The sequence below is a fragment of the uncultured Xylophilus sp. genome (assembly GCA_913776965.1).
Classification (GTDB): Bacteria; Pseudomonadota; Gammaproteobacteria; order Burkholderiales; family Burkholderiaceae_C; genus Xylophilus.
The window spans coordinates 1-47,213 of record CAJYQL010000085.1; the positions used below are offsets into that span (position 1 = coordinate 1).

43 protein-coding genes and 3 pseudogenes are annotated in these 47,213 nt (G+C 70.6%); 16 read left to right on the forward strand and 30 right to left on the reverse strand.

The annotated features are described in order from the left end of the window. From bioB to tal, 6 genes and pseudogenes are all read right to left on the reverse strand, one after another. Positions 1–761, reverse strand: a 761-nt coding sequence (gene bioB, locus QZ500_RS12920) for a biotin synthase BioB (RefSeq protein ID WP_295855818.1), incomplete at its 3' end; no start/stop codon positions are given. Positions 762–879: 118 nt separating this feature from the next. Continuing rightward, positions 880–1,243 (reverse strand): annotated as a pseudogene (locus tag QZ500_RS12925) (DUF805 domain-containing protein). Between the two features lie 150 nt (positions 1,244–1,393). Then, the gene (locus tag QZ500_RS12930; RefSeq protein ID WP_295855819.1) at positions 1,394–2,032 is read right to left on the reverse strand and encodes an IS5 family transposase; all 639 of its coding nucleotides are present in this window, start codon (positions 2,030–2,032) and stop codon (positions 1,394–1,396) included. Then, positions 2,002–2,157, reverse strand: a pseudogene (locus QZ500_RS12935) (transposase); the annotation flags it as partial. The gene QZ500_RS12930 and the pseudogene QZ500_RS12935, both read right to left, overlap by 31 nt. 68 nt (positions 2,158–2,225) lie before the next feature. Next, positions 2,226–3,827 carry a glucose-6-phosphate isomerase gene (gene pgi / locus QZ500_RS12940; RefSeq protein ID WP_295855820.1) on the reverse strand — a complete coding sequence of 534 codons (1,602 nt, stop codon included), beginning with the start codon at positions 3,825–3,827 and terminating at the stop codon, positions 2,226–2,228. A gap of 54 nt (positions 3,828–3,881) precedes the next feature. Then, complete coding sequence (tal, locus tag QZ500_RS12945; RefSeq protein WP_295855821.1) at positions 3,882–4,835, reverse strand: transaldolase; 954 nt, start codon at positions 4,833–4,835, stop codon at positions 3,882–3,884. Positions 4,836–4,975: 140 nt separating this feature from the next. Between tal and zwf the strand changes: the two genes are divergently transcribed. Together zwf and QZ500_RS12955 are read left to right on the forward strand one after the other, a co-directional pair. Then, positions 4,976–6,442, forward strand: a complete 1,467-nt coding sequence (gene zwf / locus QZ500_RS12950) for a glucose-6-phosphate dehydrogenase (protein WP_295855822.1) — start codon at positions 4,976–4,978, stop codon at positions 6,440–6,442. A gap of 23 nt (positions 6,443–6,465) precedes the next feature. Then, entirely contained in the window at positions 6,466–7,311 is an 846-nt protein-coding gene (locus QZ500_RS12955) for an SIS domain-containing protein (RefSeq protein ID WP_295855860.1), read from the forward strand. A gap of 15 nt (positions 7,312–7,326) precedes the next feature. On the opposite strand, the gene QZ500_RS12960 is transcribed toward QZ500_RS12955, so the two are convergent. The 10 genes and pseudogenes from QZ500_RS12960 to QZ500_RS13005 all read right to left on the reverse strand — a co-directional run bounded on the left by QZ500_RS12960 (position 7,327) and on the right by QZ500_RS13005 (position 14,740). Continuing rightward, entirely contained in the window at positions 7,327–7,656 is a 330-nt protein-coding gene (locus QZ500_RS12960) for an I78 family peptidase inhibitor (RefSeq protein ID WP_295855823.1), read from the reverse strand. A gap of 41 nt (positions 7,657–7,697) precedes the next feature. Then, positions 7,698–8,096 carry a hypothetical protein gene (locus tag QZ500_RS12965; RefSeq protein WP_295855824.1) on the reverse strand — a complete coding sequence of 133 codons (399 nt, stop codon included), beginning with the start codon at positions 8,094–8,096 and terminating at the stop codon, positions 7,698–7,700. 44 nt (positions 8,097–8,140) lie between these two features. Continuing rightward, positions 8,141–8,350 carry a hypothetical protein gene (locus QZ500_RS12970; protein WP_295855825.1) on the reverse strand — a complete coding sequence of 70 codons (210 nt, stop codon included), beginning with the start codon at positions 8,348–8,350 and terminating at the stop codon, positions 8,141–8,143. Between the two features lie 215 nt (positions 8,351–8,565). Next, positions 8,566–9,771: a Yip1 family protein gene (locus QZ500_RS12975; protein WP_295855826.1), complete on the reverse strand. Its 1,206-nt coding sequence runs from the start codon at positions 9,769–9,771 to the stop codon at positions 8,566–8,568. Between the two features lie 154 nt (positions 9,772–9,925). Next, positions 9,926–10,675: a lysophospholipid acyltransferase family protein gene (locus QZ500_RS12980; protein ID WP_295855827.1), complete on the reverse strand. Its 750-nt coding sequence runs from the start codon at positions 10,673–10,675 to the stop codon at positions 9,926–9,928. A 4-nt stretch (positions 10,676–10,679) separates the two neighbouring features. Next, entirely contained in the window at positions 10,680–11,987 is a 1,308-nt protein-coding gene (locus QZ500_RS12985; RefSeq protein WP_295855828.1) for a dihydroorotase, read from the reverse strand. 186 nt (positions 11,988–12,173) lie between these two features. Next, positions 12,174–13,133: pseudogene (locus tag QZ500_RS12990) on the reverse strand (aspartate carbamoyltransferase catalytic subunit); the annotation flags it as partial. 43 nt (positions 13,134–13,176) lie between these two features. Continuing rightward, positions 13,177–13,710, reverse strand: a complete 534-nt coding sequence (pyrR, locus tag QZ500_RS12995) for a bifunctional pyr operon transcriptional regulator/uracil phosphoribosyltransferase PyrR (RefSeq protein WP_295855830.1) — start codon at positions 13,708–13,710, stop codon at positions 13,177–13,179. Then, complete coding sequence (gene ruvX, locus QZ500_RS13000) at positions 13,707–14,138, reverse strand: Holliday junction resolvase RuvX (protein ID WP_295855831.1); 432 nt, start codon at positions 14,136–14,138, stop codon at positions 13,707–13,709. The genes pyrR and ruvX overlap by 4 nt, the downstream gene beginning before the upstream one ends. After that, positions 14,135–14,740: a YqgE/AlgH family protein gene (locus QZ500_RS13005; RefSeq protein ID WP_295855832.1), complete on the reverse strand. Its 606-nt coding sequence runs from the start codon at positions 14,738–14,740 to the stop codon at positions 14,135–14,137. Before QZ500_RS13005 ends, ruvX begins: the two co-directional genes overlap by 4 nt. A 102-nt stretch (positions 14,741–14,842) precedes the next feature. On the opposite strand from QZ500_RS13005, the gene QZ500_RS13010 reads away from it, so the two are divergent. Beyond that, complete coding sequence (locus QZ500_RS13010; RefSeq protein ID WP_295855833.1) at positions 14,843–16,333, forward strand: deoxyribodipyrimidine photo-lyase; 1,491 nt, start codon at positions 14,843–14,845, stop codon at positions 16,331–16,333. Positions 16,334–16,446: 113 nt separating this feature from the next. Here QZ500_RS13010 and QZ500_RS13015 read toward each other — a convergent pair whose 3' ends face one another. The 6 genes from QZ500_RS13015 to QZ500_RS13040 all read right to left on the reverse strand — a co-directional run bounded on the left by QZ500_RS13015 (position 16,447) and on the right by QZ500_RS13040 (position 27,227). Further along, positions 16,447–23,205 carry an Hpt domain-containing protein gene (locus tag QZ500_RS13015; protein WP_295855834.1) on the reverse strand — a complete coding sequence of 2,253 codons (6,759 nt, stop codon included), beginning with the start codon at positions 23,203–23,205 and terminating at the stop codon, positions 16,447–16,449. Between the two features lie 21 nt (positions 23,206–23,226). Further along, entirely contained in the window at positions 23,227–25,626 is a 2,400-nt protein-coding gene (locus QZ500_RS13020) for a methyl-accepting chemotaxis protein (RefSeq protein ID WP_295855835.1), read from the reverse strand. 34 nt (positions 25,627–25,660) lie between these two features. Beyond that, entirely contained in the window at positions 25,661–26,212 is a 552-nt protein-coding gene (locus QZ500_RS13025; protein WP_295855836.1) for a chemotaxis protein CheW, read from the reverse strand. Between the two features lie 31 nt (positions 26,213–26,243). Continuing rightward, on the reverse strand, positions 26,244–26,609 hold the full coding sequence (locus QZ500_RS13030) for a response regulator (protein WP_295855837.1): 366 nt from the start codon (positions 26,607–26,609) through the stop codon (positions 26,244–26,246). After that, positions 26,609–27,007 carry a response regulator gene (locus QZ500_RS13035; RefSeq protein WP_295855838.1) on the reverse strand — a complete coding sequence of 133 codons (399 nt, stop codon included), beginning with the start codon at positions 27,005–27,007 and terminating at the stop codon, positions 26,609–26,611. Before QZ500_RS13035 ends, QZ500_RS13030 begins: the two co-directional genes overlap by 1 nt. Before the next feature lie 67 nt (positions 27,008–27,074). Next, the gene (locus QZ500_RS13040) at positions 27,075–27,227 is read right to left on the reverse strand and encodes a rubredoxin (RefSeq protein ID WP_295855861.1); all 153 of its coding nucleotides are present in this window, start codon (positions 27,225–27,227) and stop codon (positions 27,075–27,077) included. A 148-nt stretch (positions 27,228–27,375) separates the two neighbouring features. Between QZ500_RS13040 and QZ500_RS13045 the strand changes: the two genes are divergently transcribed. After that, complete coding sequence (locus QZ500_RS13045) at positions 27,376–28,347, forward strand: bifunctional hydroxymethylpyrimidine kinase/phosphomethylpyrimidine kinase (protein ID WP_295855839.1); 972 nt, start codon at positions 27,376–27,378, stop codon at positions 28,345–28,347. A 60-nt stretch (positions 28,348–28,407) separates the two neighbouring features. After that, positions 28,408–29,706: a glutamate-1-semialdehyde 2,1-aminomutase gene (gene hemL / locus QZ500_RS13050; protein WP_295855840.1), complete on the forward strand. Its 1,299-nt coding sequence runs from the start codon at positions 28,408–28,410 to the stop codon at positions 29,704–29,706. 62 nt (positions 29,707–29,768) lie between these two features. Here the strand turns inward: hemL and QZ500_RS13055 are convergent, their stop codons facing one another. The 4 genes from QZ500_RS13055 to dusB all read right to left on the reverse strand — a co-directional run bounded on the left by QZ500_RS13055 (position 29,769) and on the right by dusB (position 34,968). Then, positions 29,769–31,904, reverse strand: a complete 2,136-nt coding sequence (locus QZ500_RS13055) for a TonB-dependent receptor (protein ID WP_295855841.1) — start codon at positions 31,902–31,904, stop codon at positions 29,769–29,771. Positions 31,905–32,036: 132 nt separating this feature from the next. Then, on the reverse strand, positions 32,037–33,617 hold the full coding sequence (purH, locus tag QZ500_RS13060) for a bifunctional phosphoribosylaminoimidazolecarboxamide formyltransferase/IMP cyclohydrolase (RefSeq protein WP_295855842.1): 1,581 nt from the start codon (positions 33,615–33,617) through the stop codon (positions 32,037–32,039). A 31-nt stretch (positions 33,618–33,648) separates the two neighbouring features. Next, positions 33,649–33,885, reverse strand: a complete 237-nt coding sequence (locus tag QZ500_RS13065) for a Fis family transcriptional regulator (protein ID WP_295855843.1) — start codon at positions 33,883–33,885, stop codon at positions 33,649–33,651. Between the two features lie 30 nt (positions 33,886–33,915). Further along, the gene (gene dusB, locus QZ500_RS13070) at positions 33,916–34,968 is read right to left on the reverse strand and encodes a tRNA dihydrouridine synthase DusB (protein ID WP_295855844.1); all 1,053 of its coding nucleotides are present in this window, start codon (positions 34,966–34,968) and stop codon (positions 33,916–33,918) included. Between the two features lie 134 nt (positions 34,969–35,102). Here dusB and QZ500_RS13075 point away from each other — a divergent pair, with 134 nt between their 5' ends. Continuing rightward, positions 35,103–35,573, forward strand: a complete 471-nt coding sequence (locus QZ500_RS13075; RefSeq protein ID WP_295855845.1) for a YqaA family protein — start codon at positions 35,103–35,105, stop codon at positions 35,571–35,573. 12 nt (positions 35,574–35,585) lie between these two features. Here QZ500_RS13075 and QZ500_RS13080 read toward each other — a convergent pair whose 3' ends face one another. Both QZ500_RS13080 and QZ500_RS13085 read right to left on the reverse strand, forming a co-directional pair. Then, complete coding sequence (locus tag QZ500_RS13080; protein ID WP_295855846.1) at positions 35,586–36,374, reverse strand: DUF3047 domain-containing protein; 789 nt, start codon at positions 36,372–36,374, stop codon at positions 35,586–35,588. A 142-nt stretch (positions 36,375–36,516) separates the two neighbouring features. Continuing rightward, positions 36,517–37,572 carry a porin gene (locus QZ500_RS13085; RefSeq protein WP_295855847.1) on the reverse strand — a complete coding sequence of 352 codons (1,056 nt, stop codon included), beginning with the start codon at positions 37,570–37,572 and terminating at the stop codon, positions 36,517–36,519. Between the two features lie 408 nt (positions 37,573–37,980). Here QZ500_RS13085 and coq7 point away from each other — a divergent pair, with 408 nt between their 5' ends. Next, positions 37,981–38,598, forward strand: coding sequence for a 2-polyprenyl-3-methyl-6-methoxy-1,4-benzoquinone monooxygenase (gene coq7, locus QZ500_RS13090; RefSeq protein WP_295855848.1), 618 nt, complete (start codon positions 37,981–37,983; stop codon positions 38,596–38,598). Between the two features lie 24 nt (positions 38,599–38,622). Here the strand turns inward: coq7 and QZ500_RS13095 are convergent, their stop codons facing one another. Continuing rightward, positions 38,623–39,075 (reverse strand): OsmC family protein, encoded by a 453-nt coding sequence (locus QZ500_RS13095; RefSeq protein WP_295855849.1) that lies wholly within the window; start codon positions 39,073–39,075, stop codon positions 38,623–38,625. 304 nt (positions 39,076–39,379) lie between these two features. On the opposite strand from QZ500_RS13095, the gene ilvA reads away from it, so the two are divergent. From ilvA to QZ500_RS13110, 3 genes are all read left to right on the forward strand, one after another. Beyond that, on the forward strand, positions 39,380–40,972 hold the full coding sequence (ilvA, locus tag QZ500_RS13100) for a threonine ammonia-lyase, biosynthetic (protein ID WP_295855850.1): 1,593 nt from the start codon (positions 39,380–39,382) through the stop codon (positions 40,970–40,972). A 109-nt stretch (positions 40,973–41,081) separates the two neighbouring features. Further along, positions 41,082–41,894, forward strand: coding sequence for an adenosylcobinamide-GDP ribazoletransferase (locus tag QZ500_RS13105; RefSeq protein ID WP_295855851.1), 813 nt, complete (start codon positions 41,082–41,084; stop codon positions 41,892–41,894). Then, positions 41,894–42,496: a histidine phosphatase family protein gene (locus tag QZ500_RS13110; protein ID WP_295855852.1), complete on the forward strand. Its 603-nt coding sequence runs from the start codon at positions 41,894–41,896 to the stop codon at positions 42,494–42,496. Before QZ500_RS13105 ends, QZ500_RS13110 begins: the two co-directional genes overlap by 1 nt. A gap of 37 nt (positions 42,497–42,533) precedes the next feature. Here the strand turns inward: QZ500_RS13110 and QZ500_RS13115 are convergent, their stop codons facing one another. Continuing rightward, the gene (locus QZ500_RS13115; protein ID WP_295855853.1) at positions 42,534–42,980 is read right to left on the reverse strand and encodes a type II secretion system protein N; all 447 of its coding nucleotides are present in this window, start codon (positions 42,978–42,980) and stop codon (positions 42,534–42,536) included. Positions 42,981–43,090: 110 nt separating this feature from the next. On the opposite strand from QZ500_RS13115, the gene gspG reads away from it, so the two are divergent. The 6 genes from gspG to gspL form a co-directional block, all read left to right on the forward strand. Then, positions 43,091–43,543, forward strand: a complete 453-nt coding sequence (gspG, locus tag QZ500_RS13120; protein ID WP_295855854.1) for a type II secretion system major pseudopilin GspG — start codon at positions 43,091–43,093, stop codon at positions 43,541–43,543. A gap of 23 nt (positions 43,544–43,566) precedes the next feature. Then, entirely contained in the window at positions 43,567–44,055 is a 489-nt protein-coding gene (locus QZ500_RS13125) for a prepilin-type N-terminal cleavage/methylation domain-containing protein (RefSeq protein WP_295855855.1), read from the forward strand. An 8-nt stretch (positions 44,056–44,063) separates the two neighbouring features. After that, the gene (gspI, locus tag QZ500_RS13130; protein ID WP_295855856.1) at positions 44,064–44,444 is read left to right on the forward strand and encodes a type II secretion system minor pseudopilin GspI; all 381 of its coding nucleotides are present in this window, start codon (positions 44,064–44,066) and stop codon (positions 44,442–44,444) included. A 117-nt stretch (positions 44,445–44,561) separates the two neighbouring features. Then, positions 44,562–45,266, forward strand: a complete 705-nt coding sequence (locus QZ500_RS13135) for a prepilin-type N-terminal cleavage/methylation domain-containing protein (RefSeq protein ID WP_295855857.1) — start codon at positions 44,562–44,564, stop codon at positions 45,264–45,266. Then, positions 45,263–46,267, forward strand: coding sequence for a type II secretion system minor pseudopilin GspK (gene gspK, locus QZ500_RS13140; RefSeq protein ID WP_295855858.1), 1,005 nt, complete (start codon positions 45,263–45,265; stop codon positions 46,265–46,267). The genes QZ500_RS13135 and gspK overlap by 4 nt, the downstream gene beginning before the upstream one ends. 127 nt (positions 46,268–46,394) lie before the next feature. Next, the coding region (gspL, locus tag QZ500_RS13145) for a type II secretion system protein GspL (protein ID WP_295855859.1) at positions 46,395–47,213 on the forward strand (819 nt) is incomplete at its 3' end.

Genomic DNA, 47,213 nt, shown 5'->3' on the forward strand with positions numbered 1-47,213 from the left:
CCGGGCACCCGGACCAAGCTGTTGATCGGCACCGATTCGGGATACGGGTCGAGATTCGCGAGCTGCGCGATCAGCCCCGCACGGTGCACCGGCGCTTCGCCCATGCCGACGATGCCGCCGCAGCAGACGCTGATGCCGGCCGCGCGCACGTGGCGCAGGGTGTCGAGCCGCTGCTGGTAGCTTCGGGTATCGACCACGCTGCCGTAGTATTCGGGCGCGGTGTCGAGGTTGTGGTTGTAGTAATCCAGGCCCGCGTTGCGCAGCTGCACCGCATGGTGCGGCTCCAGCATGCCCAGCGTGGCGCAGGTCTGCAGGCCGAGACCCTTGACCGCTTCCACCAGCACCGCGACCTTCTCCACGTCGCGGTCCTTCGGCGCACGCCAGGCCGCGCCCATGCAGAAGCGGGTCGCGCCCGCATCCTTGGCGGCCTGCGCGGCGCGCAGCACCTCGTCGCGCTCCATCAGCTTCTGCGCCTTCACCCCGGTGTCGAACTCGGCCGACTGCGGGCAGTAGCCGCAGTTCTCGGGGCAGCCACCGGTCTTCACCGACAGCAGCGTCGCCAGTTCAATATCGCCCTCCGGGAAATGCTGGCGGTGCACGGTCTGGGCGCGGTGCAGCAGGTCGAGGAACGGCAGCTGGAGCAGGGCCTCGACGGCCTCGACCGTCCAGCGCACCGCGCCGGGCGCGGTCGGCGGCGGGGCGGCATGCAGGACGATCGGGCGGACGGCGGTGTCTGGAGCGGATACGGTCGGGAAGGTCATGCGGAGGCAGGATCTGAATCAGGAGAAGGATGGACGACCGCCTGCACACAGCAGGCGGCGGCGATGCGCCGGAGGGCCACCGCCGGGGCTGGCGGTCATGCCGGCCCGCACGGCAGTGTCAGTCATTGCCGGACGGCAGGAACGACGGCGGCTGCACCGCTGCCAGCGGCGGCTCGCCGAAGGCATTGGCCTGCGGCTGGCTCGGCTGCACGTTCCAGTAGAGCAGCACCAGGAAACCCACGAACGGCACGAAATACAGCAGCAGCCACCAGCCGCTGCAGCCGGCGCGCGCCGACGGCCAGCGCGGGCAGCAGCAGCGCCAGCGCGGCGATGCCGTAGACCGCCTCGTGGATCATCGACGCCACGACGAGGACGACGATCTGGAACAGCGCGAACCACCAGAATTCCGAGCGGCTCGCCCGTCCGGAGAAATCGACGTACTTGCGCTGCAGGCAGGTGGAGACGGCGGAGCCGAAAGTCATCATGGCGGGTGGTTCCTCGTACGGTGCGGATGCCGGACGGCACCCGCGCGCATCATAGGCCGGGCCGTCGACGCCCTCCTCTGCCCTGCCCTGCCCTGCCCTGCCTTGGCCTGCCCTCCCCTGCCCTGCCTTGGCTTGGCCTAGGGCCTGTTAACACAACCGCAGTCCATCGGCGATCAGCGCGAAGCTGATGAAGGCGATGAACATGACGTCGAGCTTCTCGAAGCGGGAGAAGATGAGGCGGTAGCCCTTGAGCCTGCGGAACAGGCGTTCGACCTCGTTGCGGCGCTTGTACATGGCCCGGTCGTACTCCCAGGGCTCGATGCGAGTGCTCAGAGGCGGCACGACCGGGACGAAGCCCAGATCGAGTGCGAGCTGCCGGGTTTCATTGCCCTCGTAGGCGCGGTCCATGATCAGGTGAAGAGGGCGATTGGGTGGTCCCAGCCGCCTCAACAGCTCTCGCCCCTCGGGTGCATCGTGCGCCTGGCCCGGCGACAGCGAGAACGCTACGGCCGTGCGCGCGTCGGCCGCAACGAGGTGGATCTTGGTGTTCCAGCCACCGCGGGACTTGCCGATAGCCTGCGGACCGTTTTTTTTCGAGCACCAGTGCCGTCGGGATGCACTTTCACACTGGTGCTGTCCAGGCAGACGGACTCGATCTTGATCTGCACGACCTGAGCGCGCTGCAACTGCTCGAACGCCTTGTCGAGCACGCCAGACTTGGCCCAGCGGCTCATGCGCGTGTAGATGGTGTGCCAGTTGCCAAACCGCTTGGGCAGACCACGCCACTTGCAGCCGTGCTCGGCCACATAGAGGATCGCGTTGAGCACTTGCAGGTTTGAAAGGCTGACGTTGCCTCGTTGGCGGGGCAAGCAGTGTTCGATCTGGGCGAATTGCGCTGTTGTGATCTCCATCGACCCAGTGTCGATGGAGAGCCGTCTGCGCGCAATTAGTGTTAACAGGCCCTAGTCCCGCGCCAGTGTCAGGCCGCGCGCAGCCGCTGCACCAGCGCGGCGGTGGACGCGTCCAGTCCCGCGGTATGGCCCGAGGCGAGCCGCGGCTCGATGTCCTTGGCCAGCACCTTGCCCAGCTCCACGCCCCACTGGTCGAAGCTGTTGATGCCCCAGAGCGCTCCGCTCACGAAGACACGGTGTTCGTAGAGCGCGATCAGCGCGCCCAGCGTCGTCGGGTCCAGCCGCTCCAGCACGAAGAAGCTGCTCGGCCGATTGCCCGGGAAATGGCGATGGCCGCCGGTGTCGTCCTGGCCCTGCAGCAACGCAGCTGCCTGCGCGAGCGCATTGGCCAGCAGCTTGCCGTGGTGGCCGGGCAGGTCGTGGTCGGTCTCGCGCACGGCGATGAATTCGAGCGGCACGACGTCGGTGCCCTGGTGCAGCATCTGGAAGAACGCATGCTGGCCGTTGGTGCCGGGCTCGCCCCAGACCACCGGCGAGGTGGCGAAGGGCAGCGCCTCGCCGTCCCGGTCCACCCGCTTGCCGTTGCTCTCCATCTCGAGCTGCTGCAGGTAGGCCGGCAGCCGCTTCAGGCCCTGGTGGTAGGGCGCGACGCAGCGGCTCGCGAAGCCGTGGAAGTTGCGGTACCAGATGTCGAGCAGTCCGAGCCGCACCGGCAGGTTGCGCTCCAGCGGCGCGGTGCGGAAATGCTCGTCCATCGCATGCGCGCCGGCCAGCAGCGCACGGAAGCCCGCGGCGCCGACCGCGATGGCGATCGGCAGACCGATCGCCGACCACAGCGAATAGCGCCCGCCCACCCAGTCCCAGAAGCCGAAGGTGGTGGTGATGCCGAAGTCCTTCGCTGCCGCCACGTTGGTCGTCAGCGCGGCGAAATGACGGGCCACGTCGGTGCCGCCGGCCGCCTGGAACCAAGCCTTGGCGCTCTGCGCGTTGGTCATGGTCTCGATCGTGGTGAAGGTCTTGGAGGCGACCAGGAACAGCGTGCTCTCCGGCCGCACCTGGCGCAGCACCGCGGCGAGGTCGTGGCCGTCGACGTTGGAGACGAAATGGAAACGCTTGCCCGGCGCGCGGAAGGCGTCGAGCGCCAGCACCGCCATCTGCGGGCCGAGGTCGGAGCCGCCGATGCCGATGTTGACGATGTCGGTGATCGCCGCATCGCCGCGGATGCGCTCGGCGTACGCCAGCATCGCGGCCCGCACGCCCTCGACCTCGTTCAGGCCCTTTGCTATCGAATCCGTAGCTGCCTGCGCAGGCGGCACCTGCGCAGAAGCCGGATTTTCATCCGATCCGGGCCGCCGCAGCGCGACGTGCAGCACTGCACGGCCCTCGGTCGCGTTGATCGGCGCGCCGGCGAACATCGCGTCGCGCTGCGCCTCCAGGCCGCAGTCGCGGGCCAGCTGCAGTAGCAGATCCTCGGTCGTGGCGTCGATGCGGTTCTTCGACAGGTCGGCGAACAGGTGCGGCGCTTCCTGGCAGAAGCGCTCGACCCGCTGCGGGTCGGTGACGAAGGCGTGGCGGGCGTCGAAGTCGCGGCCGCCGCCGCCGCCGGTGTCGAAATGGGCCTGCAGGGCCTGCCAGGCGGCGGTGCGGTCGCAGCGGGTCGCGGGAGTCATCGGGTCTTTCGGAGCGTCGGAGGGTCGAAGGGTCGGATGGAGAAGAAGCCGGGATCAGCCGTGCTGCGCCCGCAGCAGGTCGTCGAGCTTGCGGGCGTCGGCGGCGAAGGCGCGGATGCCCTCGGCCAGCTTCTCGGTCGCCATCGCATCCTCGTTGAGGGCGAAGCGGAAGGCCGGTTCGTCGTACTGCACCGCGGCCACGTCGGCGTGGCGGGCTTCCGCCGGGTCGAGGCCCGGCTGCAGCGGCGCGTCGGAGGCGGCCAGCTGCGCCAGCAGTTCGGGGCTGATCGTCAGCAGGTCGCAGCCGGCGAGCGCGGTGATCTGGCCGACGTTGCGGAAGCTCGCGCCCATCACCTCGGTGGCGATGCCGTGGCGCTTGTAGTACGCGAAGATCGACCGCACCGAGCGCACGCCCGGATCGTTCGCGCCGGCGTTCGCCGCCTCGTCCCAGCCGGCGCCGGCCGACTTCTTGTACCAGTCGTATATCCGGCCGACGAAGGGTGAGATCAGCTGCACGCCGGCGTCGCCGCAGGCCACCGCCTGCGCGAAGGAGAACAGCAGCGTCAGGTTGGTGCGGATGCCGCGCTGCTCCAGCCGCTCGGCCGCGCGGATGCCTTCCCAGGTCGCGGCGACCTTCACCAGGAGGCGCTCCGGCGCGATGCCGGCTTCCTGGTAGAGCGCCGCGATCCGCTCGCCGCGGGCAAAGGTGGCGTCGGCGTCGAAGGACAGCCGCGCATCGACCTCGGTGGACACGCGGCCCGGGATGATCGACAGGATCTCGGTGCCGAAGCGCACCAGCAGCCGGTCCACGATCTCGTCGAGCGGCCGGCCGCGGAACTGCGCGACCGTCTCGTCGAGCAGCGGCCGGTACTCCGGCTTCTGCACCGCCTTCAGGATCAGCGACGGATTGGTGGTCGCGTCCTGCGGCTGGTAGGCGGCGAGCTGGCGGAAGTCGCCGGTATCGGCGACGACGGTGGTGTACTGCTTGAGGGCGTCGAGTTGGTTCATGGCGAGAGCAGGTCCGTAAAAAGCGGCGGGCGGATTATCACGTAATCGGGTTACATCACCTTGCGGCGCCGGTACCAATCGCTCCCGATAATCGCTGAAACTCGATTACATTTTGCGACTTTCAGCAAGAGCCCACGACCATGTCCTTCGATCTTGTCCTCTTTGGCGGCACCGGCGACCTCGCATGGCGCAAGCTGATGCCCGCCCTGTTCCAGGCGTTCCGGCACGGCAGCCTGCCGGAGGGGCGGATTATTGGCGTCGCCCGCGACGACCACAGTGACGAGGCGTACCGCGAACTGATCCGCACCCGGTTCGAGGAGGTCGAAGGCGCGAAGCGCCCGAACGCCCAGGAGTTCGAGAAGTTCGCGCAGATGCTGTATTTCGTGCGGCTGGACCTCTCCAAGCCCGAAGACTATGCGCGGCTGAAGCAGAAGCTCGACGCCGGCCACGCCGACACGGTGGTGATGTACCTGGCGACCGCGCCGGCGCTCTTCACCACCGCCTGCGAACAGCTGGGCGCGGCCGGCCTCGCGACGCCGCGCACCCGGATCGTGCTGGAAAAGCCGCTCGGCCACGACCTGGCCTCCAACCGCGCGATCAACGAGGCGGTGCGCAAGGTGTTCGCCGAGGAGCAGATCTTCCGCATCGACCACTACCTCGGCAAACCGTCGGTGCAGAACCTGTTCGCGCTGCGCTTCGGCAATGCGCTGTTCGAGCCGCTGTGGCGCCGCGAGTACATCGCCAACATCCAGATCACGATCGCCGAGGACCTGGGCGTGGAAAAGCGCGGCGCCTTCTACGACACCACCGGGGCGCTGCGCGACATGGTGCAGAACCATGCGCTGCAGCTGCTCTGCGCCATCGGCATGGAGCCGCCGATCAACGCCAGCGCCGACGCGATCCGCGACGAGAAGCTGAAGGTGCTGCGCTCGCTGAAAGCCTGGACGCCCGACGACCTGGAGCGCCACGCGGTGCGCGGCCAGTACACCGCCGGCACCGCCTACGGCCAGCGGGTGCCCGGCTACCGCGAGGAACCCGGCGTGGACCCGGACAGCCGCACCGAGACCTTCGTCGCGCTGCGCACCGAGATCGAGAACTGGCGCTGGGCAGGCGTGCCCTTCTACATCCGCACCGGCAAGCGGCTGGCCTCGCGCGATGCGCGGATCGAAGTCAATTTCCGCCCGACCCCGCACCCGATCTACCGCACCCCTCAGGGCTGCGCCAACCAGCTCGCGATCAGCCTGCAGCCCAAGGACGGACTGGAACTGCACCTGCTGGCCGAGGGCCAGGACGGCCGGCGCACCCGCCGCTCCAGCAGCACCGGCGAACAGACGCTGGCCCCGGTGCAGCTCGACCTGGACTTCGACAAGCGCTTCGGCTCCGAACGGGTCGGCGCCTACGAGCGGCTGCTGCTCGACGTGATCGACGGCCGGCTCAACCTGTTCGTGCGCAGCGACGAGCAGGAGGCCGCCTGGCGCTGGGTCGAGCCGATCCTGGAGGCGTGGCAGACCGGCCGGCCGCGCGGCTACGCCGCCGGTACCTGGGGGCCGAGCGCCGCCAGCGCGATGATCGCCCGCGACGGCTTCTGCTGGTCGGAAGAGGCCTGAGCATGACGGCCGAAACGGGCGGCATGCTCGACCGCATCCGGGCTTCGCTGCCCTCGCTCGCGCCGGCCGAGCAGCGGGTGGGCCGGCTGGTGCTGGCCGACCCGAGGGCCTTCGCGAGCCTGCCGGTGGTGGAACTGGCGGACCGGGCGCACGTCAGCAAGCCGACGGTCGTGCGGTTCTGCCGCAGCGTCGGCTACGACGGCCTGTCGGATTTCAAGCTCAAGCTCGCCGGCAGCGTGAGCGAGGGCGTGCCCTTCATCCACCGCAGCGTGGACCTGGACGACAAGACCGGCGACGTGATGGTCAAGGTGATCGACAACGCGGTCGCGGCCTTCCTCAAATACCGCAACGACGCCAGCACCTCGGCGATCGAACGGGCGGCCTCCGCCCTGGCCGCGACCTACCAGACCGGCCGGCGCATCGAGTTCTACGGCGCGGGCAACTCGGGCATCGTGGCGCAGGACGCCCAGCACAAGTTCTTCCGCCTGGGCGTGACCGCGATCGCCTACAGCGACGGGCACATGCAGGTGATGGGCGCGACGATGCTGGGGCCCGGCGACTGCGTGGTGATCATTTCCAACTCCGGCCGCACCCGGGACCTGATGGATGCCGCCGACATCGCCCGCAAGAACGGCGCGACGACGATCGTCATCACCGCGAGCGGCTCGCCGCTGGCATCGGCCGGCCATATCCACCTGGCGGCCGACCATCCGGAGGGCTACGACCGCTACAGCCCGATGGTGTCGCGGCTGCTGCACCTGATGGTGGTGGACATCCTGGCCACCTGCGTGGCGCTGCGCATCGGCACGCCGCTGCAGCCGGTGCTCAAGCAGATGAAGAACAACCTGCGGACCAAGCGCTACGCCTGATCCGCCTCCCTGCCGTCAGCCGCAGCGGGCGGTCGTGATCCGGCCCTGAGCGTCGGTGTCGAGCGTCAGGCGTGCCGGCGCGAATTCCATCGTCGCCATCTGGCCCGGCCGCAGCACCCGCACCACCCGGGCGCCCGCGCGGCGCTGGGCTTCTTCGGCCAGGCGCTGGTCGACCGTCTTGCCGAGCGTCCACTGCGCATTGGCCGCGTTGCAGGTGCCGCCGGGTTGCGCCAGCGGATCGGGCGCCGGTGCCGGCGGCGTGGGGCGCAGGCTGTTGCAGCCGGCGATAAGTGCGGCCACTGCGGTGGCAGACAGCGTGCGCAGGAGGAGAGAAGTCGGCGTCATGGGGCGATTGTCGAGGACGGGCGCAGGACGGGGTGCAGCGTTCACGGGGCGGCACGCGGGACCAGCAGCTGCGCGCGGGTCGCCTCGTCGAGCTGCAGCGCGCGCTGGCCGGCATTGGCCGGGCGGTCCGCCGGATCGGCCATCGGCAGCTCCCGCTCGGCATTGCGCCGGGCGCGCGGCCCGACCAGCGCCCCATTGCCGACCGGCGTGCCCGATGCCATCGCGCCGGCGCCGGCGTTGACACCCGGATTGACCGTCACGCCGGGGCCGACGCCGCCCAGGCCGACACCGCCGGTGCCGCCGTTGGCCGAGGTGCTGGCACCCGGGCCGGTCGCCGCGGCCTGTGCGCCGATTGACACCTGTGCCGCAGCCGACAAGCCGTAGGCGGCTGCGGCAAGCACCACGGAATGGACAAGGGCGCGAACGGCGAAGCGGATCATGGCGGCACTCCTGATAGATGAACGATGCGTCTGCGGAAACCGGGTCAGATGCCTGCCACGGTCGTCATCACGTGCGGTGCGTAGCCGCTGATCGCAAGGGCGCTGGCCAGCGTCAGCACCAGCGTGCCCACGTAGCCGAGCGCGATGCGCGCCACCGAAATCCCGTCGTCGTCATCGTCAACCTTGAAGCGGCTGGGCGATGGAAGGGTGGCGAGCGGGGTGAAGGGGGTGTCGTCGGCGACAGGATGGGGCATGGCAGCCTCGCGGGGTGGATCGGATGGACGGTGGGAAGGATTGGGCGTGATGGTGGCTGCGCGGCCCGACACGTTTCCTCAGCCGAAACACCGTCCGGGTGTCGGTCCCTGCCGACAGGCGCGGCGCGCCGCCGGGCCGGCCCGTTTGCCGGAAAAGCGGCCGTCGCCGGTCGGGCGACGGCCTGCCATGGGGCCGCTGCCCGGCCGGTACCGCCTCAGCTGGCCGGCTGGCGGCGCAGGCTTTCGAGTGTCTTCAGGTCGAGCAGGCTGGAGGCGGCCTTGACCTCGTCCAGGTTCATCCGGCTGCCGGTCAGCTCGACCACCACGCCGTTGCGCAGCGTGGTGGTGTACTGCGCCATGCTGCCGTCCTTGCGGTAGTTCTCGTGCAAGGTGCGGCCGCCCTCCTGCCAGGTGCGCTCGGCCGAAGCGCTGTTCTCGCGCTCGCCCTGCACCACTGCACCCGCCTCGGCCATCAGCTTGCTCATGCTGCCCAGGTCGATCATCTCGACCCGCAGGCGCTGCTCGCCGTTGCTGTATTCGGCACGGGCGTTGCTGGTCGCCATGCCGGTCACCTTGCCGCCCTGCATCTCGACGGCGGTGCGGGTGAAGGCGCCGAGCGTCTCCGGCAGCGCGGCCTTGAGCGCCGGCGCCGGCACCGCCCCCGCGTCCGGGTCGCCGCCCAGGACCGGCCCGGTGCCGACCACCGGCGCTGCCGCCTGGCTCTGCTTCTCGCTGGCGGCTTCCAGCCGCTGGGCGGCGTCGGCCATCTTCTGCGAGGCGGCTTCCAGCCCGGCCGCATCCAGCCGCAGCTTGCCGCCCGGCGTCTGCAGCACCACGGCGGCGTCGCCCAGACCCCGCGCCAGGAAATGGCTGGTGGCCGCGGAGGCGAGCAGCCCCACCACCGCGCCGGCCAGCACGATCACCGCGGTGAACGGCACTACCTTGTGCTGCGAGGTGCGCATCACGGCCGGCAGGCCGGTGAAGACGAGGTAGACCGAATACAGCGCCGCCACCAGCGCCATCAGCGACAGCGCCGGTACCGCCAGGAACACCCCGCCGAGCAGCGCCGCGCTGCTGCCGTAGACCGCCAGCTTGAAGGCGCGCGGCCATTCCGGCCGGGCGCCGAAGGTCGGCGCGACCAGCTTGACGACCACCGCCACCAGCACGATGCCGAGCACCGCGACCAGGTACATCGCGAGCGCCTGCAGCAGCCCCGCCGCGACCGGCAGACGGACCAGCGCGCCGCCGGCCCCCACGCCGACCAGGCTCAGCCCGACGAAGCTGCACAGCGCAGGGATGGCCGCCAGCGGCAGGAGGGAGGTCAGCACCACGCGGCCGGCGGTCGACGGGTCCTCGTCGATGCGGCGCCATTCGGCGCGGGGCTGCAGTAGCAGCTTCTGGAGTCGGGACAGGACACTCATGGAAAACGGAGGCGTCGGAGACAGAGGCGGCGGAATCGCCGACAGGGCGCGGTGTGCGCCGGAGGACGGGGCAGCTTCGGGCCGCAGTTCGGTGGAACACCGATTGTCCGCCCCTGCGTGCCGCCGACCCTGTAGGACGCCTGCGGCTTTGCAATCACTGCCTCAGGGCGTCGACCTCGGTGTGCAGGTCCTGCGCCCAGCGGCGCCGGTCGCGCCCGTTCGCCGCCGCCGGGGTGCCGAAGCGCACCACCACCCGCAGCGGGTCGGCGGTCAGGGTGCGCCACAGGGAGCCGAGCAGCGTGTCGTCGCCGACATATAGCGCCACCCGGCTCGGCCGGCCAGTGGCGGCATCCTCGAAGCGGATGCCGCAGGGCTGTGCCGGCGCGTCCGCCGCGATCGCCGCCTGCAGCAGGTTGGCGTGGAAGGGCAGCAGCATGCGGCCGTCGCCGGTCGTGCCCTCGGGAAAGATCGCGACCACCTCGCCGGACTGCAGGCCCTCGGCCATCCGGTGCACGGTGCGCAGCGCGTCGCGCCGGGAGGTCCGCTCGATGAACAGGGTGCCGGCCCCGGCCGCAACCGCGCCGACCAGCGGCCAGTGGCGGATGTCCGACTTGGCGACGAAGGACACGCTGCGGGCGCCCAGCACGGCCAGGATGTCGAGCCACGACGTGTGGTTGGCGACCAGCAGCAGCGGGCCGTCGGCCGGGCGCGCGCCCTCGACCCGCAGGTCGATGTTGAGCAGCGCCAGCATCTCGCGGCTCCAGCGCTCGATGCACGCCTGCCGCTCGGCGCGGTCGAGCCGGGGAAAGCGGCGCCGCAGGATCCAGAGCCCGCGCAGGCCGTGCGCCACCGCCCGCACGATGCGCCAGGCGGCGGACAGGCGCCGGCCGAGTCCGGTCGCCATCGTGTCAGGCGGCGGAACGGTCGAAGGCGATCTGGCCGCCGACCAGGGTCCAGCGCACCTGCGCCGGCAGTTCGTAGCCGGAGAACGGCGTGTGCTTGCCCTGGCTGCGCAGCGCGCCGGCCTCGACCGTCCAGCGGGCCGCCGGGTCGAACACGCAGACGTCGGCGACGCCGCCCGCCACCAGCCGGCCGGCGCTCGCCTGCAGCGTGCCGAGCGCGCCGCCCAGCACCGCCGCCGGCGCGCTGGTCAGCACCGCCAGCGCCCGCGACAGCGCCGCGGGCGTCCCCTGCTCGTCGGCCCACTTCACCGCGAGGCTCAGCAGCAGTTCCAGCCCGGTCGCGCCGGGCTCGGCCTCGGCGAAGGGCAGCACCTTGGCATCCTCGTCCACCGGCGTGTGGTCGGACACCAGCGCATCGACCGTACCGTCGGCCAGTGCGGCGCGGATCGCGTCGCGGTCGCGCTGCTGGCGCAGCGGCGGCACCAAGCGCGCGCGGCTGTCGAAGTAGCCGATGTCGGTGTCGGTCAGGTGCAGCGAATTGATGCTGACGTCGGCCGTCACCTTCAGGCCGTCGGCCTTGGCGCGGCGCACCAGCTCGATGCCGGCGGCGCTCGACAGCCGGCACAGGTGGACCCGGGCGCCGGTCGATTTCAGCAGTTCGAAAATCGTGTGCAGCGCGATCGTCTCGGCCGCCACCGGCACGCCCGACAGGCCGAGCCGCGTCGCGAGCGGGCCGCTGGCCGCCACGCCCTTGCCCAGGTGCAGTTCCTGCGGCCGCAGCCAGACGGTGTAGCCGTAGGTGGCGGCGTACTGCAGCGCGCGCTGCAGCACCTGGGTGCTGGCCAGCGCCACCTCGGCCTGGCTGAAGCCGACGCAGCCGGCCTCGGTCAGCTCGGCCATCTCGGTCAGCACCTCGCCGGCGAGGCTGCGGGTCACGGCGCCCAGCGGGAACAGGCGTGCCTGGTGCAGCTTCTCGGCGCGGAACTTCAGCATCTCGACCAGGCCGGGCTCGTCGAGCACCGGGTCGGTGTCCGGCGGGCAGACGACGCTGGTCACGCCACCCGCGACCGCCGCCGCCATCTCGGAGGCGAGCATGCCCTCGTGCTCGTGGCCGGGTTCGCGCAGCCGTACCGCGAGGTCGACCAGGCCGGGCGCGACGATACAGCCGGCGGCGTCGAGCGTGCGGTCGGGTGCGAAGTCCGCCGGCGCGCTGCCGACGCCGATGATGCGGCCGGTGGCGATCGCCAGGTCGCCCACCGCGTCGTGGCCCGACGCCGGGTCGAGGATGCGGCCGTTCTGGATCAGGATTTTCATAAGGTTTTCATGCCAAAAACGGGCTGCAGCGCAGGTGGATCATGCGCGAGCAGCTATAAATTCAATAGCACCAGTTGGAGCAGCCCATGCTTTCCCGCGGGACACCGCGGATCCGGCTTTGCCGGGCCGCCGGTGTCGCCCCCTGCAAGGGGGAGGCGGAGCCGCGCAGCGGCGCAGCCTGGGGGTTCATGCCTCATTTCCGGCAACGATGCTCATCACCGCCATGCGGACGGCGATGCCGAAGGTCACCTGCGGCAGGATCACGCTCTGCGCGCCGTCCACCACCGCCGAGTCGATCTCCACGCCGCGGTTGATCGGCCCCGGGTGCATCACGATCGCGTCGGGCTTGGCGAGCCGCAGCTTCTCGGGCGTGAGGCCGAAGCTCTTGAAGTACTCCTGGCTCGACGGCAGCAGCGCGCCGCTCATCCGCTCGTTCTGCAGGCGCAGCATGATCACCACGTCGCAGTCGCGGATGCCTTCTTCCAGGGTGTGGAACACCTTCACGCCCATCTGCGCCATGTCGGACGGCACCAGCGTCTTCGGGCCGACCACCCGCACTTCGGCGCAGCCGAGCGTGGTGAGGCCGTGGATATCCGAGCGCGCGACCCGCGAATGCAGCACGTCGCCGACGATCGCCACCGTCAGGCCGCTGAAGTCCTTCTTGTAGTGGCGGATGGTGAACATGTCGAGCAGCCCCTGCGTCGGGTGCGCGTGCCGGCCATCGCCGGCGTTCACCACGTGCACGTGCGGCGCGACGTGCTGCGCGATCAGGTAGGGCGCGCCCGACTCGCTGTGCCGCACCACGAAGATGTCGGCCGCCATCGCGCTCAGGTTGGCGATGGTGTCGAGCAGCGACTCGCCCTTGGTCGCCGAGCTGCGGGCGATGTCCAGGTTGATCACGTCGGCCGACAGCCGCTTGGCCGCGATCTCGAAGGTGGTGCGGGTGCGCGTCGAGTTCTCGAAAAACAGGTTGAAGACGCTCTTGCCGCGCAGCAGCGGCACCTTCTTCACCTCGCGGTCGCTCACGCTCACGAAGCTGGCGGCGGTGTCGAGGATGTGGGTGACGATGTCCTTCGGCAGCCCTTCGATGGACAGCAGGTGGACCAGTTCGCCGTTCTTGTTGAGCTGGGGATTGCGTTTGTAGAGCATGGCGGTGGAGGCGGCGCGAGCGGGAAGGCGGCCCGCGGGTTCAGGCGTTTTCGACGTCGAAGCGCAGCCGGCCGCCGGCGTCCTGCGCCAGGGCCAGCTGCTGGTGGGCGGGCAGCGCCACGCGTGCGGCGGCGAAGTCGGCCTGCACCGGCAGCTCGCGGCCGCCGCGGTCGACCAGCACCGCGAGCTTCACGCTCGCCGGCCGGCCGTAGTCGAACAGCTCGTTGAGCACCGCGCGGATGGTGCGGCCGGTGTAAAGCACGTCGTCGAGCAGGATGATTTCGGCACCGTTCACCTCGAACGGCAGCGCGGTGCTGTGCGCGCTGGCGGCCAGGCCGCGCTGCGCGAAATCGTCGCGGTGCATCGCCGACGAGATGGTGCCCGGCGCATCGGCCAGCCCCAGGTCGGCCTGCAGCCGCGCGGCCAGCCACACGCCGCCGGAGGCGATGCCGACCAGGCGGGTGCGCGGGCTCACGAGCCGGCGCAGACCGCCGAGCAGCTCCTGGTAGAGCGCTTCGGCGTCGAGCACCAGGTGCTGGGCGGCCGCGGCGGCAGAAGAATCGGGAATCGTCATGGCAGGCTCCGCAGGAACTGTTCGAGGATGATGCAGGCCGACGCGGCGTCGGCGTCGCGGGCGCCGTCGGCCAGCGCCTCGGTGGTGCTGTAGCGCTCGTCCACCTCGTAGACCGGCAGGCCGAAGCGGCCGTGCAGCTGGCGCGCGAACTTGCGGGCGCGCCGGGTGTTGTCGTGCTCGGCACCGTCGGGATGGAACGGCACGCCGACCACCAGCGCGTCGGGCTGCCATTCGGCGATGCGCTGGCCGATCGGGCCGAAGCGCGCGTCGCCTTCGGCCGCGACCGTGCCCTGCGGCGTGGCGGTCTTCAGCATCCGGTTGCCCGATGCGACGCCGGTGCGCTTCTGCCCGTAGTCGAAGGCCAGGAAGGACTGGAAGCGGGCGGGAACGTCGGGACCGGCGTCGGGCATGGCGGTGGGGCCGCTCATGCGTGGCCGGCGTCGGGCGAGAGCATCCAGCTCTCCAGGCCGAGCAGCTTGAGCGCCTGGTCGTAGCGCTGCGCCACCGGCGTGTCGAAGATGACCGACAGGTCTGCACCCACGGTGAGCCAGCTGTTCTCGGCCAGTTCGCTCTCCAGCTGGCCCTCGCCCCAGGAGGAATAGCCGAGCGTCACCAGCACCCGCTTCGGACCGGCACCGGAGGACATCGCCTCCAGCACGTCCTTCGACGTGGTCATCTCCAGGCCGCCGGGGATCGTCATGGTGGAGGCGTAGACCGAGGTGTCGGACGCCTCGGCGCCCTCGGCCACCATCGCCTCGTGCAGCACGAAGCCGCGTTCGGTCTGCACCGGGCCGCCCTGGAACACCGGTGCCTCCGACAGGTCGCTGCGGCCGAAGGCGAGGTCCACCTTGTCGAACAGCTTCTTCAGGTTGATGTCGCTCGGCTTGTTGATGATCAGGCCGAGCGCGCCGCGCGGGCTGTGCTCGCAGAGGTAGACCACGCTGCGGGCGAACGGGGCCTCCTCCAGGCCGGGCATCGCGATGAGGAAGTGATGCGTCAGGTCCATGGACGGTGCGGTTTCGGCGGTCATGCCCCGATTTTAAGGAATCGCTTTCCCACGCGAGGCGTGGTCCCACAGGCGTCGCGGGGCCGTCGCCCTATGCTCGGATTTCCATAGCAGGAACGTTTTCCGATGCCCACCACCAAGAAGTTCGACGCCGGCCTGATGTGGTTCCGCCGCGACCTGCGCGCCGAGGACAACGCCGCGCTCTACCACGCGCTGCGCCACTGCCGCCGGGTGTACTGCGCCTTCGTCTTCGACACCGCGATCCTCGACGATCTGCCGCGGGCCGACCGGCGGGTGGAGTTCATCCATGCCTCGGTGGTCGAGCTCGACGCCGATCTGCGCCGCATGGCCGGCGAGCGCCACGGCGGCCTGGTGGTGCTGCACGACACGGCCCAGACCGCCCTGCCCCGCCTCGCCCGCGATCTGGCGGTGCAGGCGGTTTTCGCCAACAACGACGACGAACCCTATGCGCTGGAGCGTGACGCGAAGGTGCTCGGCGCCCTGGCCAACGCCGGCATCGTGCTGCAGCTCTACAAGGACCACACGATCTTCGAGCGCGACGAGGTGATGACCCAGGCGGGCACCGCCTTCGGCGTGTTCACCCCCTACAAGAACGCCTGGCTGAAGAAGATCCGCGCCGAGGGCGGCGACTATTTCCTGCGGCCCTACCCGGTGCGCCACCACACCGATGCCTTCGCCGACCGGCCCGAGGGCCACCGCGACGCGGTGCCGAGCCTGAAGTCGCTGGGCTTCGAGAAGACCAACCTGTCGGAGCTGCACCTGCCGACCGGCGCCAGCGGCGCCCAGGAACTGCTGCAGGATTTCCTCGACCGGATCGACGACTACCACGCGACCCGCGACTTCCCCGCGGTGAAGGGCCCGAGCTACCTCGGCACCCACCTGCGCTTCGGCACGCTGTCGGTCCGGGCCGCCGCGGCGCTCGCCTGGCAGGCGATGCTGCACGGCAGCCGCGGTGCCGAGACCTGGCTCGGCGAACTGGTCTGGCGCGATTTCTTCTTCCAGACGCTGCACCACCAGCCGCATGTCGTCGGCCACGCCTGCCGGCCCGAATACGACGCGATCCAGTGGGAGCGCGGCAAGCACGCCGACACGCTGTTCAAGGCCTGGTGCGAGGGCCGCACCGGCTATCCGCTGGTCGATGCGGCGATGGCGCAGATCAACCAGACCGGCTACATGCACAACCGGCTGCGCATGGTGACCGCGAGCTTCCTGGTGAAGGACCTGGGCATCGACTGGCGGCGCGGCGAGGCCTACTTCGCGCTGCACCTGAACGACTACGAGCTGTCGTCCAACAACGGCAACTGGCAATGGGCGGCCTCCACCGGCTGCGACGCGCAGCCGTGGTTCCGCATCTTCAATCCGGTGACGCAGAGCCGCCGCTTCGATCTGCAGGGCAAGTTCATCCGCCGCTACCTGCCGCAGCTGGCGAAGCTGTCGGACGACGCGATCCATGCACCCTGGACGGCCACGCCGGTCGAGCTGGAGGCGGCCGGGCTGGTCATCGGCGAGCACTACCCGCCGCCGGTGGTGGACCATGCCGCCGCGCGCGACAAGACGCTCGCGCGCTACGGGGCGGTGAAGAAGCCGCGCGGCTAGCGTCCGGCGCAGGAATCGGCTGCACTGGACGCAGCAGGTTCCGCCACACGGCCCGGCATCAGCTACACAATCGATAGCACCTTGCGCACGCTCCGCCTGCGCAAGAGCCCGATTTACGCCTCGACTTCGGCCATCGTGTACCGCCGGACCAGGGCGAGCAGTTCCTCTTCCGGATACGGCTTGCCCAGGTAGTGGTTCACGCCGAGCGACAGCGCATGCTCGCGGTGCTTGCCGGCGATGCGCGAGGTGATCATCACGATCGGCAGGTCGCGCAGCGACGCATCGGCGCGGATGGTGCGCGCGAGGTCGAAGCCGTCCATGCGCGGCATCTCGATATCCGACAGGACCAGCGCCGGACGCTCCTCCTGCAGCCGCTCCAACGCCTGCAGGCCGTCGGCCGCCAGCGCCACCCGGTAGCCTTCGCGGCGCAGCAGGCGCTGGGTGACACGGCGCACGGTGATCGAGTCGTCCACCACCAGCACCAGCGGCACCCGGTCATCGGCCGTGGCCGTCGCGGCGTCGGTCGCGCCACCGCCGCCGTCCGCGCCCGAGGCATCGGCCGCTGCCGCGCGGGCCGCCTGCGCAGCCCGGACCCGGTCGCCATACACCGTCGCCAGCGCCACCGGGTTGTAGACCAGCACCACCGCCCCCGAGGGCAGCACCGACATCGCCGACAGCCCGGGCATGCGCACCAGCTGCGGCCCGAGGTTCTTGACAACCACTTCCTGCTGGCCGAGCACTTCGTCCACATGCAGGGCGATGCGCTGCTGGGCGCTGCGCACGATCATCACCGGACGGGTGCGGCTTTCGGGCTCGACGCTGCGGGCCGAGGACTGCAGCAGCGCACCGGCCCAGAAGAACGGCACGTCCTCCAAATCGTGGTGGAACCGGCCGGAGGCATAGGCCTCGTCCAGTTCCGTCCCGCCGGAGCGCCGCACGATCTCCACCACGGTGGCCGGCACGCCGAACACCAGGCCGCCGGCACGCACCAGCACCACCTGCGTCACCGCGGTGGTCAGCGGCAGTACCAGCCGGAAGCGGGTGCCCGCGCCGGCGGTGGTGTGGGTCTCGATCCGCCCGCCGGACGCCTGCACCTCGGTGCGGACCACGTCCATGCCGATGCCGCGGCCGGCCAGTTCGGTGACTTCCTGCGCGGTCGAGAAGCCCGGCGCGAACACCAGGTCGGCCAGCGCGCCGTCGGACCATTCGGCCCCGGGCTCGATCAGCCCCAGGCGCTCGCCCTTCTCGCGGATGCGCTGCAGATCGAGGCCCGTGCCGTCGTCGCGCACCTCGACCGCCACGTCGTTGCCTTCCTGCTGCACCGCGATCTCGATCCGGCCGGTGGCCGGCTTGCCGGCCGCGACCCGCGCCTCCGACGGCTCGATGCCGTGGACCACCGCGTTGCGCAGCAGGTGCTCGAAGGACGGCACCAGCCGCTCCAGCACGCCGCGGTCCATCTCGACGGCGCCGCCGGTGATGTCCAGCGTAATCGCCTTGCCGGTTTCCTTGGCGGCCTGGCGCGCCACCGCATAGAGCCGTTCGGCGACGCCGTCGAACTCCACCATCCGGGTGCGCAGCAGGTCGCGCTGCAGTTCGCGGGCCTGGCGGCCCTGCGCGACCAGTTCGTCTTCGGCGCCCTGCATGCCGCGCTGCAGGTTGCGCTGCACCGTGGCCACGTCGTCCACCGACTCGGCCATCATCCGGGTCAGTTCCTGTACCCGGGTGAAACGGTCGAATTCCAGCGGGTCGAAGCCGGCGGCACTGTCCTTGGCCAGCGCCAGGCGCGACTGCATCTGCGTCTCGGCCTGCACCTCGATGTCGCGCAGCTCGCGCCGCAGACGCTCCAGGTTGCCGCCCAGGTCGGCGAGCGAGCCCTGCATCTGGGTGAGCCGCGCCTCCAGCCGCGAGCGGCTGATCATCACCTCGCCGGCCTGGTTGACCAGCCGGTCGAGCAGCTGGGCGCGCACCCGCACCGACGGACCTGCCGCGCGGCCGGACGCCGCCTGCAGCGGCGCACGCTGCGGAACTGCGACGCCGCGGGGCAGGTCCGCAGGGTCGGCGACGGGTGTATCGACCGCATCGGCTGGGGCGACAGGCGCAGCATCGGCCGCGGGCGCTTCCGCCTCCTGGCGGATCGTGTCGGTCGGCAGGGCCGACGCCGCCGGCGCCGCGGCCTGCATCTGGCTCGCGGCATCGCGGGCGCGCAGGGCGTCCAGTTCCGCCTGGAGGGCGTCGGCCGCACCGAACAGCGGTTCAATCGCGGCAGTGCCGGGCGTGGCACCCAGGTCCTCGATCGCGGTTTCGAACCGGTGGGCCAGCTCTCCCAGCCGCAGCGCACCGGCCAGGCGGGCACTGCCCTTGAGCGTGTGCAGCGCCCGCAGCACCTCCGCCCGCGCCGCCTGCTCGTCCGGCAGCAGGGCCCAGCGCCGCAGCGCCGCACCGAGCGCCGGCAGGAGTTCCAGCGCTTCTTCCTCGAAGATCGGGAAGAGGTCGCGGTCGACCGCATCGACAACGTCGAGGTCGTCGGTGATGTCGAAGGCCGTGGCGGCCGGGGCGCGGGAGGGCGTCTCATACGGGCGGACAGCTGCGGTATCGGGCCGGGCAGCAGCCTGCAGGACGCTGTTCTCTACGGCGGAAAGCGGCTCGGCTTCCTGCTCGGCAGCCACCGCCTCCGAGTCCGCCGGAAATTGCTCAGCGACCTCGTCGGCTGGAGGCTGCAGTGCATCTGGTGCATCGGCCTCCGGTGCCTCCGGTGCATTCGACGCTTCCACGACGCTGTCCGGCTCTGCCCGCAACGGTTCCGCGGTCGGCACATCGTCGATCTGCAACGGCTCGGGCTCCCGGAGAGATTCCGGCGCCTCCTGCGTCCCATCACCTAGTGCGGCATCCACCGCCGTCGGCATCGCCAACACGTCTGCGCGGGCATCCCGCCCAGGCCGCTCCAGCGGCACCACGTTGTCCGGCACGGCCACGTCCGACGACCGGTCTTCGGTCCGCAGGAAACTGGCTGCCGACGGCATCGCGTCCTCGATGTCGGTATCGATCAGCGCCTGCAGCGCCCGCAGCAGACGCGGCTGCGGTTCCTTGAGGAAACCGGCCGCGAACTGGTGCAGCAGGTAGCGGATGTCTTCGGCGGTATCGACCAGCACCCCGGCCTGGTGCGGCGTGCCGCCTGGCTGCCGCTGGACGTGCATCAGCGCCTGCTCCAGCAGCCGCGCCACGCCCGAAAGCGCCGCGAACCCGACCGTCCCCGAGCTGCCGGCGAGCGAATGTGCGAGCGAGACGGCCGCCTCGGGCACTGGCCGGTGCAGTTCGAGCGACCATTCGCCCAGCTCGGTAACCAGCCGCCGCGACCACTCGTCGGCTTCGTTCAGGAAGACGTTGTAGAGCGGGATCGGGATGCGCAGCGGGCCGATGGCCTTGACGTCCTCGGCGGCCGCATCGTCCGGCTCGTCCACGCTGACGTTGAGGTCGTGGCCGGCGTCGTTGTCGTCACTGCCATCGCCGTCGGCAGGAACCGTAACGTCGGTGGCGGCAGGCTGCTCCACCGGCGCCGACGGCGCCGACGGCTCGGGCGGTGCGGGTGGCTCGGTGCGACTGTCCGCGTCCGTGGCGCCATCGGCCGCGAGGTCCGACGGCGTGGCGGATGCATCCGCGCCTTCCCAGGTATCGGTGAGTTCCGGCAGGGCGGCATCGAACGGCGGCGGAACGGATGCCGGTAGAGCATCGGCATCGGCATCGGCATCGGCATCGGCATCGGCGCCAGCGTCCGCGATTGCGGCAGCACCCGCGGCGGCATCGACACCGCCAGCTTCCGTTGCGGACGGGGCCGCGCTTTCAGCGGATCCGTTATCCGGCAGGGCATCGTGCAGCGATGCGGGCTCGGACGGGACGTCACCGTCACTCGGTTCGGCTTCGGCTTCGGCTTCGGCTTCGGCTTCGGCTTCGGGGCCTGAGGGTGCTTCTGTCCAGGCCGTCTCCAGCGCATCGGACGGAAGCATCGGCGCCTGGTTTTCCGGCGAGGATCCGACGCCCGCCTCGGGCGCTGCGTCCAGCGTCGCCGCGTCCTGCGGTGCCGCCATTGATGGGGACTCGGACAGCTCCTGCGTTTCCGCCTGCAGTGCGATACCTCCATCCACCGACTGCGCATCGGCCGCTGCCGCGAATTCGGCGAAATCGACTTCGACGATCTCCAGGTCCGACACCGACGCCGGGGCGCCTGCGTCGTCGGCAGTCGCGTCGACCGCCGCCGTGTCGTCTGCGTCGATGGCCGGCGTGCCCGTCGAATCCTCGTCATGCCCAACGAGCATGGTGGACTCGAAATCGCCGTGCTCCACGGCGTCGGCGTCCGTCCCATCGGCCAACGCCGTGCCGGGCAGCAGCAGCGGCTGCACCGGCAGGCCCATGCGCAGGGCTTCCGCGGACGCGCGGAACGGCTCGGCCCGCCAATCGGCATCGCGCTGCTCGGCGATGTCTTCCACCCAGTGGCCGAACGCGTCCAGCGCTTCGGCCGCAAGCTGGCGGTGGGTCTCCGGCAGGGGCCGCTGCTCGGCCAGCCAGGCATTGAACAGCTGCTCCAGCGCCCAGGCCGCTTCGCCGAAACGGTCGAGCCCGACCATGCGCGCGCTGCCCTTGAGCGTGTGGAACGCGCGGCGCAGCGTGGTCTGCTCGCTCAGGTCGGCCGGATGCGTGGCGAGCGCCGCGACCGCGGCGCGGCCGCCGGCCACCACCTCGCGCGCCTCGTCCAGAAAGATCTGCCGCAGGTCGAAATCGTCGTCATCGTCGTCGTCCGCGCTGTCTGCCGGGGGCACCGGCGTCGCCGTCTGCATCGCCGCTGGCGCCGAAGCGAATGCAGACGACGGAGCCGGCACAGGCGCGAGCAGCGACGCAGGCATCTCGACCGGGTCGCGAGCGGCCACCGCTTCGTTGGGGACCGCGATCGGCGCGGGCGCTGCGACCGGCGCGGCCGGCGGCGGCACAGCGGGTGCCGGGGGCAGCGACGGCGCCGGCACAGAGGCAGAGGCGGGCGCCGGAACATGCGTCGGAATCGCGGTCGGCGGCGTTGCCGGCGGCGGCACCGGGGCGCGCGCGGGCTGCACAGCCGCATTGGGCTTACGCGCCATCACGACCCGCAGTTCGCCACGCTGCTCGTCGAACACGAACAGCCGCCGTGCCAGCGTCGGCTGGTAGCCGAGCATGTCGATCAGGAAACTCAGCGCGCCCATGCTGTTGCCGAGCGAGGCGAACACCGCCTGCCGCGCAGCCTCCTCGACCGGCAGGCCCAGCAGCAGACGCTCCACGCTGTCGCGCATCCGCACGACAGCCTGCGCGGCCTGGTCGAGGCCGAGCACCGACAGCACGCCGCGCATCTGCGCGAAATGGCTCGGCACGCCGACCAGCGGCGCGGCATCGTGCGACTGGCGGAAGAACTGGTCGAGCAGCTGCTCGGTCTCGCGCAGGGTCGTGCGCAGTTCCTCGACCACGCTGCCCATGGTCTGGCGATCGCTCACCCGGCGGTAGAGGTCCTCCATCCAGCCGTCGAGCGGCTCGGGCACGGACGCCCGGCCGGCGCGCTCCAGCCGTCCGGCCAGCACCGCCGCGCGCTCGGCCATCGTCTCGTCGGAGGTGTCGAGCTCCTCGTAGGCGGCCTGCAGGTACAGCACCGAGGTGGCGACTTCCATCGCCAGCGCGGTGCCCGGCGGCTCGCCGCTGCGCGGCGTGGCGTCGAGCGCCTGGTTCAGCGCCTGCGCGAGCGGTGCGCTCTGCGGATGCAGGCGCCGCAGCGAGTCGGCCACTAGGTGGAACTGGTCTGCCGCCGCCTTGATCTTCTGGCGGTCGCCGCCGGCCAGGGCCGACCAGGTTTCGGCGGCGGCGGCGATACGCTTGCGCGCCTGCGCCAGCACCGCCGGGTCGAATCGGCCGAAGCGCCGGCGTTCGTAGTCGACCGGCGCCGTGTGCTCCAGCCCCCACGCAGCGCGCACCGCCGCGAGCGCCGGTGCGTCGGAAGCCGATGCCGGCGCGGCGTGCGCACAGAAGAACAGCAGGTCCTGCAGCAGCCGGTCGTGCACGGCAGTGTCGCCGCGCGCGAAGGCGGTGTACTGCATCAGCACCCGCGAGGCGACGCGCTTGGCATGCAGGTCCTGGGGCAGCAGGTCCAGCGCCTGGGCTTCGAAGAAACCGGCACAGATCTGCCAGAAACTGCGCGCGGCACCAGCGGGCTGTGCCGCCGCCAGCCGGGCCGACAGCGACGACAGCCGGCGCGCGGCACCGGCGTCGCCGGTCTTCACGAGATTCAAGACGGCCTGATCGAGCTGGCTGCGCGCAGCCGGTCCGTACGGCAGCGCGACCGCTGCGGGATCGCTAGGAGCCTCGTGCACGCCCGCGCGCGCCGGCGGCCACAGGTCGGCCGGATGCGCGCGGTCCGCGCCGGCGATCGCCTGCACCTCGCGGTACTGCGGGAACAGGCCGACCGCTGCGTCGGGCTTGCCCGCCAGCATCGCGTCGAAATACTCGCCGAGTGCAAAACCCGCGCGCTCGAGCGTGCCGACCGCTTCCTCATTGCACAGCCCGGGACGCTGCAGGAATTTCTGCACGGCCGCTTCCATCGCGCGGACCAGCACCGCGACATGGCCGAGACCGACCATCTGCAGGGCACCAGAGACCTGGTGGAGCTGCTGGCGGGCGCTGCGCAACGCAGCGGTATCGAGGTTGTCCGGGTCCGACAGGCCGGCTTCCGCGGCGTCCCGCAGGAAACGCCGCAGCGACTTGGCAGCGCCTTCGAGCGATCGCCGCAGCTCGGCCTCGACCCACGCCAGCGGGCCCAGGTCGCGTTCGGGAAGGTCCGTCTCGGGGGCGGCGTCGACTCTTGACATGGGCAGCGGTCCGACGGGTCGTCAGGCGATCTTGAAACGTGCCACGGACTGGCGCAGCTCTTCGGCCATGCGCGACAGTTCGCGCACCTGCTGCGCGGTCGAACGGGTGCCCTCGCCGGTCTGCTCCGTCACGGCGAAGATGTGCTGGATGTTGTCGGCCACCTCGTTGGCCAGCTCGGCCTCGCGCGAGGTGGAGGAGGAGATCTGCTCGATCAGGTCGGCGAGCCGTCGCGACACCCGGTCGATCTCGGTCAGCGCGGTGCCGGCGGAGTCGGACAGGCGCGCGCCCTCGACCACGCCCTGGGTGGAGCGTTCCATGGCGGCCACCGCATCCTGCGTGTCGGTCTGGATCGCCTTCACCAGCGCCGAGATCTGGCGCGTGGCGTCGGCCGAGCGCTCCGCCAGACGCTGCACTTCTTCGGCCACCACCGAGAAGCCGCGGCCCGCTTCGCCGGCGGACGCGGCCTGGATGGCGGCGTTCAACGCCAGCACGTTGGTCTGCTCGGTGATGTCCGAGATCAGTTCGGTGATTTCGCCGATCTCCTGGGACGATTCGCCCAGCCGCTTGATCCGCTTGGAGGTGTCCTGGATCTGGTCGCGGATCGAGTTCATGCCGCCGATCGCGTTCTGCACCGCCTGCAGGCCGGAGTCCGCGGCCTGCAGCGACTGGCGCGCCACCGAGGCCGATTCCTGCGCCTGCGTCGACACGTCGGTGATGCGCGACGCCATGTCGAGCACCGAGCGACCGGTCTCGCGGATCTCGCGCAGCTGCTCGGTCGAGGCTGCGAGCAGTTCGGTGGAGGTGCTGTCCACCAGCGCGGTCGTCTGCGCCACCTTCGTCGCGGTGTTCTGCACGTTGCCCACCAGCAGGCGCAGTTCTTCCACCGTGTAATTGACCGAGTCGGCGATCGCGCCGGTGATGTCCTCGGTCACCGTCGCTTCCTGCGTCAGGTCGCCCTCGGCCACCGTCTGCAGCTCGTTCATCAGCCGCAGAATCGCCGCCTGGTTGGCATCGTTGATCCGGCGGGCTTCCTGTCGGGCCTGCTCGGCTTCGTGCTGCTGGGTTTCGGCTTCCTGGCGCTGCTGTTCGGCGGCGCGCTGACGGGTCCGGCTGTCGAGCAGCAGCACCCGGGCGAGGCCGAAGGCGGCGGCCAGCACGACGAGCGCCGTCACCACCATTGCCAGCAACGTGCCGAGGCCCAGCCCGGCATCGCCGGAGAGCTTGGCCTGCAGCGCTTCGAGCTGGCGGCGCAGCGGTTCGCTGTCCGCGATGATCGCAACCTGCGCCTCGCGGGCCGACACCAGCCCCTGCAGGTTGCCGAGAATCGCACCGGCCTGGGTGCGGGTCTGGTCGTAGAGCGCCAGCAAGGCCTGCAGCCGCTCGCGCACCTGCGCATCGCGCGCGGCGCTCAGGCGCAGGTCGGCGTTGCCGTCGAGGAGGCCCTGGGCGATCTCGCGGAAGGAGTTCAGGTCCTTGCCAAGCAGGAACACCGCCTCCGGGCTCACGCCTTCGGCGGTCTGGAATTCGTTGGCGGACTTGCCGATGCGCTGCGTCAGCATCACTAGCTGCCCGGTGGCGGAAATGTCGGTGGCCGATGCGTTCTGCTGCAGCTTGAGCGCGGCGACCGTCTCGGCGATCTCCAGCAGGTCGGACGACTGCCGGTTGATGGTGCGCAGCGCCGCACCGACCTGCGTCAGGATCTTCTCCTGCGACAGCACGATCTTCGCGTTGCGCTCCGCCCGCTCGACCAGCGGGGTGACGCGGTCGAGTTCCTCCTGGTAGGCCGAACCGAGCGCGCCAATCCGCATGTCGCCTTCGCCGGTGCGCAGCGCGTTGTCGATCTTCGCCAGCACCTCGCTGCTCTCCCGCACGTCGGGGAAGGCCTGGGGGCTGCCGATGATGGCTTGGCTCACCGACTTGGCGAGGCGCTGCGACTGCATCAGCGCTTGGCCGGTGGCGGCCAGCTGCTGGGCGTTGCGCTCGGCCTGGCGCAGCGCCACGCCGGCCAGGATCGCCAGGATCAGCAGCGCGGCGGCCAGCAGCGCATAAAGTGCGCGCTGGTGGCGGTTGATGCTGGCGCGCCCCAGCAGCGGCAGCGCGACGAGTTCGGAGTCGTTGAAGCCGGCCTTCGGTTCCGCCAGACGGCTGGCGGCGAAGCCGCCGGGGGCCGCGTCGCCGGCATCGGCCGCCGTCGCGTGCGCAAGCAGCCGGTCGGCCGCCGGCATGCCGCCCGTCTCCGCGCCGAACACCGTCGGCGCGCCGAGCCGGGCATTGTCGTCCACCACCGTATCGGCATCCCGTCCGCGGTCCTCCGTCACCGTGTCCTGCAGGGACGCGACGCTCTCCGCGGGAGCGGACGCCGGCGTCGGCGCGGCGGGCTTGCGTGCGAACAGTTTTCCGAGGTGGTCGGCGACGGACATGGTGCGATCCTGGAGGAGCCTGGAGAGAAGAAATTCAGCTGCTGATGCTGAGGAACGTGGGGTCCTGCGCGAGCGCCTGGAGGTCGATCTCCTGCCAGGCGACGTTCTGCGCGTCGAGATAGTCGTGTCCGCGCCAGGCGGGAGCACCGTCCGGCGGAGGACGCACGGAGGTGAAGGCCTCGCCGCCGCGCAGACCGCTCAGCCGGTCCACGACGAGGGCGCACTGCACGCCCAGCGCCGGGTTGAGCGCCAGCAGGCTCGACTCGCCCTGCGTGGCGTCCGCCCTGCGGGCAGAGGCCGCGCGGCTTCCGGCGCCCGTAGCAGCTGCAACAAAAGCCGCCCAGTCCACCACGCCCGACAGGCCGCCGCGCAGGTTGGCGACGCCCAGGTACCAGTCGACCGTGTAGGGCACCGGCTGCACCGGTGTCCAGGCGAAGATTTCGCCCGCCTGGTTCAACGGGAAGAGATAGGGCGCACCCTGCACTTCCACCGCCAGCCAGGCGACGGACGCTCCGCTGCTGCGCGCCGCCTGCAGGCGGGTGGCGAGACGGGTCTGCAGTTCCCGCAGGGCTTGGCGGTTGGCCATGGTGGTCCGGGCGGAGCCGAGCGCCGGCGGATCAGCGCAGCTCGGCGATGCGGGCCCGCAGTTCGGCGGGATCGACCGGCTTGGTGATGTAGGCGCGGGCGCCCTGGCGCAGGCCCCAGACCCGGTCGGTCTCCTGGTTCTTGCTGGTGCACATGAAGATCGGCACGTCGGCGTACAGCGGATTGCGGTTGATCGACCGGGTCAGCTGGAACCCGTTCTGGCCGGGCATGACCACGTCCATCAGGATCAGGTCGGGCTTGTCCTCGGCCAGACGCTGGAAGGCTTCTTCGGCGTTCTCTGCGGTGCGGACCTGCATGCCTTCCTTCTGGAGGACGCCGGTGAGGAACATGAGCTCGGTCTTGGAGTCGTCCACGACCAGGACTTTCTGGATCGGCATCAGGCAGCTCCTGCAGGCTGGGAACCGAATTGCTGCACGACCGACAGCAGCTGGTCCTTGGTAAAGGGTTTGGTGAGGTAGTCCTGGCAGCCGACCATGCGGCCCCGCGCCTTGTCGAACACGCCGTCCTTGGAGGACAGCATCACGACCGGCGTGCCGGCGAAGCGCTCGTTGCGCTTGATGATCGCGCAGGTCTGGTAACCGTCGAGCTTGGGCATGAGGATGTCGCAGAAGATCAGCTGCGGCTGGTAATCGTTGACCTTGGCCAGCGCGTCGAAGCCGTCGTCGGCCAGCAGCACTTCGTGGCCGCCCTGCTTGAGGAAAATCTCGGCACTGCGGCGGATGGTGTTGCTGTCATCCACCACCAGCACTTTGCAGCGGGTTGCGTTCGTGCTCACAGGCTCTCCTCGGCCAGTCGTCTCGGGCCCGGCGCAGCAGCAGGAAGCCTGCCGCACCGGCGGACGGTCAGATCTGCACCATCTCGAAGTCTTCCTTGCGCGCACCGCATTCGGGGCAGGTCCAGTTCATCGGAACCTGGTCCCAGGGCGTGCCGGGCGCGATACCGTCGTCAGGGACGCCTGCCGCTTCGTCGTAGATCCATCCGCAGATCAAACACATCCAGGTCTTAGGGTCGGTCACAGCTTAAGTGGGTGAGGATTAACATGTCAACGATTGTATCGAGCGCCTCCGCGGGGCTCCGGGCCGCCTGTGGAAGCGCCGCCACAGCGGCGTTGCACAATGGGTCTCCGAACGCTCTCGCTGCACCATGACCCTGCCTCCGTCCGATGCGACCGACCCGACTTCCGCCGACGCCTTCCTGGAGGAAGAGCGGCCGGCCTGCGTGCTGGTCTTCAATGCCAACGACCCGAGCGGTGCCGGCGGCCTGTCCGGCGACGCGGTGACGATCGCCTCGGTCGGCGGCCATCCGCTGGTGGTGGCGACCGGCGCCTATGCCCGCGACAGCGCCCGCATCTTCGAGCACTTCGCGCTCGACGAGGAAGCCGTGGCCGAACAGGCCCGCGCGGTGCTGGAGGACATTGAGGTCGAGGTGATCAAGGTCGGCTTCGCCGGCACGCCGGAGAACCTGAGCACGATCGCCGAGATCGCCGCCGACTACGAAGGCGCCCCGGTCGTCGCCTACATGCCGGACCTGTCCTGGTGGTCCGAGGATGCGATCGAGGCCTACCATGACGCCTTCCGCGAGCTGCTGCTGCCGCAGACGACCGTGCTGGTGGGCAACCACAGCACGCTCTGGCGCTGGCTGCTGCCCGACTGGTCGCAGCAGCGCAGCCCGACCGCCCGCGACATCGCCAAGGCCGCCTCCGACGTCGGCGTGCCTTACACGCTGGTCACCGGCATCCCGCTGCCCGAGCAGTTCGTCGAGAACGTACTTGCCTCGCCGCAGTCGGTGCTGGGCACCGCCAAGTTCGAGTTGTTCGACGCGGTGTTCTCCGGCGCCGGCGACACGCTGTCGGCCGCGCTCGCCGCGCTGCTCGCCACCGGCAACGACCTGGGCGAGGCGACGAGCGAGGCGCTGCACTACCTCGACCGCAGCCTAGACGCCGGCTTCCGCCCCGGCATGGGCAACGTGCTGCCGGACCGCATGTTCTGGGCGCAGTCCGACGAGGACGACGACACGGGCGATGACGACACCGCCGAGCCCACCGACGGCACGCCGGCCGATCCGGCGGAAGCGCTGGAGCGCTTCGTCCTGCCGCCGCCCGACACCCAGCACTGAACGCTGCCCGCCGGCCTCCGATCCGCTTTTTTGCCCTCTCCGCTTTTTTCCGTCTCCCCGATGACCGCCACGCCCTCCACCTCCGACCGCAACCTGCCCCTGTTCGAACGCGCCCGCGCCGTGATCCCTGGCGGCGTCAACTCGCCGGTGCGCGCCTTCCGGGCGGTCGGCGGCACGCCGCGCTTCGTCGAGCGCGCGCAGGGTGCCTATTTCTGGGACGCCAACGGCCAGCGCTTCATCGACTACATCGGCTCCTGGGGGCCGATGATCCTGGGCCACGGCCATCCGGCGGTGCTGGAAGCAGTGCAGAAGGCGGCGGTCGACGGTTTCTCCTTCGGCGCGCCGACCGAGCGCGAGATCGAGCTCGCCGAGGAGATCATCCGCCTGGTGCCGTCGATCGAGATGGTGCGGCTGGTCAGCTCCGGCACCGAAGCCGGCATGAGCGCGATCCGGCTCGCCCGCGGCGCCACCGGCCGCAAGACGATCGTCAAGTTCGAGGGCTGCTACCACGGCCATGCCGACGCGCTGCTGGTCAAGGCCGGCTCCGGTCTCGCCACTTTCGGCCACCCGACCTCGGCCGGCGTGCCGCCCGAGGTGGCGCAGCACACGCTCGTCCTCGAATACAACAACGTCGCCGCGCTGGAAGCCGCGTTCGCCGCGCACGGCGCGGAGATCGCCTGCGTGATGGTCGAGCCGATCGCCGGCAACATGAACTTCGTGCGGGCCTCGCAGCCCTTCGCCCAGGCGATGCGGGACCTGTGCACGCGGCACGGCGCGCTTCTGGTGTTCGATGAGGTGATGAGCGGCCTGCGGGTCGGCCTCGGCAGTGCACAGAAGGTGCTCGGCGTCCGGCCCGACATAACTGTGCTCGGCAAGGTGATCGGCGGCGGCATGCCGCTGGCGGCGTTCGGCGCCTCGCGGGCGATCATGGAACACCTGGCGCCGCTCGGCGCGGTCTACCAGGCGGGCACGCTGTCGGGCAATCCGGTGGCGACCGCCTGCGGGCTGGCGACCTTGAAGGAGATCGGCCGCCCGGGCTTCTTCGAGGCGCTCGGCGCGCGCACCCGCTCGCTGGTCGACGGACTGACCGCCGCGGCGGCCGACGCCGGCGTGCCGTTCGTGGGCGACTGCGAGGGCGGTATGTTCGGCTTCTTCCTGCTCGACCGGCTGCCGCAGAACTATGCCGAGGTGATGACCACCGACGGCGCCCGCTTCAACCGCCTGTTCCACGGCCTGCTGGACCGGGGGGTGTACATCGCGCCGGCGCTGTACGAGGCCGGCTTCGTCAGCGCGGCGCACAGCGACGTGGACATCGCCGAGACGGTGGCCGCTGCGCGCGAGGTGTTCGCTTCGCTATGAAATCCATATCTGCTTGCGCAGGCAGCACCTGCGCAAACGGCCGTTTTTCTTCCGATCTCTGGCTATAGCGTCGCCCGCAGCCCGATGGTCAGCCGCCGGCCGGGCGCCGATTCGTAGAAGCGCCGGTTGCCGTCGTTGACGATCACCGAGCCGGCATGAGTCCTGTCGAGCAGGTTATCGATGCGCGCCCAGGCCCACCATTCGGCACCGGCCGCGCGGAAGCCCCGGCCGGCGCGCAGGTTCAGCGTGCCGTAGCCGGGCGCGGCTTCGCTGTTCTGGTCGTCGGCGAACACGCGGGCCGACAGCGCCAGGTCCGCCCCCACCGTCCAGCCGGCGGCCGGCGCGGCATCGACGCCGAGCAGCGCCGTGTGCCGTGCGGTGCCGGGCAGACGGTTGCCGCGGGCCACCGGGGCCCCGCCGGCGGTGGCATAGGGGCTGTCGAAGAACGCATCCAGCCAGGTGTAGGCCGCCCGCGGCGCCCAGCCGCCGACGCGCGGAGCGGCGGTCATCCAGGCGATCTCGGCGCCGCGGCGACGCACCGCATCGGCGTTCTGGTAGACGGTGCGGCCGTTGACGGTGGCGGCCGGCACGATCTCCCGGCGGCTTTTCGCATCGAAGACCGCGGCCTCGACGCGGTGCACGCCGCCACGCCACTTGACACCCAGCTCAGCCTGCCGGCTGCGGCTGCTGTCGAGTGCGAAATTGGGCCCGTCGTTGCCGACGCTGTAGGCCAGCTCGGCGAGGGTCGGCGTCTCGAAGCCCTGGCCGAGGTTGGCGTACAGGTTGAGGCTGTCGGCCACCGTCCAGACCGCGCCGAGCGTCGGGCTGGCCTGCCGGTAGCGGCGCTCGCCGCTGTCGTCCGGATTGGCCGGGCCGATCAGCCGGTCGGCGACCGCGAGCCGCACCTCGCTGCTGCGCACCCCGGCGAGCAGGCGCCAGCGCTCGCTCACCGTCCAGTCGAGCTGGGCATACAGGTCGGTGGAGCCGGCGCGGTCGGTCTCGTCGCGGCGCAGGGCGCCGGCGGTGCCGTTGTTGTTCACGAAGCCGCGCCGCACTTCGCGCAGCCGGTCGGCGTCGAAGCCGACGGTCCACGACAGCGGCAGGCCCGAGGCCGTCGGCACGGTGTGGGTCCAGGCGAGCCCCACGCCGCCGTAGCGGCGGTCCAGGTCCACCACGCCGCCCGCGCTGTTCGCCGCGGCGCCGCTGAATGCCAGGTACTGGGTGACGCCGCGCGTACCGCCGTAGAGGCGCGCATCCAGCCGGTCCCGCGGACCAAGCCGGTGCTCGATGCGCAGGCCAAGCTGCTGCTGGTCCACCGCCTTGCGGGTGTCGAAGGCGTAGGCGACCGCAAGTGCCTGCCGCGGTGCGGTTCGCAGCTGCGCGGCGGTCAGGCCGAGCGGGTCCTGCGCCCGGGGCTGGTCGAACAGGTTCAGCAGCGCGGTGACGGTGGTGTCGGCCGACGGCCGCGCCACCAGCTTGCCGTTGAGATGGGTGCGCTCGGCCGCCGAATGGTCGCGCCAGCCGTCGGTGCGCAGATGCGCAATGTCGAGCAGACCGCCGAGCTGCCGATCGCCGACGTCGATCGACGCGCCCGCCGTGCGCAGACCGTAGGCGCCGGCGGCGACCGATGCGCCCAGGCGTCCACCCGGCAGCGGATCGCGGGTGAACACCTGCAGCACACCGCCGGCCGCATTGCCGTATTGCTGGGCGAGCGGGCCGCGCAGGACGTCGACCCGCGCCGCCGACGCGAGTTGCGCGGTGGCCGCCTGCCCCTGTCCGTCGGGCATCGTGGCGGGAATGCCGTCGACCAGGATGCGCACACCGCGTACGCCGAAGGTGGAGCGCGAGCCGAAGCCGCGCACCGCGATCTGAAGGTCCTGCGCATAGTTCTGCCGGTCCTGGACCACCACGCCGGGCTGGCCGACCAGCAGTTCCGACAGCTGCGTCAGCGGGCCGGCGGTGCGCATCGGATCGACCGCCACGGCGGTGTGGCTGGCGGCAGCGTCGAAGCGTTGCTGCGCCTCGCGGCTGCCGCCCGAGACCTCGACCGTGGCGAGCGTGGGCGCATCGGCCGACACGGTGGTCAGCGAGGTCTGTGCGAAGACCGGCTGCACGGCCGCACCGGCGCCCGCCAGGGCCGCCATCGCGACATGCGCCGCGCGCGGGTGGAAAAGGAAAGGCGCAGTGCGGACGGTCATCGGCGGATGGTGGAGGAACGGAATCCGCCGAGGCTACGCCCTCCCGCGCCGTGGTGCGTTGGCAACGGTAAGCGGCGCACCGCCGTCACCGTGCCCCCCCGGCCGCCATCCGCCGGCGGCTGCGCGCGACCGTCAGTGCCGGAAATGCCGCACGCCGGTCAGCACCAGCGCGATGCCGCGTTCGTCGGCCGCGGCGATGACTTCGGCGTCGCGCATCGAGCCGCCCGGGTGCACCACGCAGGTGGCGCCCTCGTCGATCAGCACGTCGAGCGTGTCGCGGAACGGGAAGAAGGCGTCGCTCGCCACCACCGTGCCCTGGAGCGACAGGCCGGCGTGGCCAGCCTTGATGCTGGCGATGCGGGCGGAATCGAGCCGGCTCATCTGGCCCGCACCGACGCCGAGCGTCATGCCGTCCTTGCAGAACACGATCGCGTTGCTCTTCACGAACTTGGCGACGGTCCAGGCGAACAGGATGTCCTGCAGCTGCGCGTCAGTCGGCCGTACCTTGCTGACCACCTGCAGATCGGCGAGGGTCAGTTCGTGGTTGTCGGCGCTCTGCACCAGGAGGCCCGAGCCGATGCGCTTGACGTCCTGGGCATTCAGGCCGCGTTCCCAGGCGGTGGCGCCGTCGCGCTTCACGCCGTCGAGCGGAATCTCCAAGATGCGCACGTTGGTCTTGCCCTTGAAGACCTCGCGCGCCTCGTCGGTCACCGACGGCGCCATCAGCACCTCGACGAACTGCTTGGCGACTTCCTGCGCGGCCGCGCCGTCGAGCGGCCGGTTGAAGGCGATGATGCCGCCGAAGGCCGAGGTCGAATCGGTCTTGAACGCCTTGAAGTAAGCCTCCAGCGGCGTCGCGCCGAGCGCCACGCCGCAGGGGTTGGCATGCTTCACGATCACGCAAGCCGGCGTGTCGAAGCTCTTCACGCATTCCCAGGCCGCATCGGCATCGGCGATGTTGTTGTAGCTCAGCTCCTTGCCCTGCAGCTGCCGCGCGGTGACCAGCGAGCCCGGCGCCGGATGCAGGTCGCGGTAGAAGGCGGCCTGCTGGTGCGGGTTCTCGCCGTAGCGCAGGTCCTGCAGCTTGACGAAGCTGGCATTGCTCTGCGCCGGGAAGGCCGCGGGCGTGCCGTCGTCCTGCAGCGCCGACAGGTAGTTGCTGATCGCCGCGTCGTACTGCGCGATGCGGTTGAACGCCGCGACCGAGAAGGCGAAGCGGGTGCGGTCCGACAGCTTGCCTTCGGCGCGCAGTTCGCCCAATGCGCGCTCGTACTGCGTCGCGTCGGTCAGCACGCCCACGTCCTTCCAGTTCTTCGCGGCGCTGCGCACCATCGCCGGGCCGCCGATGTCGATGTTCTCGATCGCGTCGTCCAGCGTGCAGCCGGGCTTGGCGACCGTCGCCTCGAATGGGTAGAGGTTCACCACCAGCAGGTCGATCGTGTCGATGCCGTGGGCCTGCAGGGCGGCCACGTGTTCCGGCACGTCGCGGCGTGCGAGCAGGCCGCCGTGGACCTTCGGATGCAGCGTCTTGACGCGGCCGTCGAGCATTTCCGGAAAGCCGGTGACCTCGGCCACCTCGGTGACCGGCAGGCCTTCCTTTGCGAGCAGCTGGGCGGTGCCGCCGGTCGAGAGCAGGCGGATGCCGAGCGCATGCAGCGCGCGGGCGAAGTCGACGATACCGGTCTTGTCGGAGACGGAAAGGAGTGCGTTCATGGAATAGGTCGGATGCCGCGCGGCGGTCGGGTTATTTGAGGAGGTTGTGCTCGACGAGCTTTTTGCGCAGGGTGTTGCGGTTCAGGCCCAGCCAGTCGGCCGCGCGCGACTGGTTGTGCGCGGCCTCGGTCATCACCACTTCCAGAAGCGGTTTTTCCATCACCTGCACCAGCATGTCGTACATGCCGTGCGGCTGCTCGCCGCCCAGGTCCTTGAAATAGCCCTGCAGGCTGTCGCGTATGCAGGCCTCGATCTGTTGCTTGCTCATGATCCTTCTTCTCGTGTGTCCCGTCGGGGTCTACAGGGTGCCGGCCGCAGCCGCCTCCTCGTCGTCCGCGCCCTCCTCCGCCCGCGGCGGCGGCAGGCGGTCGGACGCAGCTCCCAATGCGTCGAAATAGTCGGCGACGGCCTGCCACTGGACGCGGCAGTCGTCGATCCGGTTCATGCGCTGGCGGAAATCCTCGCCGCCGGGCAGGCCGCGCACGTACCAGCCGATGTGCTTGCGCGCGCTGCGCACGCCGGTCGATTCGCCGTACAGCGCGTAGTGTTCTTCCAGATGCTCCAGCAGCAGGCGCCGCACTTCGGCGACCAGCGGCGGCGCCGAGTGCTCGCCGGTGGCAAGGAAGTGCGCGATCTCGCGGAAGATCCAGGGCCGGCCCTGGGCGGCGCGACCGATCATGACCGCGTCGGCACCGGTCGCCGCGAACACGTCGCGGGCACGCTCGGGCGTTGCGATGTCGCCGTTGGCGACGACCGGCACGCGCACTGCGGCCTTGACCGCGGCGATGGTGTCGTATTCCGCATGGCCGCGGTAACCCTGCTCGCGGGTGCGGCCGTGGACGGTCAGCATCTGCACGCCGGCCTGTTCGGCCGCGCGGGCGATCGCGACGGCGTTCTTCTGGGCGTCGCACCAGCCGGTCCGCATCTTGAGCGTCACCGGCACGCCGTGGGGTGCGGCCGCCGCGACCACCGCCTCGATGATGGACAGGGCAAGCGGCTCGTCCTGCATCAGCGCGGAACCCGCCCACTTGTTGCAGACCTTCTTGGCCGGGCAGCCCATGTTGATGTCGATGATCTGCGCTCCACGGTCGATGTTGTAGGCGGCGGCTTCCGCCATCATCTGCGCATCGGTGCCGGCGATCTGCACTGCGATCGGCGCCGTTTCGCCCTCGTGGTTGGCGCGGCGGGACGTCTTCAGGCTGTCCCACAGATCGCGCCGCGAGGTCACCATCTCGCTCACCGCATAGCCCGCGCCCAGCCGCTTGCACAACTGGCGAAACGGCCGGTCGGTGACGCCCGCCATGGGCGCGACGAACAGGCGGTTCGCCAAGGCGATGGAGCCGATCTGCATGGGGTGGGGAAGGTGGGAAAAGACGGAAGAGCACGCAGCGTTCCGCGCGCGAAGGGCGTGATTCTAGCTGCCCAAAATTTCAGCAATCGAAATACGTTACAGCGCCCGGGGTGGCACTGCGATACTGCAGCGGCATGCAAGCCTGGCTCGACTCGATCCTTCAACTTCTCGCGCTGCCGCAATACGGCCTCAGCACGCTGTTCGTCGCGTCGTTCATCTCGGCGACGCTGCTGCCGATCGGGTCGGAACCGGTGCTGTTCGGGCTGCTGCGGCTCAACCCGGACCTGTTCTGGGAAGCGGTCATCGTGGCGTCAGTCGGCAACACGCTGGGCGGTGCGCTGGACTGGTGGATCGGCTACGGGGCACACAAGGTCGCCGACCGCTACTCCCATTCCAAGCACCACACCCGGGTGATCGACTGGCTGGAAAAGCTGGGCCCGAAGGCCTGCCTGCTGAGCTGGCTGCCGCTGGTGGGGGATCCGCTGTGTGCGGTGGCGGGCTGGCTGCGGCTGCCGTTCTGGCCGTGTTTGGCCTATATGGCGATCGGCAAATTCCTGCGCTACCTCCTGATGACCGCCGCGCTGCTCTACTTCTTTCCGGCGTAAGCGCCAGTGCAGTCAGTGAGCGGTGCTCTCTTCTGCGCTTGAACGGAGATGGACTGCGCCGTAGAGCGCCGTCGCGGTCGAAGCGGTGTTGTCGCTGTCGGTCATCAGCGCCACGCCGACGAGCGTACCGGGCGCCTCCTGGAAGGCCTTGCGATAGTCCGCAGCCACATCGCGCTGGTAATGGCGCCACTGGCCGAGCGTCTTGTGGCCGGACTCCACCACGATGGCCTTGATCCGGTCGGTCCGGGGATGGGCGATCACGGAGCCGACGGGCCGCTGGTTGCACCAGACGTACATCAGGGTCGCGTAGGGCATTTCCTCGCCAGTGATGGCACGCGCCAGTTCTGACAGCAAGGCGTCCTTCGCAGAGAAACGGGAGCGGTCGCCTTCGAACGCCAGGACCAGACGCGCCGGTGCATCGTCCGCTTCGCGTCGGCCCATGTCGGCATTGGTGATCAGCGCCGGCACCTGCCAGGAGAAGGACACCGTTCCCAGATCGTCGGGCCTCACCTGCACCGGAGCCCGCAGCATGCTCGCCGATCCATCCGACCGGGCGCGTACCTGGGCGGGTGCCTGCAGGGCAGCGAAATCGTATTGGGTCGGCTTTTTCCCCGGCAGCCGGTAGTGCTCCCAGAACATCGGAGTGCCGTCGACCGATGTTCCGGCGCGGTGGCGTGGGGCGTCGGCTGCAGTCGAGATCGCCGCGGAATCGGCTACTGCAGTAAGGCGCGACGCTGTGCTGCAGCCGACCAGCACAACGGACACCATCAGAAAACCCAGACCGTGCAGGATGGAGCGCATGGTCACAGCATAGGACTGCACCACCGCTGCCGACAAGCGGATAAACCTCAGGAACCTCGGCTTTTCCAAACAAAAAAGCCGCCGACCCGAGGCCAGCGGCTTTTGTCTTTCAGATCACAGCTGGCACACGGCCAGCCGGCGATCAGAAGGAGTGGCGAACGCCGATGTCGAAACCGTTCGAGTTACGGCCCGGGGCCACGCCGGTGGCGGTCAGGCCGTCGGCAGCGACGCTACGTGCGGATGCACCCTTGTTGTTCACGCGAGCCAGGGTCGTGTAGACCTGGGTGCGCTTCGACAGGTTGTAGCCGTAGCCGATGGCGAACTTGTTGAAGTCGTTGGCGCTGTCCTTCAGGTCGTAACGAGCAACCGAAGCACGCAGCTCGCCAGCACCCAGCGGAGCGGTTGCACCGATCAGCAGGGAGTTCAGGCGGTTGTTGCCGGCAGCGCCGTTGTCGACACGCTCTTGGCCAGCGAAGACCATGGGCTTGACGACGCCGAAGTCGTAGGAAGCGCCGATGTTGGCAACCTTCAGGTCACGGCCGAGGACGACCGGAGCCACATTGGAAGCGCCGATGGCTTGCTTCCATTGGCCGTACGAAGCGGCGACGTTGATCGGGCCGTTCTGGAAGCCGATACGGCCACCCAGGAAGTTGCCGGCCTTGTCGTTGGCAACGGTCGACAGCTGCTCGCCGAAGGCGTACTGTGCCTGACCGTAGAAGCCGCCCAGGTTCGACGGCAGGAAGTAGCCGATCGAGTTGCTGTTACGGACGGTGCCGAAGCCGAAGTTGTCGTACGTCAGAGCTTGACCGACGCCACGGGTGCCGAACGGATCGAAGTTGGTCGAGTTCCAGAAGGTCGGGCTGTAGTCACGGCCCAGACGAACTTCACCGAAGTTGCCGGACAGGCTGACGGTGGAACGACGCTGGAAGCTCAAGCCTTGGGCCGTGCCGTTGTCGACGTTCAGAGCACCTTCCAGCCAGAAGCTGGCTGCCAGACCGCCACCCAGGTCTTCCGTACCACGGAAGCCCAGACGGCTGGCGGAGTTGCTACCGCTGGAGAGGCCCACGCGGTGACCAGCGCCGGAACCGGAAACACGGGTGACGGCGGCATCGACGATACCGAACAGGGTCACCGACGATTGAGCCATCGCGGCGCCGGAAGCAGCCAGCACAGCCAGGGCGATCAGAGATTTTTTCATAGCGAGTTTCTCCAAGGTTAAACATAGGGCACCGGTACGAGGGGTCGAGGGCGCTGGGCGCTGTGATTCGATCCCGCCGGTTCCCCGGGCCAACCTCCGTTACGGGAAGCTGGTGGTATTGCAACAGACGACTTGGCCTTGCGCAAAGGATTTAGCGCCCAGATCGCGAAGAAAACACGCTTCGTTGTACGACAGCAACGGAAGCTAAACTAAGCCTTCTAATCTCACCCGTGTGTCCGTCGGACATTTCCTACGGAACGCCACAAGATCTCGTTCACGCTGGTCTCGCACATCGAAACCTGCGGGCTGGGGACAGCAAGATGCTCTGGGGAAAAGTGCTTCACTCACACGCAGCGGCTGCCTAAGCGTTAAGGTCCGTCCATCCTCGCCACAGCACTGCACACTGCCATGGATCGCCTTCTGATTGCCGCCGACGCCGCGCTCCGCACCCTCTTCGCCACGCCGCGCCCCACCCGTCCGATGCCGGCACCATCGGCCGCCCCGGTACTGGACACCCGCCAGAAGCGGCTGTCGGGTGCCCTGATGCGCGTCAACCACGTCGGCGAGGTCTGCGCACAGGCGCTCTACACCGCTCAGGCAGCTGTGACCCGCGATCCCGCGCTGCGCGCCCATTTCGAGGAAGCGTCCCGCGAGGAAACCGACCACCTGGCCTGGACGCGCCAGCGGCTGGAGGCCCTGGGCGACCGGCCGAGCCTCCTCAATCCGCTCTGGTATGCAGGCGCTTTCGCACTGGGACTGGTGGCTGGACGGGTGGGCGGCGACCGGGTGAGCCTCGGATTCGTCGCGGAAACCGAGGATCAAGTGGCCGCACATCTGGACCGCCATCTGCAGCGCCTGCCAGTGGCGGATACCGCGTCGCGCGCGATCGTGGCGCAGATGAAGGCCGACGAGCAGGCGCATGCGGACGAAGCCCGTGCCGCAGGCGGTGCGGAACTGCCTGCGCCGGTGCGGCTGCTGATGCGGGGCGCGGCGAAGGTCATGACGACCACCGCGCATTACGTCTGATCCGCCGCAGGCGCGGCGGCGCGCTCAGGCGACCTCGACGATGTCGAAACCGGTGGTGATCACCGCCGTCTTGCCCAGCATGATGCTGGCCGAGCAGTATTTGTCGTGGCTGAGGGCGATGGCCCGCTCGACCGCCGCCGCCGGCAGGCCCTTGCCGGTGATGGTGAACTGCATGTGGATGCGGGTGAAGACCTTGGGATCGGCTTCGGCACGGTCGCTGGAGAGATGGACCGAGCAGCCGCGCACGTCGTGGCGGCCGCGGCGCAGGATCAGCACCACGTCGTAGGCGGTGCAGCCGCCGGTGCCGGCGAGCAGCAGTTCCATCGGCCGCGGCGCCTGGTTCCGCCCGCCGTTCTCGGGCTTGGCGGCATCCGGCGCACCGTCCATCGCGACCACGTGGCCGCTGCCTGTTTCAGCGACGAACCCCATCGCGGAACGCGTTCCTGCCGCGCCCGTCCAGCTCACCGTGCATTCCATGATCGATCTCGCTCCAGGTGGAAGTCCAAAGCCGCAATTGTGGCTTTCTGCCCACCGCACCTCGACGCGGTCAGAAATTTCCGCAAACTTGTTGCATCGCAGCACGACGGCGCTATACTTCGATCCACGCAGACGACTCAGGGATTACCCGAACGTCCGCACCGTTTGTCTCCTCCACCTCCTCCTTTGGTGGATTTAGCCCCGAGCTGCAAAGCTTGGGGCTTTTTTCTTGGGGCTGCGCCTGCAGGGGCGGCCCGTATCATCCGCGGTCCGCCGGACCCTTGGCCGGTGCCCGCCACCTGCCATGACCGCACCGACCGCCCTCGCGCCCGCCGACTACCTCACCCGCATCCTGAACGCCCGCGTCTACGACGTGGCGGTCGAGTCGCCGCTGGAGCGCGCGCGCAACCTGAGTGCCCGGCTCGGCAACACGGTGCTGCTGAAGCGCGAGGACCAGCAGCCCGTCTTCAGCTTCAAGCTGCGGGGCGCCTACAACAAGATGGCGCACCTCTCGCCCGAACAGCTGGCGCGCGGCGTGATCTGCGCCTCCGCCGGCAACCATGCGCAGGGTGTGGCGATGAGCGCCCGCAAGCTCGGCACCCGCGCGGTGATCGTGATGCCGACCACCACGCCGCAGCTCAAGATCGATGCGGTGCGGGCGCTGGGCGGCGAGGTGGTGCTGTTCGGCGACAGCTATTCCGATGCCTATGGCCACTCGCTGGCGATCGAGCGCGCCGAAGGGCTGACCTTCGTCCACCCCTTCGACGATCCGGACGTGATCGCCGGCCAGGGCACGATCGCGATGGAGATCCTGCGCCAGGTCCAGGGCATCGGCCAGGGACCGGGCTCCGACCGGCTCGACGCGGTGTTCGTCGCGATCGGCGGCGGCGGGCTGATCTCCGGCGTGGCCAACTACATCAAGGCGGTGCGCCCGGGCGTGAAGGTGATCGGCGTGCAGATGAACGATTCCGACGCGATGCTGCAATCCGTCGCCGCGGGCGAGCGGGTCACGCTGCCGGACGTCGGGCTGTTCTCCGACGGCACCGCCGTCAAGCTGGTGGGCGCGGAGACCTTCCGCATCGCCGCCAGCGGCCTGGTGGACGGCTTCGTCACGGTGGACACCGACGCCGTCTGCGCCGCGATCAAGGACGTGTTCGTCGACACCCGCAGCATCGTCGAACCCGCCGGCGCGCTGGCAGTAGCCGCGATCAAGCAGTACGTCGCCGAGCACGGCACGACCGGCGAGACCTACGCCGCGATCCTCTGCGGCGCCAACATGAACTTCGACCGGCTGCGCTTCGTCGCCGAGCGGGCCGAGGTGGGCGAGGAGCGCGAGGCGCTGTTCGCGGTCACCGTGCCGGAGGAGCGCGGCAGCTTCCGCCGCTTCTGCGAATCGATCGGCACGCTGCCGGGCGGTCCGCGCAACGTGACCGAATTCAACTACCGGATGCGCGGCGAGGCCGGTGCGCAGCAGGCGCATGTGTTCGTCGGCCTGACCACCTCGGCGCGCGGCGAGTCGGCCCGCATCGCCGCCTATTTCAGCGGGCTGGGCTTCCCGACGCTGGACCTGACGCACGACGAGATCGCCAAGGAGCACCTGCGCCACCTGGTGGGCGGGCGCATCCCGTCGCAGGAGGGCGCGCCCGAGCGGCTGCTGCGCTTCGTGTTCCCGGAGCGGCCGGGCGCGTTGCTGAAATTCCTGAGCCTGATGCAGCCGCATTGGAACATCAGCCTGTTCCACTACCGCAACCAGGGCGCCGACTACGGCCGCATCCTGGTCGGCATGCAGGTGCCGGCGGACGAGGACGCAGCCTTCGCCGATTTCCTGGGCACGGTCGGCTATCCGTGGGTCGAGGAAACCGACAACCCGGCCTACCGGCTGTTCCTGCGCAGCTGAACATGCCCTACGTCCCCAGGCTGCCCGCTGCGCGATCCGCCTCCCTCACGCCGGGGACGGTACCGGTGGCCCGGCACCGCCGGTTCCGCGGCAGCCCTGAGGGAGATGCATGAATTTCGTACGGCACTGGCTGCTGGCGCTGCAGTTCTTCACCCGCATACCGGTGACCGGCCGGCTGGCCGCCTGGGTCGGCTTCAGTCCGGCGATGCTGCGCGCCGCGGCGGCGCACTTCCCCGCGATCGGATGGATCGCTGCCGCGGTCGCCTGCGGTGCTTATGCGGGTGCCGTCGCCTTGTGGGGCAACGGACCGCTGGTGCCGCTGGCCGCCGCCGTCGCCTGCACCGCGGCAACCGCCTGGCTGACCGGCGCCTTCCACGAGGACGGCTTGGCCGACGTGGCGGACGGCCTGGGCGGCAGCGCCGACCGGGAACGCGCGCTGGAGATCATGAAGGACTCGCGCATCGGCAGCTACGGCGCGCTGGCGCTGGTGCTGGCGGTGGCGGCGAAGGTGGCGCTGCTCGGCGTGCTCGGCGGCCACGGGCTGGCAGCGGTGCTGACGGCGCTGGCCGGCGCGCAGGTGGTGTCACGCTTCTGGCCGCTGCTGATCGTGCGGACGCTGCCGCATGTCGGCGATACCGCGCGGTCCAAGAGCAAGCCGCTGGCCGACCAAATCTCCGGCGGCGCACTGGTGATCGCGTTTTCATGGTGTTGTGTGCCGCTGGCGCTCGTCCTGCTTGCGCAAGGCGCTCTCTTTTTAGGAGCATCGCTGGCCGCCAGCGGCGCAGCGCTGTGGTGGATGCGCCGCGGGTTCGTCCGGCGGCTCGGCGGCTTCACCGGCGACTGCCTGGGGGCAGTGCAGCAGGTGTGCGAGATCGCCTTCTATCTGGGTGCTGCCACGGCGTTGCGCTGGAGCAACGGCTGATGGCGGCCGTGTGGCTGGTCCGCCATGCGGTGCCGCTGATCGCGCCCGGCACCTGCTACGGCCGGCTCGACATGCCGGCGGATGCGGTTGCTACCCGACAGGCTGCCGAGGCGCTTGCCGCCGCATTGCCGGCCGGCACCGTCGTCTGGTCGTCGCCGCGGCAGCGCTGCACGGCGCTCGCCCATGCTTTGCGATCGCTGCGCCCGGACCTGCCCTACCGGCAGGATGCCCGCCTCGCCGAAATGGACTTCGGCGACTGGGAAGGCCGCGCCTGGAACGCCCTGCCCCGCGCCGCACTCGACGCCTGGACGGCCGACTTCGCCCACGATGCGCCGGGCGGCGGCGAATCGGTCGCGGTGTTCTTGGCCCGGGTTGCGGCCGCCTGGGACGCGCTGCCGCCCGACATGCCGGTGGCCTGGATCGCCCACGGCGGTGTGGCGCGTGCCGCCACGCTGATCGCGCAGGGCCGGCGGCATATCGCGCGGTCGGAGGACTGGCCGCACGACGGGCCGGGCTTCGGCGCATGGGTCGTCGTGGACCGGACGACCGGCGCGGTGCTCGACGCCGCACCGACGAAGGATGCAGCCCGCATGACGGGCTGAACCGGCACGGCAGCGACCGACGCGCCGCCCCAGCGGATCAGCGCAGCGCCGGCATGTCGATCACCATCGCGACGCCCTCGCCGCCGTCCAGCACCGCGCGGCGCGGCGCGACGGAGCGCAGCACGACCCCCGGCGCCACCGCGCTGCCGATGCGGAACGGTTGCGCCGGCTGGCCGTCCACCGCGATCAGCGCGGTGCCGCCGCTCCACCGGCCGGCCACGACGCCCTGCAGCACGAAGCGGCTCGGCGCGGCCGCGACGACGGCGGCGGCCGGTGCCGCACCCACCCCCGGCGCGCCCAGCAGCCGGGCGATCACGGTCGGATCGGCGGCCGCGGGCGGGGCTTCGGCCACCGGCGGATAGGCGGGGCCGGCCGGCGGTGCCGCGAGCCGCAGGCCCCAGAAGGCGGTGCAGCCCAGCGCCAGCGCCCAGACGAGGGCGGTGGCGGCCGGGGGTGCCCAGCGGGCGGCGGGGGTCTGTCGCATGCGCGGATTATCATGGAACGCTTCTGCCGTTTCGGCCGCCGCCGGCCCCGTCCTCCGGCGTCCGTTCGGCGCACCGTCGGCATCCCGCCGGCCTCCTCGCTTTCTCCGCCATGCCCCTGAACGCCCTCCGTCTCCGCGCCGCCGTCGGCCGCCGCATCGCGCGCGGCTTCACCCTGATCGAGCTGATGGTGGTGCTGGTCATCATCGGCGTGCTGGCCGCCCTGATTGTGCCCAACGTGCTCGACCGCGCCGACGACGCCCGCGTCACCGCCGCCCGCACCGATGTGAACAACGTGATGCAGGCGCTCAAGCTGTACCGCCTCGACAACCAGCGCTACCCGACCGCCGAACAGGGCCTGCAGGCGCTGGTGGTGCGCCCGACCACGCCGCCGGCGCCCGGCAACTGGAAACCCTACCTGGAGAAGCTGCCGAACGACCCGTGGGGCCGGCCGTACCAGTACCTGAACCCGGGCGTGAAGGCGGAGATCGATGTGATGTCCTTCGGCGCCGACGGCCAGTCGGGCGGCGAGGGCAAGAACGCGGACATCGGCAGCTGGCAGTAACGCGTCCGCCCTTCCGTCTTGCTATGAAAACGAGAGCTGTTCGCGCAGGCGGGACGGGCGCAAGCGGCAATTTTCCTTCTGAAAAACGCCGGTTCCGCGGCTTCACGCTGCTGGAGCTGATGGTGGTCGTCGCGATCATCGCGCTGGCGAGCGCGGGGGTCGGCTTCGCGCTGCGCGACGGCGGACAGGCCCAGCTCGACCGCGAGGCCGACCGGCTGGCCGCGCTGCTGGAGACCGCCCGCGCCCAGTCGCGCGCCAGCGGCATTCCGGTGCGCTGGCGGCCGACCGCCGACGGCTTCGTCTTCGAGGGCCTGCCGCCCGGCACCCTGCCCGACCGCTGGCTGGCACCGGGCACCGCGGTGGTCGGCGGCCTGCCGCTGCTGCTCGGGCCGGAGCCGCTGATCGGCCGGCAGGAGGCGGTGCTGACGCTGCTGGCCCGGCCGGACCGCCGGCTGCGGGTGGCGACCGACGGCCTGCGCCCCTTCGCCGTCGTGCCGGCGGGCGCATCGTGAGCCGCCGGATGCCGCATCGCGCGGCGGCGTCGGAAGCAGTCGCGCGCGGTTTCACGCTGATCGAGGTGCTGGTGGCGCTCGGCATCGTCGCCATCGCGCTGGTCGCCGGGCTGCAGGCGACCACCGCGCTGACCCGCAACGCGCTGCGGCAGTCCGACACCGTGCTGGCCCAGCTGTGCGCCGAGAACGAACTGGTCCGGATGCGGCTCGCGCGGCAGATGCCGGGCATCGGCGACACCGCCGTGCCCTGCGAGCAGGGCGGCCGGCGCTACACCGTGACGGTCGGCGTGCGGCCGACGCCGAACCCGAGCTTCTACCGGGTCGATGCGCTGGTGGACGACGGGCAATATCCGGTGCTGAAGCTGTCGACGATCGTGGGGAGGTATTAGATGCATCCCCCCAGGCAGCTGCGCTGCTCCCCCCTTTGCTGCGCAAGGGGGGCGATACCTGCGGCCCGGCGAGGCCGGTTCCGCGGCATTCTTGATGGAGCCGACAAACGCGGTCGGATGAGGGGATTCACCCTCGTCGAGCTGCTGGTCGCGCTGACGGTGATGGCGCTGCTGGCGATCATGAGCTGGCGGGGGCTGGACGGGATGACGCGGGCGCAGGCGCAGACGCAGGCGCGGGCCGACGAGGTGCTGGCGCTGCAGGCGGGGCTGGCGCAGTGGGGCGCGGACCTGGACGCGATCGCCGCGGTGGACCGGATCGTGCCGCTGGACTGGGACGGGCGGGCGCTGCGCATCACCCGGCGCGGGACCGTCGCCGGGCCGGGCGACGGGCTGCGGGTGGTGGCCTGGAGCCGGCGTGCGCTGCCGGACGGCAACACCTGGTGGCTGCGCTGGGAATCGGCGCCGATCGTCGGCCGGGCGCAGTGGAACGAGGCTTGGCAGCAGGCGGCGCTCTGGGCGCAGAACCCGGGCGAGGACCTGCGCCGGCGCGAGGTACCGGTGGTGCCGGCCACCGACTGGCAGCTCTTCTACTACCGCAACAACGCTTGGACCAATCCGCTGTCGAGCGATGCCGGCACCACCCCGCCCCTGCCCGGGACGCCGGCCGTGCCTGGCAGTACGGCTGCAGCGCCCGGCAGTGTCGTCGCACCGGCCCTGCCCGACGGCGTCCGCCTGGTGCTGGCACTGGCCCCGGGCCGGGCGATCGCCGGCACGCTGGTGCGCGACTGGGTGCAGCCGACGGTTGGAGGCAACAAGTCATGAGGCGCAGTCAACCTCTGCGCCAGGCCGGCGCCGCGCTGCTCGCGGCGATGCTCACGGTAACGCTGGTCGCCACCTTCGCCGCCGCGGCGATGTGGCAGCAGTGGCGCAACGTCGAGGTCGAGGCGACCGAGCGCGCGCGGGTGCAGGCCGGCTGGATCCTGGTCGGCGCGCTCGACTGGTCGCGGCTGATCCTGCGAGAGGACTACCTCGCCGACCTGCGCACCGGCGCCGGTCAGGTCGACCACCTGGCCGAGCCGTGGGCGGTGCCGCTGCAGGAGGCGCGGCTGTCGAGCTTCCTCGCGGCCGACCGCGACAACACCGTGACCGCGCCGGGCAACGTGCAGGACGCGTTCCTCTCGGGCCAGATCCGCGACGCGCAGGCCCGCATGAACTTTGCCGACCTGGTGGACAACGGACAGCTGTCGGACTTCTGGTATCCGGCGTTCCAGCGGCTGTTCGAGCAGCTCGGGCTGCCGCAGCCGGAACTCGCGCGCATCGCCCAGGGGATGGTCGCGGCGCAGGCGGCCGACGCGGCGACCGCGCCGCTGCTGCCCCAGCGGCTCGCGCAGTTCGCCTGGTACGGCGTGTCGCCCGGCACGCTGCAGGCGCTGGAACCCTACGCCACGATCCTGCCCGACCGCACGCCGATCAACTTGAACACCGCCAGTGCCACGGTGCTGGCCGCGGCAGTGCCGCAGCTCGACGGCGCCGGCGCCCAGCGGCTGGTGGCAGCGCGCGCCGCGGCGCCGCTACGGACCACGGCGGATGCGGTGCGCGCCATCGGCAACGAGGCGGTGCAGCTCAACCCGGGTGCGCACAGCGTCTTCAGCGTGTTCTTCGAGATCGCCGGCCGGCTGCGGCTGGAGAACGCGGTGGTGGAGGAGCGCTCGCTGGTGCGCCGCGAAGGCAGCAACGTGCGCACCCTGTGGCGCGAACGCGGCGCGCTCGGCGTGGCGCAGGCGCTGCAGACCGGCACCGGGCTGCCGCCCCTGCCGCGCTGACGGCCGACCCCATGGCAGCACCGCGGCCGACCGCCCTCTCTACAATCGCGCAGCCCCGCGGCGGCTGCTCCGCGCGGGAATCTTCCCGCCCGGGCGCCGCGCGCCGTCCGCAGGACCTTTTTCTTCCGTGAGCACCCTGATCGTCTTCCTTCCGCCCGTGGCGGACCCCGGCGCCGCCACCACGGAGTTCGGCTTCGTGCTCACCGCCGACTCGCACACCGCGGTGCGCCAGGCGCAGTCGCCGGCCGCGCTGCTGCCGCATCCGGGCCGCGCCGGCGAGACGGTGGCGGTGGTGCCGGCCCGGGCCCTTTCCTGGCAGCGGATCGACTGGCCGCGCGGCGTTAAGGCCGGCCCGCCGGCACGGCTGCGCGCGGTGCTCGACGGCCTGCTGGAAGAGCGGCTGCTCGACGATCCGCAGCAGCTGCACTTCGCGCTCGCCCCCGACGCCCGGCCCGGCGCGCCGGCCTGGGTCGCCGTCTGCGACCGCGGATGGCTGCGTGCCGCGCTGCAGGCGCTGGAGGCGGCCGGACGGCCGGTTGCGCGCATCGTCCCGGAATTCGCACCCGACCCGTCGGCCGCGCCGCAGCCGGTGCTGCACGCCGTCGGCACCCCCGAGGACGCCCAGTGGGTCGCGGTCGGCGAACGCCCGGGCAGCGGAGTCACGGTGCTGCCGCTGTCGGCCGCCACGCTGGCGCTGATCGACGGCGGCCGCCCCGACGCACCGGTGCCGCTGTTCGCCGACCCGGCGGTCGCCGCCCTCGCCGAGCAGCTCGCCGGCCGCCCGGTCAACCTGCAGACGCCGGCGACCCGCTGGATGGGCGCCGCGCGCGGCGCCTGGGACCTGGCGCAGTTCGATTTCGCCAGTTCCGGCCGCGTCCGGGCCGCGAAGCGGGCCGGCGCGCTCGCCAACGAGCTGCTGCGCGCGCCGCAGTGGCGCGCGGCCCGC

What these genes read in the sequence shown, in the direction of transcription:
- QZ500_RS13080 (WP_295855846.1), bottom strand. Translation starts at nt 36,374, where the DNA reads ATGCGCTCCATCCTGCACGGTCTGGGTTTTCTGATGGTGTCCGTTGTG.
- QZ500_RS13005 (WP_295855832.1), bottom strand. Translation starts at nt 14,740, where the DNA reads ATGACCGCCGAAACCGCACCGTCCATGGACCTGACGCATCACTTCCTC.
- QZ500_RS13110 (WP_295855852.1), top strand. Translation starts at nt 41,894, where the DNA reads ATGGCGGCCGTGTGGCTGGTCCGCCATGCGGTGCCGCTGATCGCGCCC.
- QZ500_RS13040 (WP_295855861.1), bottom strand. Translation starts at nt 27,227, where the DNA reads ATGTGTTTGATCTGCGGATGGATCTACGACGAAGCGGCAGGCGTCCCT.
- QZ500_RS13135 (WP_295855857.1), top strand. Translation starts at nt 44,562, where the DNA reads ATGAGGGGATTCACCCTCGTCGAGCTGCTGGTCGCGCTGACGGTGATG.
- ilvA (WP_295855850.1), top strand. Translation starts at nt 39,380, where the DNA reads ATGACCGCACCGACCGCCCTCGCGCCCGCCGACTACCTCACCCGCATC.
- coq7 (WP_295855848.1), top strand. Translation starts at nt 37,981, where the DNA reads ATGGATCGCCTTCTGATTGCCGCCGACGCCGCGCTCCGCACCCTCTTC.
- QZ500_RS12980 (WP_295855827.1), bottom strand. Translation starts at nt 10,675, where the DNA reads ATGGCGACCGGACTCGGCCGGCGCCTGTCCGCCGCCTGGCGCATCGTG.
- QZ500_RS13095 (WP_295855849.1), bottom strand. Translation starts at nt 39,075, where the DNA reads ATGGAATGCACGGTGAGCTGGACGGGCGCGGCAGGAACGCGTTCCGCG.
- QZ500_RS12960 (WP_295855823.1), bottom strand. Translation starts at nt 7,656, where the DNA reads ATGACGCCGACTTCTCTCCTCCTGCGCACGCTGTCTGCCACCGCAGTG.
- pyrR (WP_295855830.1), bottom strand. Translation starts at nt 13,710, where the DNA reads ATGACGATTCCCGATTCTTCTGCCGCCGCGGCCGCCCAGCACCTGGTG.
- purH (WP_295855842.1), bottom strand. Translation starts at nt 33,617, where the DNA reads ATGAACGCACTCCTTTCCGTCTCCGACAAGACCGGTATCGTCGACTTC.
- QZ500_RS12970 (WP_295855825.1), bottom strand. Translation starts at nt 8,350, where the DNA reads ATGCCCCATCCTGTCGCCGACGACACCCCCTTCACCCCGCTCGCCACC.
- zwf (WP_295855822.1), top strand. Translation starts at nt 4,976, where the DNA reads ATGTCCTTCGATCTTGTCCTCTTTGGCGGCACCGGCGACCTCGCATGG.
- gspK (WP_295855858.1), top strand. Translation starts at nt 45,263, where the DNA reads ATGAGGCGCAGTCAACCTCTGCGCCAGGCCGGCGCCGCGCTGCTCGCG.
- QZ500_RS13105 (WP_295855851.1), top strand. Translation starts at nt 41,082, where the DNA reads ATGAATTTCGTACGGCACTGGCTGCTGGCGCTGCAGTTCTTCACCCGC.
- QZ500_RS12955 (WP_295855860.1), top strand. Translation starts at nt 6,466, where the DNA reads ATGCTCGACCGCATCCGGGCTTCGCTGCCCTCGCTCGCGCCGGCCGAG.
- QZ500_RS12975 (WP_295855826.1), bottom strand. Translation starts at nt 9,771, where the DNA reads ATGAGTGTCCTGTCCCGACTCCAGAAGCTGCTACTGCAGCCCCGCGCC.
- gspI (WP_295855856.1), top strand. Translation starts at nt 44,064, where the DNA reads ATGCCGCATCGCGCGGCGGCGTCGGAAGCAGTCGCGCGCGGTTTCACG.
- QZ500_RS13025 (WP_295855836.1), bottom strand. Translation starts at nt 26,212, where the DNA reads ATGGCCAACCGCCAAGCCCTGCGGGAACTGCAGACCCGTCTCGCCACC.
- QZ500_RS13010 (WP_295855833.1), top strand. Translation starts at nt 14,843, where the DNA reads ATGCCCACCACCAAGAAGTTCGACGCCGGCCTGATGTGGTTCCGCCGC.
- QZ500_RS13030 (WP_295855837.1), bottom strand. Translation starts at nt 26,609, where the DNA reads ATGCCGATCCAGAAAGTCCTGGTCGTGGACGACTCCAAGACCGAGCTC.
- QZ500_RS13085 (WP_295855847.1), bottom strand. Translation starts at nt 37,572, where the DNA reads ATGAAAAAATCTCTGATCGCCCTGGCTGTGCTGGCTGCTTCCGGCGCC.
- QZ500_RS12965 (WP_295855824.1), bottom strand. Translation starts at nt 8,096, where the DNA reads ATGATCCGCTTCGCCGTTCGCGCCCTTGTCCATTCCGTGGTGCTTGCC.
- QZ500_RS13125 (WP_295855855.1), top strand. Translation starts at nt 43,567, where the DNA reads ATGAAAACGAGAGCTGTTCGCGCAGGCGGGACGGGCGCAAGCGGCAAT.
- QZ500_RS13065 (WP_295855843.1), bottom strand. Translation starts at nt 33,885, where the DNA reads ATGAGCAAGCAACAGATCGAGGCCTGCATACGCGACAGCCTGCAGGGC.
- gspG (WP_295855854.1), top strand. Translation starts at nt 43,091, where the DNA reads ATGCCCCTGAACGCCCTCCGTCTCCGCGCCGCCGTCGGCCGCCGCATC.
- QZ500_RS13045 (WP_295855839.1), top strand. Translation starts at nt 27,376, where the DNA reads ATGACCCTGCCTCCGTCCGATGCGACCGACCCGACTTCCGCCGACGCC.
- QZ500_RS12985 (WP_295855828.1), bottom strand. Translation starts at nt 11,987, where the DNA reads ATGAAAATCCTGATCCAGAACGGCCGCATCCTCGACCCGGCGTCGGGC.
- pgi (WP_295855820.1), bottom strand. Translation starts at nt 3,827, where the DNA reads ATGACTCCCGCGACCCGCTGCGACCGCACCGCCGCCTGGCAGGCCCTG.
- tal (WP_295855821.1), bottom strand. Translation starts at nt 4,835, where the DNA reads ATGAACCAACTCGACGCCCTCAAGCAGTACACCACCGTCGTCGCCGAT.
- QZ500_RS13075 (WP_295855845.1), top strand. Translation starts at nt 35,103, where the DNA reads ATGCAAGCCTGGCTCGACTCGATCCTTCAACTTCTCGCGCTGCCGCAA.
- QZ500_RS13055 (WP_295855841.1), bottom strand. Translation starts at nt 31,904, where the DNA reads ATGACCGTCCGCACTGCGCCTTTCCTTTTCCACCCGCGCGCGGCGCAT.
- hemL (WP_295855840.1), top strand. Translation starts at nt 28,408, where the DNA reads ATGACCGCCACGCCCTCCACCTCCGACCGCAACCTGCCCCTGTTCGAA.
- QZ500_RS13015 (WP_295855834.1), bottom strand. Translation starts at nt 23,205, where the DNA reads ATGTCAAGAGTCGACGCCGCCCCCGAGACGGACCTTCCCGAACGCGAC.
- QZ500_RS13020 (WP_295855835.1), bottom strand. Translation starts at nt 25,626, where the DNA reads ATGTCCGTCGCCGACCACCTCGGAAAACTGTTCGCACGCAAGCCCGCC.
- ruvX (WP_295855831.1), bottom strand. Translation starts at nt 14,138, where the DNA reads ATGAGCGGCCCCACCGCCATGCCCGACGCCGGTCCCGACGTTCCCGCC.
- QZ500_RS13115 (WP_295855853.1), bottom strand. Translation starts at nt 42,980, where the DNA reads ATGCGACAGACCCCCGCCGCCCGCTGGGCACCCCCGGCCGCCACCGCC.
- dusB (WP_295855844.1), bottom strand. Translation starts at nt 34,968, where the DNA reads ATGCAGATCGGCTCCATCGCCTTGGCGAACCGCCTGTTCGTCGCGCCC.